Origin of the sequence: Paenibacillus sp. GYB004, assembly GCF_036577605.1 — a bacterium.
GTDB lineage: Bacteria > Bacillota > Bacilli > Paenibacillales > NBRC-103111 > Paenibacillus_AB > Paenibacillus_AB oceani.
The window spans coordinates 288,358-345,856 of sequence record NZ_JARBDB010000002.1; the positions used below are offsets into that span (position 1 = coordinate 288,358).

Annotated in this window: 55 protein-coding genes (2 of these 55 running past the window's edge); 15 read left to right on the top strand and 40 right to left on the bottom strand. The window is 55.5% G+C overall.

Translation table 11 applies throughout. The features are described from left to right. The 6 genes from PV433_RS01350 to PV433_RS01375 all read right to left on the bottom strand — a co-directional run. A protein-coding gene (locus PV433_RS01350) for a GGDEF domain-containing protein (protein WP_332070403.1) crosses the window boundary here: on the bottom strand, positions 1–544 show its beginning. It extends 1,682 nt beyond the left edge of the window; only the first 544 of its 2,226 coding nucleotides appear in the window; the start codon lies at positions 542–544; its stop codon lies beyond the left edge, outside the window. A 55-nt stretch (positions 545–599) separates the two neighbouring features. Beyond that, complete coding sequence (gene phoU, locus PV433_RS01355) at positions 600–1,259, bottom strand: phosphate signaling complex protein PhoU (RefSeq protein ID WP_332070537.1); 660 nt, start codon at positions 1,257–1,259, stop codon at positions 600–602. A gap of 21 nt (positions 1,260–1,280) precedes the next feature. Further along, positions 1,281–2,033, bottom strand: a complete 753-nt coding sequence (gene pstB, locus PV433_RS01360; protein ID WP_190929449.1) for a phosphate ABC transporter ATP-binding protein PstB — start codon at positions 2,031–2,033, stop codon at positions 1,281–1,283. A 14-nt stretch (positions 2,034–2,047) separates the two neighbouring features. After that, on the bottom strand, positions 2,048–2,914 hold the full coding sequence (gene pstA / locus PV433_RS01365) for a phosphate ABC transporter permease PstA (RefSeq protein ID WP_332070404.1): 867 nt from the start codon (positions 2,912–2,914) through the stop codon (positions 2,048–2,050). Continuing rightward, positions 2,914–3,840, bottom strand: coding sequence for a phosphate ABC transporter permease subunit PstC (gene pstC, locus PV433_RS01370; protein WP_442951461.1), 927 nt, complete (start codon positions 3,838–3,840; stop codon positions 2,914–2,916). Before pstC ends, pstA begins: the two co-directional genes overlap by 1 nt. Before the next feature lie 106 nt (positions 3,841–3,946). After that, positions 3,947–4,936 carry a PstS family phosphate ABC transporter substrate-binding protein gene (locus tag PV433_RS01375; RefSeq protein WP_332070405.1) on the bottom strand — a complete coding sequence of 330 codons (990 nt, stop codon included), beginning with the start codon at positions 4,934–4,936 and terminating at the stop codon, positions 3,947–3,949. A gap of 274 nt (positions 4,937–5,210) precedes the next feature. Between PV433_RS01375 and PV433_RS01380 the strand changes: the two genes are divergently transcribed. Beyond that, positions 5,211–6,992 carry a methyl-accepting chemotaxis protein gene (locus PV433_RS01380; protein WP_332070406.1) on the top strand — a complete coding sequence of 594 codons (1,782 nt, stop codon included), beginning with the start codon at positions 5,211–5,213 and terminating at the stop codon, positions 6,990–6,992. 2 nt (positions 6,993–6,994) lie between these two features. Here the strand turns inward: PV433_RS01380 and PV433_RS01385 are convergent, their stop codons facing one another. Then, on the bottom strand, positions 6,995–9,541 hold the full coding sequence (locus PV433_RS01385) for a PAS domain S-box protein (RefSeq protein WP_332070407.1): 2,547 nt from the start codon (positions 9,539–9,541) through the stop codon (positions 6,995–6,997). Positions 9,542–9,678: 137 nt separating this feature from the next. Further along, positions 9,679–10,206 carry a hypothetical protein gene (locus PV433_RS01390; protein ID WP_332070408.1) on the bottom strand — a complete coding sequence of 176 codons (528 nt, stop codon included), beginning with the start codon at positions 10,204–10,206 and terminating at the stop codon, positions 9,679–9,681. A gap of 67 nt (positions 10,207–10,273) precedes the next feature. Here PV433_RS01390 and PV433_RS01395 point away from each other — a divergent pair, with 67 nt between their 5' ends. Beyond that, entirely contained in the window at positions 10,274–11,233 is a 960-nt protein-coding gene (locus PV433_RS01395; protein ID WP_332070409.1) for a helix-turn-helix transcriptional regulator, read from the top strand. Between the two features lie 149 nt (positions 11,234–11,382). Here PV433_RS01395 and PV433_RS01400 read toward each other — a convergent pair whose 3' ends face one another. After that, positions 11,383–12,321 carry a hypothetical protein gene (locus PV433_RS01400; protein WP_332070410.1) on the bottom strand — a complete coding sequence of 313 codons (939 nt, stop codon included), beginning with the start codon at positions 12,319–12,321 and terminating at the stop codon, positions 11,383–11,385. 194 nt (positions 12,322–12,515) lie between these two features. Between PV433_RS01400 and PV433_RS01405 the strand changes: the two genes are divergently transcribed. After that, positions 12,516–12,668 (top strand): hypothetical protein, encoded by a 153-nt coding sequence (locus tag PV433_RS01405; RefSeq protein ID WP_332070411.1) that lies wholly within the window; start codon positions 12,516–12,518, stop codon positions 12,666–12,668. Between the two features lie 56 nt (positions 12,669–12,724). Here PV433_RS01405 and PV433_RS01410 read toward each other — a convergent pair whose 3' ends face one another. The 5 genes from PV433_RS01410 to PV433_RS01430 form a co-directional block, all read right to left on the bottom strand. Beyond that, positions 12,725–13,444, bottom strand: coding sequence for a DUF421 domain-containing protein (locus PV433_RS01410; protein WP_332070412.1), 720 nt, complete (start codon positions 13,442–13,444; stop codon positions 12,725–12,727). Between the two features lie 181 nt (positions 13,445–13,625). Beyond that, positions 13,626–14,099 (bottom strand): ferritin-like domain-containing protein, encoded by a 474-nt coding sequence (locus tag PV433_RS01415; protein ID WP_332070413.1) that lies wholly within the window; start codon positions 14,097–14,099, stop codon positions 13,626–13,628. Positions 14,100–14,315: 216 nt separating this feature from the next. Continuing rightward, a complete protein-coding gene (locus PV433_RS01420; RefSeq protein ID WP_332070414.1) occupies positions 14,316–15,032 on the bottom strand; it encodes a response regulator transcription factor in 717 nt (238 codons plus the stop codon). 248 nt (positions 15,033–15,280) lie between these two features. Beyond that, positions 15,281–17,077: a two-component system histidine kinase PnpS gene (gene pnpS / locus PV433_RS01425; RefSeq protein WP_332070415.1), complete on the bottom strand. Its 1,797-nt coding sequence runs from the start codon at positions 17,075–17,077 to the stop codon at positions 15,281–15,283. A 418-nt stretch (positions 17,078–17,495) separates the two neighbouring features. Beyond that, positions 17,496–19,031, bottom strand: coding sequence for a fumarate hydratase (locus PV433_RS01430; protein WP_332070416.1), 1,536 nt, complete (start codon positions 19,029–19,031; stop codon positions 17,496–17,498). 307 nt (positions 19,032–19,338) lie between these two features. On the opposite strand from PV433_RS01430, the gene PV433_RS01435 reads away from it, so the two are divergent. Next, on the top strand, positions 19,339–20,199 hold the full coding sequence (locus PV433_RS01435; RefSeq protein WP_332070417.1) for a polysaccharide deacetylase family protein: 861 nt from the start codon (positions 19,339–19,341) through the stop codon (positions 20,197–20,199). Positions 20,200–20,249: 50 nt separating this feature from the next. Here PV433_RS01435 and PV433_RS01440 read toward each other — a convergent pair whose 3' ends face one another. Continuing rightward, positions 20,250–20,984, bottom strand: a complete 735-nt coding sequence (locus PV433_RS01440; protein WP_332070418.1) for a glycerophosphodiester phosphodiesterase — start codon at positions 20,982–20,984, stop codon at positions 20,250–20,252. 87 nt (positions 20,985–21,071) lie between these two features. On the opposite strand from PV433_RS01440, the gene yfbR reads away from it, so the two are divergent. Next, positions 21,072–21,665, top strand: coding sequence for a 5'-deoxynucleotidase (gene yfbR / locus PV433_RS01445; protein WP_332070419.1), 594 nt, complete (start codon positions 21,072–21,074; stop codon positions 21,663–21,665). A gap of 69 nt (positions 21,666–21,734) precedes the next feature. Here the strand turns inward: yfbR and PV433_RS01450 are convergent, their stop codons facing one another. From PV433_RS01450 to PV433_RS01485, 8 genes are all read right to left on the bottom strand, one after another. Continuing rightward, positions 21,735–22,124: a hypothetical protein gene (locus tag PV433_RS01450; protein WP_332070420.1), complete on the bottom strand. Its 390-nt coding sequence runs from the start codon at positions 22,122–22,124 to the stop codon at positions 21,735–21,737. A gap of 172 nt (positions 22,125–22,296) precedes the next feature. Further along, complete coding sequence (locus PV433_RS01455) at positions 22,297–22,671, bottom strand: Rieske (2Fe-2S) protein (RefSeq protein WP_332070421.1); 375 nt, start codon at positions 22,669–22,671, stop codon at positions 22,297–22,299. Then, on the bottom strand, positions 22,671–23,834 hold the full coding sequence (locus PV433_RS01460) for an amidohydrolase family protein (RefSeq protein ID WP_332070422.1): 1,164 nt from the start codon (positions 23,832–23,834) through the stop codon (positions 22,671–22,673). The genes PV433_RS01455 and PV433_RS01460 overlap by 1 nt, the downstream gene beginning before the upstream one ends. A 224-nt stretch (positions 23,835–24,058) precedes the next feature. Next, positions 24,059–25,426, bottom strand: coding sequence for an ABC transporter substrate-binding protein (locus PV433_RS01465; RefSeq protein WP_332070423.1), 1,368 nt, complete (start codon positions 25,424–25,426; stop codon positions 24,059–24,061). A gap of 24 nt (positions 25,427–25,450) precedes the next feature. Beyond that, positions 25,451–25,900: a hypothetical protein gene (locus PV433_RS01470; protein WP_332070424.1), complete on the bottom strand. Its 450-nt coding sequence runs from the start codon at positions 25,898–25,900 to the stop codon at positions 25,451–25,453. Next, positions 25,897–26,040 carry a hypothetical protein gene (locus tag PV433_RS01475; RefSeq protein WP_332070425.1) on the bottom strand — a complete coding sequence of 48 codons (144 nt, stop codon included), beginning with the start codon at positions 26,038–26,040 and terminating at the stop codon, positions 25,897–25,899. The genes PV433_RS01470 and PV433_RS01475 overlap by 4 nt, the downstream gene beginning before the upstream one ends. Before the next feature lie 17 nt (positions 26,041–26,057). Beyond that, positions 26,058–26,288, bottom strand: a complete 231-nt coding sequence (locus PV433_RS01480; protein WP_332070426.1) for a hypothetical protein — start codon at positions 26,286–26,288, stop codon at positions 26,058–26,060. Positions 26,289–26,402: 114 nt separating this feature from the next. Next, positions 26,403–26,567: a hypothetical protein gene (locus PV433_RS01485; protein ID WP_332070427.1), complete on the bottom strand. Its 165-nt coding sequence runs from the start codon at positions 26,565–26,567 to the stop codon at positions 26,403–26,405. Between the two features lie 259 nt (positions 26,568–26,826). On the opposite strand from PV433_RS01485, the gene PV433_RS01490 reads away from it, so the two are divergent. Continuing rightward, the gene (locus PV433_RS01490) at positions 26,827–27,612 is read left to right on the top strand and encodes an AraC family transcriptional regulator (RefSeq protein WP_332070428.1); all 786 of its coding nucleotides are present in this window, start codon (positions 26,827–26,829) and stop codon (positions 27,610–27,612) included. 582 nt (positions 27,613–28,194) lie between these two features. On the opposite strand, the gene mdh is transcribed toward PV433_RS01490, so the two are convergent. The 3 genes from mdh to citZ all read right to left on the bottom strand — a co-directional run bounded on the left by mdh (position 28,195) and on the right by citZ (position 31,914). Further along, entirely contained in the window at positions 28,195–29,136 is a 942-nt protein-coding gene (gene mdh, locus PV433_RS01495) for a malate dehydrogenase (RefSeq protein WP_332070429.1), read from the bottom strand. A gap of 107 nt (positions 29,137–29,243) precedes the next feature. Further along, on the bottom strand, positions 29,244–30,542 hold the full coding sequence (gene icd, locus PV433_RS01500) for an NADP-dependent isocitrate dehydrogenase (protein ID WP_190929426.1): 1,299 nt from the start codon (positions 30,540–30,542) through the stop codon (positions 29,244–29,246). Positions 30,543–30,801: 259 nt separating this feature from the next. Continuing rightward, a complete protein-coding gene (gene citZ / locus PV433_RS01505) occupies positions 30,802–31,914 on the bottom strand; it encodes a citrate synthase (protein WP_332070430.1) in 1,113 nt (370 codons plus the stop codon). Between the two features lie 582 nt (positions 31,915–32,496). Here citZ and PV433_RS01510 point away from each other — a divergent pair. Further along, complete coding sequence (locus tag PV433_RS01510; protein WP_332070431.1) at positions 32,497–34,026, top strand: Ppx/GppA phosphatase family protein; 1,530 nt, start codon at positions 32,497–32,499, stop codon at positions 34,024–34,026. Here PV433_RS01510 and ppk1 read toward each other — a convergent pair. The 3 genes from ppk1 to PV433_RS01525 all read right to left on the bottom strand — a co-directional run bounded on the left by ppk1 (position 33,995) and on the right by PV433_RS01525 (position 37,203). Continuing rightward, positions 33,995–36,079, bottom strand: a complete 2,085-nt coding sequence (ppk1, locus tag PV433_RS01515; protein WP_332070539.1) for a polyphosphate kinase 1 — start codon at positions 36,077–36,079, stop codon at positions 33,995–33,997. The genes PV433_RS01510 and ppk1 overlap by 32 nt on opposite strands. A 219-nt stretch (positions 36,080–36,298) precedes the next feature. After that, on the bottom strand, positions 36,299–36,694 hold the full coding sequence (locus tag PV433_RS01520; protein ID WP_332070432.1) for an FxsA family protein: 396 nt from the start codon (positions 36,692–36,694) through the stop codon (positions 36,299–36,301). Positions 36,695–36,696: 2 nt separating this feature from the next. Next, positions 36,697–37,203, bottom strand: coding sequence for an acyl-CoA thioesterase (locus tag PV433_RS01525; protein WP_332070433.1), 507 nt, complete (start codon positions 37,201–37,203; stop codon positions 36,697–36,699). 144 nt (positions 37,204–37,347) lie between these two features. Between PV433_RS01525 and PV433_RS01530 the strand changes: the two genes are divergently transcribed. Further along, positions 37,348–38,289 (top strand): helix-turn-helix transcriptional regulator, encoded by a 942-nt coding sequence (locus PV433_RS01530; RefSeq protein WP_332070434.1) that lies wholly within the window; start codon positions 37,348–37,350, stop codon positions 38,287–38,289. A 116-nt stretch (positions 38,290–38,405) separates the two neighbouring features. Next, positions 38,406–38,663: a zinc ribbon domain-containing protein gene (locus tag PV433_RS01535; RefSeq protein WP_332070435.1), complete on the top strand. Its 258-nt coding sequence runs from the start codon at positions 38,406–38,408 to the stop codon at positions 38,661–38,663. Positions 38,664–38,911: 248 nt separating this feature from the next. Here the strand turns inward: PV433_RS01535 and PV433_RS01540 are convergent, their stop codons facing one another. Then, complete coding sequence (locus PV433_RS01540) at positions 38,912–40,261, bottom strand: ABC transporter substrate-binding protein (RefSeq protein ID WP_332070436.1); 1,350 nt, start codon at positions 40,259–40,261, stop codon at positions 38,912–38,914. Positions 40,262–40,539: 278 nt separating this feature from the next. Here PV433_RS01540 and PV433_RS01545 point away from each other — a divergent pair, with 278 nt between their 5' ends. Then, the gene (locus tag PV433_RS01545; RefSeq protein ID WP_332070437.1) at positions 40,540–42,777 is read left to right on the top strand and encodes a helix-turn-helix domain-containing protein; all 2,238 of its coding nucleotides are present in this window, start codon (positions 40,540–40,542) and stop codon (positions 42,775–42,777) included. On the opposite strand, the gene PV433_RS01550 is transcribed toward PV433_RS01545, so the two are convergent. The 7 genes from PV433_RS01550 to PV433_RS01580 all read right to left on the bottom strand — a co-directional run bounded on the left by PV433_RS01550 (position 42,767) and on the right by PV433_RS01580 (position 52,838). Then, entirely contained in the window at positions 42,767–43,597 is an 831-nt protein-coding gene (locus tag PV433_RS01550) for an HAD family hydrolase (protein ID WP_332070438.1), read from the bottom strand. The genes PV433_RS01545 and PV433_RS01550 overlap by 11 nt on opposite strands. A gap of 152 nt (positions 43,598–43,749) precedes the next feature. Then, complete coding sequence (gene pyk / locus PV433_RS01555) at positions 43,750–45,504, bottom strand: pyruvate kinase (protein WP_332070439.1); 1,755 nt, start codon at positions 45,502–45,504, stop codon at positions 43,750–43,752. Between the two features lie 48 nt (positions 45,505–45,552). Further along, on the bottom strand, positions 45,553–46,536 hold the full coding sequence (locus PV433_RS01560) for an acetyl-CoA carboxylase carboxyltransferase subunit alpha (protein WP_332070440.1): 984 nt from the start codon (positions 46,534–46,536) through the stop codon (positions 45,553–45,555). Further along, positions 46,529–47,407, bottom strand: a complete 879-nt coding sequence (accD, locus tag PV433_RS01565; protein ID WP_332070441.1) for an acetyl-CoA carboxylase, carboxyltransferase subunit beta — start codon at positions 47,405–47,407, stop codon at positions 46,529–46,531. The genes PV433_RS01560 and accD overlap by 8 nt, the downstream gene beginning before the upstream one ends. Before the next feature lie 125 nt (positions 47,408–47,532). Next, entirely contained in the window at positions 47,533–47,721 is a 189-nt protein-coding gene (locus PV433_RS01570) for a glutamate decarboxylase (protein WP_138880633.1), read from the bottom strand. A gap of 98 nt (positions 47,722–47,819) precedes the next feature. After that, a complete protein-coding gene (locus tag PV433_RS01575) occupies positions 47,820–48,344 on the bottom strand; it encodes a phosphatidylglycerophosphatase A family protein (RefSeq protein WP_332070442.1) in 525 nt (174 codons plus the stop codon). An 819-nt stretch (positions 48,345–49,163) separates the two neighbouring features. Beyond that, on the bottom strand, positions 49,164–52,838 hold the full coding sequence (locus PV433_RS01580) for a DNA polymerase III subunit alpha (protein ID WP_332070443.1): 3,675 nt from the start codon (positions 52,836–52,838) through the stop codon (positions 49,164–49,166). Between the two features lie 151 nt (positions 52,839–52,989). On the opposite strand from PV433_RS01580, the gene PV433_RS01585 reads away from it, so the two are divergent. The 3 genes from PV433_RS01585 to PV433_RS01595 all read left to right on the top strand — a co-directional run bounded on the left by PV433_RS01585 (position 52,990) and on the right by PV433_RS01595 (position 54,317). Continuing rightward, entirely contained in the window at positions 52,990–53,322 is a 333-nt protein-coding gene (locus PV433_RS01585) for a YtrH family sporulation protein (protein ID WP_332070444.1), read from the top strand. After that, positions 53,319–53,846: a hypothetical protein gene (locus PV433_RS01590; protein ID WP_332070445.1), complete on the top strand. Its 528-nt coding sequence runs from the start codon at positions 53,319–53,321 to the stop codon at positions 53,844–53,846. The genes PV433_RS01585 and PV433_RS01590 overlap by 4 nt, the downstream gene beginning before the upstream one ends. Before the next feature lie 177 nt (positions 53,847–54,023). Then, positions 54,024–54,317, top strand: coding sequence for a YtpI family protein (locus PV433_RS01595; protein ID WP_190929409.1), 294 nt, complete (start codon positions 54,024–54,026; stop codon positions 54,315–54,317). Positions 54,318–54,474: 157 nt separating this feature from the next. Here the strand turns inward: PV433_RS01595 and PV433_RS01600 are convergent, their stop codons facing one another. Then, positions 54,475–55,806 (bottom strand): DRTGG domain-containing protein, encoded by a 1,332-nt coding sequence (locus PV433_RS01600; RefSeq protein WP_332070446.1) that lies wholly within the window; start codon positions 55,804–55,806, stop codon positions 54,475–54,477. A gap of 284 nt (positions 55,807–56,090) precedes the next feature. On the opposite strand from PV433_RS01600, the gene PV433_RS01605 reads away from it, so the two are divergent. Together PV433_RS01605 and PV433_RS01610 are read left to right on the top strand one after the other, a co-directional pair. Further along, positions 56,091–56,303, top strand: coding sequence for a hypothetical protein (locus tag PV433_RS01605; protein ID WP_190929407.1), 213 nt, complete (start codon positions 56,091–56,093; stop codon positions 56,301–56,303). Continuing rightward, complete coding sequence (locus PV433_RS01610) at positions 56,293–56,529, top strand: hypothetical protein (RefSeq protein WP_332070447.1); 237 nt, start codon at positions 56,293–56,295, stop codon at positions 56,527–56,529. Before PV433_RS01605 ends, PV433_RS01610 begins: the two co-directional genes overlap by 11 nt. A gap of 160 nt (positions 56,530–56,689) precedes the next feature. Here PV433_RS01610 and PV433_RS01615 read toward each other — a convergent pair whose 3' ends face one another. Both PV433_RS01615 and PV433_RS01620 read right to left on the bottom strand, forming a co-directional pair. Further along, the gene (locus PV433_RS01615; protein WP_223836748.1) at positions 56,690–56,968 is read right to left on the bottom strand and encodes a hypothetical protein; all 279 of its coding nucleotides are present in this window, start codon (positions 56,966–56,968) and stop codon (positions 56,690–56,692) included. Between the two features lie 120 nt (positions 56,969–57,088). Next, a protein-coding gene (locus PV433_RS01620) for a glycosyl hydrolase family 28-related protein (protein ID WP_332070448.1) crosses the window boundary here: on the bottom strand, positions 57,089–57,499 show its end. Its footprint extends 1,596 nt past the window's final position; 411 of the gene's 2,007 nt are visible here — the last part of the coding sequence; the start codon falls outside the window, past its right edge — the gene reads right to left on this strand; the stop codon is at positions 57,089–57,091.

Consider the following 57,499-nt stretch of genomic DNA (forward strand, 5'->3'; position numbering starts at 1 on the left):
CGATTGGCTGATACACCGCTTGGATGGAACGCTCCTGCAAAATGGCGAGAAACCGTTCGGTCCGCGGAACCCGGTGGCCGGACTCCGAATCGCCGGCGCTTTGCGCTTCGCGGATCGCCCGTTTGACTGCATCGTAGATCGTATCGGACGGTTGCTGATGAGCGGACGGTACGAGCGGCGCACAGCCCAGCCGAATCGCTAGTCCTTCCAGCCGAAGCTCTTCGGTCAGATGGCGCTTCAGCCTCATTCTCAGCTGCATGCCCATCCTGAACAGCTGCAGTTCGGCGTCCGGAGCGGCCGAATTCAGCTCGGCATAGAAAAAGAAATCGTCCCCGGCCATATGGAGCGAGAACAAGGACGGCCATTCCATACGAAGCTGGCCGAACAGAAGCTCGACGGAGCCGCGCACCCGCTCGACGGGCCATCGCCCCTTATCGTTCGAAATCTCCGGCATCCAGCCTATGTCCATATATATCAAACCGACAACCCGGCCTTTCAGCCGGTCCGCTATCAATCCGGTTTCTTCCCCGCCAAGACCAACCATCGAATCCCCCGCCCGCTACTTCTGTATCTAAGATCCGTACGGCGCCGTTCCGGACTCAAGCGTTCAGATCCGGACGCTTGCCCTTGACCAGATACACGACGCTTTCCCCGATATTCGTCGCATGATCGGCCATCCGCTCCAAATAACGGCTGACGAAACAAAGCAGCTGCGACTGATTGATCGTACGCGGATTTTCCACCATATAACTGAACAGTTCGCGCAAAATTTGGCTGTGCAGTTGATCGACGTCGTCGTCCATCTTGGCCATCCGGTAAGCGAGATCGACGTTTTCGTTCACGTAAGCCTCGATGCTGTCGCGGGTCATCACCTGGACAATTTCCGCCATCCGGGGGATGTCGACCAGCGGCTTGATGAGCGGCTCCTCGCCGATCCGCAGCGTAACTTTGGCGATATCGACGGCAAGGTCGGCCATCCGCTCCAGATCGCCGGCCATTTTGAAGGCGATCAAGATGCGGCGCAAATCTTTGGCTACCGGCTGCTGGGTCGCGATCAGCCGCGTGCCGGCCTCGTCGATGCTCTCCTCAATCGCGTTTACGGCGGCATCCTGGGCAATCACGCTGCTCGCCAGCTCCAGATTGCCTTCCTTCAAGGAGCGGACCGACGACATAATCGCCTGTTCCACCATGTTCCCCATCTCAATGAGCTGCTTGCGCAAATCGCCCAGCGAAGAATCGAAATTTTGCCGTTTCGTCATCATAACTGCAAATCCCCCCGATTAACCGAATCTACCGGTTATATAATCTTCCGTGCGCTGATCCTCCGGGTTGGAGAACAGCTTGACCGTATCGGCGAACTCGATCACTTCGCCGTTCAGGAAAAAGGCGGTCTGGTTCGAGACGCGCGCGGCCTGCTGCATGTTGTGGGTTACGATGATGATCGTATAGGTTTCTTTCAGCTCCTGGATCAGCTCTTCGATCTTAAGCGTGGAGATCGGGTCCAGCGCCGAGGTCGGTTCGTCCATCAGCAAAATTTGCGGGTTGACCGCCAGCGCCCTGGCGATGCACAGCCGCTGCTGCTGGCCGCCGGACAGGCCGTAGGCCGATTTCTTCATATAATCTTTCACTTCTTCCCACAAAGCCGCGGAGCGCAAGCTTTTCTCGACAATATCGTCAAGCTCCTGTTTGTTCGTAATACCGTGAATGCGCGGACCGTAAGCCACATTGTCATAGATCGACTTCGGGAACGGGTTCGGCTGCTGGAACACCATGCCGACATTTTTGCGCAGCGTCTCTACGTTCACGTCCTTGTCGTAAATATTCGTGCCGTTGATCGATACGGCGCCTTCGATCCGGACTCCCTTGGTCATATCGTTCATCCGGTTCAGCGTGCGAAGCAGCGTAGATTTGCCGCAGCCCGACGGACCGATAAATGCCGTAATCGAGCCGGCCTCGACCGCCATGTTTACTTTTTTGAGAGCATGGAATTCGGTATAGTACAAGTCTAAATTGTGAATATCTACGATAGCCATATCGCGACCCCCCGTCACTTTTTCTGGAATTTGCCACGCAGGTAGATCGCCAGTGCGTTCATGCCGAGAAGTGCGATCAGCAGAACGATAATACCGGCGGCTGCGACATTTTGGAACTCGGCCTTCGGCAAGCTCGCCCAGCCGTATATTTGAATCGGCATAACGGTAAACTGACTGAAGAAGCTTTCTGGCGTAAAGGCGATGTAGCCGACCGCCCCGATGACGATCAGCGGCGCCGTCTCCCCGATCGCCCGGGACATCGACAAGATCGTACCGGTCAGAATGCCCGGGAAGGCGGACGGCAGCACGACGCGCAGCACGGTCTGCCAGCGGTTCGCACCCATCGCGAACGAAGCATGGCGAAGCGACATCGGGACTGCTTTGATCGCCTCCTGGGAAGCGACGATAATGATCGGAAGCACGAGAAGCGTCATCGTAAGGCCGCCGGATAAGATGCTGTTGCCAAATCCGAACAGGCGGACGAATATCGTCAAGCCGAGCAAGCCGAAGACGATCGACGGCACGCCGGCGAGATTCGAGATGTTGGTCTGGATAATCCGGCTCATCCTCGTATCCTTGGCGTATTCTTCCAGGTAAATCGCCGTCGCGACCCCTATGATAAACGTCAGCGGAGCCGTAATGGACATCATCCACAGCGTACCGAATATGGCCGCTTTGAATCCGGCATTTTCCGGAATCCGCGATGAAAAGTTGGTTAGGAAATCCCAATTCAGCCAGCCGATTCCTTGACTTAACACTTGTATCAGCAATAACGCGAGCGCAACGACGCCAAAACAGGTCGACATCAAAAACAGAGTCTGGAATATTTTGTTTTTGCGCTTTCGCTTGGCCAGGTTGCGATCCTCGGGAAAAGCGTTCATCAATATTCCTCCCTGAATTTTCTGGCGATGTAACCCGCGATAATATTCATTCCAAGCGTAAGGGCAAATAGCGTGATGCCCACCGCATAAATCGTCAAATATTCAACCGATCCGTATGTCGTATCCCCGGAGCTTACCGACACGATATAAGCGGTCAGTGTCTCGATGCTTTTCAGCGGGTTAAACGACATGTTCGGCAAAGCGCCGGCAGCCAGTGTCACGATCATCGTTTCACCGATCGCTCTGGACAGGCCGAGCACGCACGAAGCGACTATACCGGAGAAAGCGGCTGGGACGACGATTTTCGTCGATACTTCCAGCTTGGTAGAGCCAAGCGCATACGCGGCATTTCTTAGAGACTGGGGTACGGCCGCCATGGCGTCTTCACTGAGCGAGGAAATCATCGGAACGATCATAATGCCGACGACGATCCCTGCGCTTAGCGCATTAAACATATCGGTTTGCGGCAGCAAATAACGGATGATCGGCGTGACGAACGTCAGCGCGAAAAAACCGTACACAATCGTAGGAACGCCGGCCAAAATTTCCAGCACCGGCTTCAAGAAGGAGCGAACCTTCTGCGGCGCATATTCGCTTAAATAGATGGCGCTGCCGATTCCGATCGGCAAAGCGACGATACTCGCGATAAGAGTAACCATCAAAGAACCGACAATTAACGGCAATACGCCGAATTGCGGATCGTTAAACAGCGGAGTCCATTTCGTACCTGTAAAAAATTCCCAAACCGGCACTTTGGCAAAAAACTTTCCCGACTCGAGCAGCAAGATCAAGACAATTCCGACTGTCGTCAAAATCGATAGCATGCCAAACAGGAACAGAAGTTTCGGCATAATCGCATCCGACGAAATCAGCTTTTTTTTCATTTTTAAGTTGAGCGGTTTCTCCATATTCTGCATGCTCTGCATATTACGCCCCCTACTGAAAGTGGCTTGTCGAACACGGCAATACCGCGGCAGTGCCCCGGCCTTGCATAGCCATGAGTAGCCACGGTATAACCGTTTTTGATTCAACTTATTTCACGTGCTTCAAGTTTTCGTCGTACAAATTTTGCGTCAGTTTTACGTAACCGACCGATTCCACCAGCTTTTTGCCGTCTTCGCTCATGTAGTACTTGATGAATTCTTTCACTTCCGGACGAGCCAGGGCGGATTTCAGCGGATACATGTAAATTTGACGGGAAAGCGGTTTGTAAGTTCCGTCTTCGATCGTTTTCGCTGTAGGCTCGATCGCAGGTGCGTTGTCGTCGGCTTTGACCGAAAGCGCCTTGAGCTTGTCCTTGTTCTCAAGGTAGTAGGCGTAGCCGAAGTAGGCCATCGCATTTTTGTCGCCCGTTACGCCTTTTACCAATACGTTGTCGTCCTCGGAAGGCGTAAAGTCGCTGCGGGATTCCTTCGCTTTGCCATTGACCGCCTCGGTGAAGTATTCGAACGTACCCGAAGCCGTTCCCGGACCGTACAATTTGAGCGGCTGATCCGGCCATCCGGCGCGAACTTCGCTCCACTTCGTAATTTTGCTGTCTTTCTCCCAAATTTTCTTCAGTTCGGCTACGGTAATATCTTTGGCCCAGTCGTTTTGCGAGTTTACGACGACTGTAATTCCGTCGAAGGCTACCGGCATTTTGACGACGTCGTCGCCTTTCGCTTTAATCGCGTCGATTTCTTCCTGCTTCATCAGCTTGGAAGCGTCGGCGATGTCGATTTCTTTATTTAGCAGCTTTTTGATGCCTGCCGAGCTGCCGGCGAAGCCGACGGTTACTTTCACGTCTTTATTTTTCTTCATAAACTCTTCCGCAACAGCCTGAGAGATCGGATATACGGTGGAAGAGCCGTCGATTTTAATTTCACCGCTAAGCTTCGGAGCTTCTGTTTTCGTCGGCGCAGGGGCCGCTCCTCCGCTCGTCTTGTTATCGTCCGCCGGTTTTTGTCCGCATGCCGCCAGAGTCAAAGCCAGTACCGCGGAAGACATCATAATCGTTCCTTTACGCATCTTGTTGCTTAACAACTCGACCACTCCTTCGCTTCAGTTCGTTTTTTATGTTGCTTGTTGCCTACAAAACTTATTCTAGTGCCGCTATGTTTTCGCAATTTTAATGTTTTGTAAACGGAGTGTTAAATATTTCGACATTTGTTTCAGAGAATCGCCGTAAGCATTGCGGCGCCGGCATTCGACAACATTTACAATCCGTTAACAAAAAACGGGCGGTCCGTTAACGATCCTTTCCTATACTGAGTGTGAACCTGACATTAGAAAGATATGGGAAGGGGAGACCTGCTTGATGCAGCGTACGCCATTTGTAAAGAAGGAGTTTTGGAAGGGGAAACCCCGGGGAGTTACGATGCGCTTTAAGCTCGCCGCCGGCTTTGCCGCGATCGTTCTTACATTGACGGGAACCGTCGGATTTCAAACGTATATGCAAGCCGAGATCGAGCGGCAAATCGCCCTGCAGAACGCGGAAACCGAAAAGCAGCTGCTTGCGATGAAGATGAAGCAGGAAGTGCTGGAGCTGGCCTCTTTACACGCGGGGCTCGTCGTCACGAGACAGGAAAACCATGCGGCCTCGTATGCGCAGATCGAGAAATCGTTCGCGGAGCATGTCAAGCAGATCGCCGAAACGGCCTCCAGCCCGGAGGAAAGGAAATGGAGCGCCACGCTGGTGACCGTCTCCGGCGAATTCACTTCCACGTTTCATGACGCTCTGGACACACTTCGCAGCGCCTCGGCCAGCGAAGCCGGACGCCTGTTGGATCAGCAGTTCTCCTTGTCGCAAGTACATAAAGAATACATTTTCGAGCAAGCCGACTTATTTAATAGAAAGTATACGGAATCGGCCGCAGCCTCGCTGCAGCGTTCGGAACAGCTGTCGAAGCAGGTAAAGGCCATTGCGCTATACGTATCCGCAGCGGCCGTTATGCTGGCTCTCCTTGTATCGCTGTACATCATTCGTTCGTTCCAGAAGCCGATCCATAAGATGAAGCAGGCGATGGGATTGATCGGGGAAGGGGATTTGCGGCACCGCATCGGCTCCAGCGCCCACGATGAGCTGGGGCAGCTCAGCCGGGGATTCGACAAGATGATGGATAACGTCAGCACGATGCTGGTCCGCATGCGGGAGATCGGCGTCGAGCTGAACGGCCGCTCGTCCGGATTCAGCCGGTTCGCCCAGACGACCTCGTCCGTCAGCAGCGATGTGCTGAAGGCAATCGGCGAGATCGCGCAAGGGGCGGATCAGCAGGCCTCCCTCGTCGAGCGAAGCGCCCAGCTCGTCTCCGAACTGGGCGGTCAAATCGAGGCGATCTCCCGGTCCGCCGACGAGATGAAACGGTTAAGCGGGCAAACCGGGGAGTATGCAGATCAAGGCGCCGCCAAAGTATCGGAGCTCCAGGATGCGGCGGAGACGGCCGATCGGCTGCTGAGGCAAGCCGATCTGGCAGTCGAGACGTTCGTTGCGGACACGGCCCATATTACGAAAATCGTTCAGGCGATTACGGAGATTGCGAGCCAGACAAACGTTCTGTCGCTGAACGCTTCGATTGAAGCGGCTCGCGCCGGCCAGCACGGCAAAGGGTTTCTCGTCATCGCGGACGAGGTGAGACAGCTGGCCGAGCAGACGAAAACGTCGGCCCAGTCGATCGCGGGGATCGTCGGGTCCTTGCAGCAGCAGATGGCGGAGGTGCGGAGTCAGATGGCGGCAGCCGGGGCGGCGTCGCGGGCGCAATCCGGCAAGGTGGGCGATACGCTGGAAACGTTCCGGACGATTCAGCAATCGATCGCCGGCCTGAGCGGTCAGACCGAACTGATTCACGCGATGGTGGTGCGGGGTGAAGAAGCCAGCGTCAGTCTGGTCGGCACGATTCAGCACGTAGCCGCAATCGCGGAGGAGACGGCCGCAGGCGTTCAGGAAGTGAACTCGGCCTCGACCGAGCAGAACGAATCGGTCCGGCAAGTGGCCGAGCAGGCGGGTGCGATGCACGAGCTGGCAGCCGGCCTATTCGGCGAGATCGGCAAGTTCCGGACGCCTTACGATACGGAGCTTACGGCCAGGAGAGACGCCCCGTAAGCTCAATTCAGCGGGAAGCCGTGTTCCGCCGCAGTCTCGGGAGGACGGACGACCGGCAGCAGCACCTGGAACTCCGTTCCTTTTCCGACCTGACTGTACACCCGAACCCGCCCCTCATGATGCTCGATAATATTCATGCTGATCATCAGTCCAAGACCTGTCCCTTTATCCTTGGTCGTATAAAAAGGCTGGCCGAGCTTGCCCAGCTTATCTTCGGGGATGCCGATTCCTTCGTCGCGCACGGCAATCAGCAGCTCATCCGCCTCCATCCGCGCCTCCAGAGTAACGGTCCCCCCTTCCGGCATCGCCTCGATCGCATTTTTCACCAGATTGATAAACACCTGCTTGACCTGGTTCTCGTCACAGCTCACGTTCAGTGAGGCCGTATTATAGCGGCGAACGATGACCACATTGCACATGATCGCCTGCGTCTCGAGCAAGGTGGCCACGTGATCGAGCAGCACCGCCATATTCCGTGGCTGGTACAGAATCGCCTGCGGTCTAGAGAGCATGAGCAATTCGCCGGTAATGAGCTCGATCCGGCTAATCTCCGATTGGATCACCTCGTAATAGCTCGGCGAGATCCGTTCCTTCATCAGCTGAATGAATCCTTTGATCGCCGTGAGCGGATTGCGGATCTCATGCGCGATGCCGGCGGCGAGCTCTCCCGCTACCGCCAGCTTCTCCGAACGCTGAATCAGCTCTCTCGCCTGCTTCAGCTCCGTCACGTCGCGCATCAGCATGTACCGGGCCGGACTGCCTTCATACCAGGCGGAGAACGTAATGATATCGATGTCGCGCATCTGTCCGTCAGGCCGTTTGAATCGATGCTCGCTCGATTGCAGCGGCAGCTGCTCCTCGCATTCGGGAGCCTGAATCAGCCGGTCGAGCTCCATGCACTCCGGGCTTACCTTCTCGAACACAGTTCTGCGCAGCACGTCTTCCTTCCGGCTCCCTCCGAGCATCCGGACCGCCGTATCGTTTGCGTAGACGCTCTTGTCCTCCTTGACGACGATCAGCGCATCCGGCAAATTTTCCACCAGTGTCCGGTACTGGGCTTCGCTTTGGAGCAAAGCGTTCTCGTGCCGTTTTCTTTCCGTAATATCCCGAAAGGTGACTACCGCGGCAGCCGAATCCGAACTGGAGCCCATGATCGGGCTAACGGTATATTCGACGAAAAAGGAAGTGCCGTCCTTCCTCCACAGCATGTCCTCGGATATGGTATGCGTTCTGGGATCGTCCAGCACGGAGTACACCGGACAGTCGTCCTCCTCGTAAGGAGAGCCGTCTGGATACGAATGATGCACATAGCCGTGTGCTTTGCGGCCGATCAGCTCTTCTGCCGCAAAACCGGTCATCGCTTCCGCCGCTTTGTTCCAGAACACGGTCCTGCGGTCCATATCGAGACCGTACACGCCGTCCACCATCGTGTTCAAAATCAGCTCGTGCCGCTCGGTCAGTCTTTTGAGCTCTTCTTTCATCTTTTTGTCGGCCGTAATGTTTTTGGCGATGACGCATATCCCTTCCCGGATACCGTCGAAGATCATCGGGATCGAAGACACCCACAGCTCCACCCGTTTCCCGGACTTGGCGACAACTCCAATTTCCAGCTCATGCCCTTGTCCCGACATGGCTTTAATGAAGCTCTCCTGCGCCTGCTTCCGCTCCTCGGGAGAGATGAACTCGATCAGCTTGCGTCCGGTTAGCTCGGAACGGTCGTACCCTGCGATTTCCGACGCTTTCGGGTTGGAGCGGACGATGCATCCTTCCATATCGATGAACAGCACCAGATCGGGACTGTTCTCGAACAACGAGCTGAACTTCTGCTCCGCCTCCCGCAGACGCTGGTTGACCAGAACCATCATGACGCATATGCCCAAGATGAACAGGGCGGCCATGCCTACAGCGCTTGCAAATAATTGATTGACCGAAATGGACCAAGACTCCATCCCCGGCATCGTCGAGCGAAAGGTCGTTCCGTATATGAAAGTAAAGTGGACGCCGATAATTCCGATCCCCATCAGGAAGGAGCAGGCAATCCGCCAGACGAACCCGTGACGTCTTAGCCGGTAAGCAAGCCATACCGACGAATAAGCGTCCACCGACGCCAGAAGCCAGGCGAAGCCGATCCAGAGCGGATCGTACTCGACCTCGGTGTAGACGCGTAACGCCTGCATCCCGATGAACGGAATCGCCATAATTCCACTGCCAATCAATAGGCTGCCGGCGATCAGATTGTCCTGACCCGGCGAACTGCCCGAGAATAAACTCATCGCGGCGTATGACGTACAAAAGGAGATGGTGACGGACAAGAAAAAAAACGGGAAGAGCTGATCGGCGGGAAGCGGAAGTCCGTAAGCCGTCAAAGCGATGTAATGGACGGCCCATAAACCGATGCTGTTCATAAATGCGGAGGTGAAAATACGAAGCTGGTCTTTGCGATACCCGAGCCTGCCGATCAACGTGACGACCGTATAGGAAGATACGACAGCAACCGCAAAAGAAAACAAAATAAGCCAGCCGTTATAGGTTCCCGCTATGATTTCCATCCCCAAGCTCCCTCTTGAAACCGACTGTATAGATACGGTAACAGCGTTTTCATTGTATCAAGGATCGGACTGGAAAAAAACTCGAAAGATGCCGGTTATGCAAAAAATAATGCGTTTGACATAGATGCCAAAGCGGGTTAGGCGAAGAAGTCTGCTTCCCTTCTCGGAACGGTTGAAGCGAAGGATCGAAGGCCGTGCGGGTCCGCCGTTCCGCCGCTTGCGGGTGGCCGGCGGGTGGCCGGAAGCAGAACGGGCCATGCCTTCATCCGGCGCCGATCGCCGCCCAATTGAGGCCTAGCGCAATTCGGCCGCAGCGGGCGGCACCATCCCCCGCCTGCTGCGGCCGTCTGTTGATTACTCCGCAAACGTCCTCTTGTAGTACGTATTCCAGTTCGGCTGCGAACCGTCCACGTCCGTAAATCCATACTCATCCGCCATATCCCCGGACATGAGCGCTTTCCCCGATTTGGCGCGAACGTTCGGATCGGAGGCCAGAGCGACGACCGCTCCGATTCGATGCCGGCTGCTATGTTGATGCCGATGCCGTGCCGGTGTCTGCGCCGAAAACCGGCGATTTTATCGATACCGGTATCTTCTTCGTTACCGGCGCCTTCTTCGATGCCAGTGTCTACGCCTATGCCGATAAATTCAGTATACTCGTTCATTGTTGACACCTTTTGTCATATTGAAATATAGTGGGGATATTCGATTGAATTTTCGGAGGCGAGACGAATGAGAGCCGATCGGCTGTTATCGATAATGCTGCTGCTTCAGACTTACGGGCGGATAACTACCGCGGAGCTGGCCGACCGTCTGGAAGTATCCGAACGGACGATTCATCGCGATATGGAGGCGTTAGGCAGCGCAGGCGTACCGGTTATGGCGATGCGGGGTACCGGCGGGGGCTGGCAGTTGATGGACGAATACAAGACGAACTTGACCGGGCTGCATGAGGAGGAGATTGCTTCGTTATTCGTAGGCGCTCCGGAACGCGTTCTGCACGATCTCGGGCTGCGCCGGGCGTCGGAGGGCGCACTGATCAAGTTGCTGGCCGCGTTGCCGAGCGTCGGCCGCCGAACGGCCGAGTTCGTCCGCGAGCGGATTCATATCGATGCGGCGGGCTGGCACGATTCCGGCGAATCGGTCGAACCGCTTCCTCTGCTGCAAGAAGCGGTACTGCGGGAGCGGCAAGTGAAGCTGTCTTACGATAAAGGAAAAGCAGGCGTCTCCGAACGGGTCGTCGATCCGCTCGGACTTGTCATTAAGGGAACCGTCTGGTACCTCGTTGCGGGGGTGCAGGGAGAGCCGCGAACGTACCGCATCGCCCGGATCGTCCGGTGCGAGATGCTGGACGAAGCTTCCGCGCGGCCTCCCGGCTTTCAGCTCGCTTCCTATTGGGAAGCTTCGACTGAGCGGTTCGTCACGACCCTGCCCCGTTTCGAAGCGGCGTTTCGGATCGATGCGGCCTACACCCATCTGACGATGTACTGGAAATATTCCAAAGTGCTGGAACAAGGAACTGCAGGCGAAGACGGATGCGTGCCGTGCCGGATGCGGTTCCAAAGCGAGGAGGAAGCGTGCCGGTTCGCGCTAAGTCTCGGCCCTCACGGAGAGCTGGCCGAACCGGCGGAGCTGCGGACTAAAGTCGCGGAGATGGCTCGAGGCGCGGCTGCTCTGTACGGGGAACCCTAACCTGGCGGCCGGTAATCGCGAGAGGTTCGGGTTGCGAACGGCGCATTCGTCTTGGGGACTTGCATACTTGCATAGCCCATTTTTTTGGCGTTAGGCAAGATACGGTCGCCAGATCCGGCACCAGAAACCATTCACATTCCGGAAGCGATTCAAGCCCCTTCGATCAACGCCGTCCGGCGCGAGCGCAGCTTTGTCAGTTCGGCTTCCGCTGTCGCCCTTTCGCGCTGCAGATCAGCCACGATGCGGGCCATGTTCTGGCGCACTTTGCGGACCTGCTCCAGCGAGTTCTGAATCCGCCCCTGAACGATCCAGTCCGTAATCAATCCGTCAAAGAAATAATCGGCGAACTCCAAAGAGCCGCTAATCTCAATCCTCATCGCCGAATGCCGCCCCACATCCGCCAGCTCCTTCTCGAACTGACGCATCCGGAGCTGCGCCGCACGAATAATGGAACGGGCGTCGTCGATGTGGCCATGCTTGATATACGTGCTGACCGTGCCTCCGCCCAGCATGTCCCACGTTCCCCAGTCTTCGGCTTTGCCCAGACTCCCTTCCGCCTGACGCAGCAGATTCAGCGCCAGCTCTCCGGCGTCGACAGCCTCCCGCAGCTCCACATGGCGTTCCGAAGTGAAGGCCGCTTCTTCGTCCATCCTGGCGATTTGACTGGCCGTCTCGGCCGAATACTGCTGCAGCTTCGATTCCTTCTCCCGCATCAGCGTTTCATATTCTTGCTCGGCTAACCTCACCTCCGCCAGCGCCAGGCCGACCTCGCTTCGTTCTTTCTCCAACTTGGCCAGCTGATCCTTCGCTTCCTGCAACTGCAACGCCGCACGAAGCGCTTCCTGCCGCTCCAGCTCCAACTGCTCCTCCTTGCTGCGCAAAATCGTATGAAATAAACTAGTCAGCGTCAGCTTCGTCAATTGCTCCACATCGCGGTTTTCCTTCTCCAGCTTCAGCTCCAGCCGGGGAATCTGACTTTGCACCTCCCGGATGCGGGCCTGCATATCGGTTAACCGGCGTTCGTACTTCAACTTTTTTTGCCGTTTCTCATTCGCTTCGTCCAGCTTCCGGTTCAACGTTTCCCACACAGGCATTCCCTCCCAGATTCGGTTTCTTCTATTTACGAAAGAAGCCCCGCTTTGTTTCAGTCCATACAAAAACAGTTAATCGTCAGGTGCGATGAGTATGAAAGGCGGGTGACCGGGCCTGCTTTCTGGTACCGGAACGAATATCGCCCCAGCTCCCGGGAAAGGCTAACGTTCGAGCAGAAAGGAGGAACACGATGGATAAGCGGGAACAGGCCGTACAGCGAGAGGTCGGCGAAGATTTGGAAGCGCATGAACGCCCGGGCTTGAGACAAAACGACGAACTTGATGAAACCGACACCGAACAGGACGGGAGAATCAATATCGAGCCGGATAGCGCCGCTTTTTAGCCCTTCTATAGCCAAAAACGCCCCTATCCGGTTCCGGAAGCAAGGGGCGTTTTGTGTTATGTGTTCAGTTCTTTATCGATTGGCTGTTTTAAGCCGTCCTGGTAAAAATCGAGCATCAGCTTGCCGCTTGTGCTTTTCACCGCATAGAAAACATCCGATATCCGCTTATTCTTATGCTCCAATTCAGACTCCAGCCACTTGCGCGAGACGCCGTGTTCGTTCAGATTCCGTTCGATTAGTTGACCGTCCATAATGAGTTCGATCGGGAAGCTTGTCGGAGCCTTCGGAGTAATATGCAAATCTTTTTTGGTGATGGTCCGATAGTCGTGCTTTTTGAGTACGGACAGCTTGCCGTTATCCTCCAGCACCGCATACTCAACTTCATGGAGATCGAACACATCCTTTTCGCGCAGCGATTGAATAAGCGAATCCAGTGAATATTTCACTTTTTTCATATTGCCCTCTAATAGTTTACCGCCCTCGATCAGAACCGTCGGTGAGCCTGTGATCCATTTCCGCACTTTTCTGCTTTTGATGGATACTACCGCGATCACAAAGGAAGTCGCCGTAAACACGGCAAGAGAAAGCACCAGATACGAAGACTCGATCTTGGGATTAAACGCCAAATTGGCGGCGATAGCTCCCAGAGTAATACCGGTAACAAAGTCGTGAAACGTCATATTGGACAGTACTTGCTTGCCAAGAATCCGCGCGATAACGAGCAGCATGACGAACGCGATCATGGTACGAAAAAAAATATGCATATATTCGGCCACGAGCTGATGTCTCCTTGGAATTGGAAATCGGTTCCTTGGCATAGTATGCTTCCTTTATAGAGTCTTTAACCGGAAATTGCCGGATTAATAAGTCTTTGGCTTGAAGGTGACAGCCTGCCTGCCGGAAGCCGTTAGCCAAGAGTCTGTTGGAGCAGCTCTCGTGACCCACTCGCAGCCCAGGTTAGCTTCCCGCCCGGTTTAACGAAATTAAGTAGTTGTACTTGTCCGCATGCTTCAATTCGTCCAATATAATGCCGAAGACGGTATCCTTGTAAATACCGGCAGGCAGGCCGAACCAAATCTTCCGGTATTTCTCGACCGCAGCCAGCTCGCCGCTCAGCGCTCTTTCCAACCCTTCGGCATATGATTGGACTTTCGTGTAAGCTTCGTTGCTGATACCGGTTACCGTTTGGCCGGTCAGAGCCATATACATATCCCGGAACATCTGGTTATGTGTCCGTTCGTCGTTGCGGATTCCTTCGATCATCGCCGCTTGCTGCCGATTCGGGGCAAGCTGGATCAGTTCGTCGTAGAACAACTCGTCATTTCGTTCTCCTTGGACGGACTCCTTGATAAGGTTCAGCGCCTGCTGAATCGTTGTAGCCCAAACCGGTATGAAATCAGCACGAACCCAATATGGAGATACCCAGTACATGAGATACTCCTCCCTTTCCAATTATGTACTGTTACCGTATGCTCATATCCCATATGGAGTTCCGTATCGCGCAAAACCCGCCCGGAGCACAAGCTGTCGATATAGGCAGATAAACAAAAAATCGCCCTCTCGATAAAGAGAAAGCGATTTTCAGCATGATTTTACAAAAAGTATCGTTTGTAATCGTCCGCCGCCCCCATTTCCCGGGAAATGGACCTACTTCTTGGTCGTATGCACGATTAATTTGTAGCCCAGACCGCGAATCGAATCGATTTGCACCGTTTCCTGGTTCATCTCAAGCTTTTTGCGCAGTGAGCTGACATGAACGTCAACCGTACGCTGTCCGCCGACATAATCGAATCCCCAGACGATATTCATCAGATCGTCTCTCGTCACTACGACGCCCGGCCGCTGCACCAAATAAAGGAGCACCTCGAACTCCTTCGGACGCAGCTGAATTTGCTCGCCGTTCAGGACGACCTCGTATTTCTCGGGATAAATTCTCAGATCGGCGACCTGAATCACTTTATCCGTTCCCGGTTCCTCGACGGCAAATGTGTCTTCCGTCCCAGTCCGGCGCATGACGGCCGATACCCTTGCTAGCAGCTCGGCCACCCCGAACGGCTTCGTAATGTAATCGTCAGCGCCGGCCTTGAGGCCCTGCACCACTTCTTCCTCGGCGTTCCTTGCCGTCAGTATGATCACCGGCGTCTTCACGCCCTTTTGCCGCAGCTTGGCAAGCACTTCAAAACCGTTCATCCCGGGCAGCATAATATCGAGAATAATCAAATCGAACGATTCCTGAAGCGCGGTCTGCAGCCCTTCCCCGCCATGGTCGACCACCTTCGTCTGGTAGCCTTCCTGCGACAAGTTGTACGACAGCAGCCGGGCCAAGGTCGGTTCGTCTTCGACAACCAAAATGTTTTTCGGCATGGAGCCCCCCTGCGAAACATTGCATAAATAGATTCATCTTCTCCCCGGACCGGAGAAAGGTTTACGATAATAAAATCTTACCACAAAATTTCACGTTTGACTAAACTCCGAGAAAGGAACAGGAAGCGAAGCAGACAAGTCGTACAGAATCGGCGTCATTTCTCTATTTTCTATTTTCCACTTTCCACGCTTCCCCCGTACAGTACCTGCCACTCACTCGCCCCGCCCCCCGCCTGATCCCGAACCTTTTATTGCTGAATGACCGGCAGTTCCAAAACAAATTTCGACCCGAGTCCCAGCTCGCTTTCCACGCGGATCGTGCCTTTATGCAGCTCGACCAGATGCTTGACGATCGACAACCCGAGTCCGGTGCCTCCGGAGCTGCGCGATCTCGCTTTATCGACCCGGTAAAAGCGTTCGAAGATGCGCGGTAAATCTTTCTTCGGTATGCCGATCCCGGTGTCGGAGATGACGATCCGTATTTTCTCCGCCTCGTCCTCCGCGTCCGCCTCGACCGTCTCTACGGATACCTTCACTTTGCCGCCGTCCGGCGTATAGTTGATCCCGTTGGAGAGCAGGTTAATCATAATTTGCCGCAGCCGGTCTTCGTCGGCCTCCATGTAGATGTCCTCATCCACCTTCATCTCCAGCCCGATCTGCTTCGGGTCGGCCGCCGGACGCATCATATCCAGCGTTTTACCGACAAAGCTATGCAGATGAACAGGAGAAAATTGCAGCTGCGCCCGTTTCGATTCGATTTTGGAGAGCTCCAGAATATCGCCGATCAGCCGGTTCAGCCGCTCGCTCTCATCGTATATAATTTGCAGAAACGATTTGGCGGTATCCGCATCATTCATCGCCCCGGCAAGCAGCGTCTCGGCAAACCCCTTCACGGCCGCCACCGGCGTCTTCAGCTCATGGGAGACGTTGGCCACAAACTCGCTGCGCACCCGCTCCAGCCGGCGGAACGCGGTAATGTCGTGCAGAACGATAACCAGCCCGAGCCAATCGTCCTCGACACCCTGCATCGGCACCAGATTCACCTCAAGAATTCGTTCCTCCGGGAAATAAAACAAAATCTCGTCGCGAATCCGCTCGTTGCGTTCGATGCACTCCTTGATCATCTGCACAAGTTCGTACGGCTGATTGGCGCTGTCGAACCTTTTGCCGATAAAATCTTTGGACGAGTAGCCGAGTATCTCTTCCGCGGAACGATTGACCAGCACGATCCTGCCTTCGGCGTCAATCATGACGACCCCGCTCACCATATTGTCCAGCACGCTGGACAGCCGGCTTTCATTCTCGAGGATGCGGTGCATTTGCAGCTGCAAGCTGTCCGCCATCGTATTGATCGCCTGGCCGAGCTGACCGATCTCGTCGCGGTTGCGCAAGTATACGCGTGATTTGTAGTTCAGATTCGATATTTGCCGCGCTACCCGTGTAATCCGCTCGATCGGCCGGGTCAGCTGGTGCGCTACCCGAAAGCTGATCAGCCCGGCGATGACGAACACGACAAGCAGTCCGCCGATGAGTCCCCACCACAGGTTGCTAATCGTCGATTCGATTACTTCAAGCCCCATCGACAGACGGATAAATCCTACGATGTCCGCCCCGCTGCGCACCGACATCGCGACGTACAACATGTTCTGGCCGGTCGATTCGCTGCGCCGCTCCGAGTAGCCGACTCCGGACTGTTGCGCCTGACGAATTTCTTCGCGCGACAAGTGATTGTCCATCTGCTTCGGATCGAGGTCGGAATCGCCCAGCACGACTCCGTCGGCCGAGATGAACGTCACGCGAGAGTCGGCCGACTCTTTCAAATATACCGCTCTCTCGGTAAAATAATCGCTGTTGCGACGTTCAAACTGCTGAATGCTTCCTTCCGCCGTAGCGATAATAATCTGAATCTCGCGCTTCATGCCGTCCTGAAGCGCGTTCATATGCGACCTCTCCAGCATAAAAGCTACAAATACCGCAGCAGCCAGCACGGAGCAGCCGATCAGAACCACAAACAGAAGCGTCAGCCGCGTTCTGAACTTTTTCATGGACAGTTATTCGCTCCTTTGCCAGTCTGCATTCCCCATCGTCCGCAAACGGCAGATCTTGTACCGGGGGCTCCGCCGCAATCCGTCGCCTGTTTCCTTTATTATCCCCGAATTCCCGAAATCCGTAAGCGGCCTGCTACGCCCCAGGCTGCCAGCATGGGCCAAGCTTAATTGCAAACCTAACTATATAAGATAAGTTGAACTAATAAATAGTAAGTCCATTCCGTTCCGCTGCAGTCAGTTTGCCCATAGCAGATTTAGTTCAACTTATATAGCGTAGTCCGCCCCTTTCGTTTTTTCCAGTAAAGATTTTGTAAACGTCCGACAGCAAAAGAAAAGCCTGGTATCGGATACCAGGGCCTTTCCCGTTCATACTGATCGTTCCGGCATAACGTTCCCACGAACAGTCCCGGACCGATTATTTAAATACCGGCTCTTTAAAGTCGGCCAACTTCTCCAGCGAGTTTTTGTCGACGTCCGCGTGCAGACTGTTGCCATGCGAGTCCATCGTTACGATCGCAGCAAACCCTTCCACCTGCAAATGCCACATCGCTTCCGGGATGCCGAACTCCATGAAATGGACGCTGTCGACTTTCTTGATGCACTCCGCATAATACTGGGCCGCTCCGCCGATCGCATTCAAGTAGACCGCTCCGTGCTCTTGAAGCGCAGCGAGCGTTTTCGGTCCCATGCCGCCTTTGCCGATTACGGCGCGAAGCCCGAACTTTTTCAAAATATCGCCCTGGTACGGCTCTTCCCGGATACTCGTCGTCGGTCCGGCCGCTTTGACATGCCATTCCCCGCTCTCGTCCTTGGCCATAACCGGTCCGCAGTGGTAGATAACATGTCCGTCGAGATCGACCGGAGCGTCATGATCCATCAAATATTTGTGAAGCGCGTCCCGGCCGGTATGCATCAGGCCGTTGATGACGACAACGTCGCCAACCTGGAGCTGGCGAATCTGCTCTTCAGTGATCGGCGCCTGCAGCACCACCTCGCGGCGTCCTTCTCCACCTGTCTTCGTCTTGTCCGCCGGATCGGCCATTGCAACGTTGCTGCCGCCCTCGTACACCCAATCCTTGATCTCGCCTGTCGCCGCATCGAGCAACACGCCTTGTCGACGGAACGCCCAGCAGTTGTAAGCAACCGATACGAAAAAGCTCGCCGGCAGCCTGTCCATCACGCCTACTTTGCATCCGAGCAGCGTCACTTGGCCTCCGAAGCCCATCGTGCCGATGCCAAGCTTGTTGGCGTTCGCCATGACGTACTCCTCCAGCTTCTGCAGGTCGGCATTCGGGTTGACATCGCCCACTGCGCGGAACAGCTGATGCTTGGCCAGCTCGTAACCTGTCGTGCGGTCGCCGCCGATGCCTACGCCGATAAAGCCAGCGCTGCAGCCTTGTCCCTGCGCCTGATAGATGGCGTGCATAATACATTTGCGGATGCCGTCCAGGTCGCGGCCGGCTTTGCCTACGCCTTCGAGCTCGGCCGGCAGGCTGTATTGAATGTTTTTGTTCTCGCAGCCGCCGCCTTTCAGAATAAGCCGCACATCGACGTCGTCTTTTTCCCACTGCTCGAAATGAACGACGGGAACGCCCGGACCGATGTTGTCGCCGCTGTTCGCGCCGGTCAGCGAATCGACCGAATTCGGGCGAAGCTTGCTGTCCTTCGTCGCCTGGCGGACCGCTTCAATGATGCTCTTCTTCATTTCGATCTGGTTTGCTCCGACCGGGCAATGTATAATGAAAGTCGGCATGCCGGTATCCTGGCAGATGGGCGACACGTTGCATTCCGCCATCGTAATGTTCTCGGAAATCGTCGATAACGACAGAGCCGCTCGCGTCCCTTCGTCCTCGCTCTCCTGGGCGCGCTGAATCGCGCGGCGTACGTCGGCCGGCAAATTGGTAGAAGTTTCTACGATCAGCTTATAAATGCTTTCCTTAAAATGTTGCATGAAACATGCTGCTCCTTTCGGCCGTCTAAAAGTATGGGATGATGGGTAAAAACATATATAACCTGATCATACCAGATGAAGCTAAACGTTTACAACGGTGATGACTCCCATGCTTAAAGGCATGGCTTCTCAGATCATCGAGACTCGCAACCACGTCTCTCCTTAAAGGTTTTTCGACGCGGAGTTATAAGGAATGGAATTCAGCCCAACATTGGGAATCCGGGACGCTTCTTGGCAGAGAAAAGAAGCTCGCGCCCGTCTATCATCCGGAACCGGACAAGTTTCGGCACAAGGAGTCCGACCCGCTATGAACCGAACCAAACTGTTAATCCGTACTCTGATATTTTTCGTCGCCGGAATCGCGCTGCTCATGCCGGTCCTTGGCGTCTCTAAGGGCAAGACGATGTACGCCGAACAGGTGGCTGTCCTGATGTATCATCACATCTATAATGAAGACGAGAGCTCCGGCACGATTACGACAGACCTGTTCGAGGAGCAGCTCGTTTATTTGCGGGAACGCGGCTACACGTTCATCTCGCTGCAGCAGTTTCTGGCCTTTATGGAAGGCGCCGCCGTCCCCGACAATGCCGTGCTCGTTACATTCGACGACGGATACGAGAGCGTGTATGCGAACGCATATCCGATCTTGACCCGGATGGGAATCCCGGCCGCGAACTTTATCATTACGAACAAACACGACAACCCGCGCGAACATACGCCAACCTTCATGACCCCGGACGAGATCCGGACGATGACGACGGCGAAGCCGGGCATTATAAGCGCGCAATGCCATACGGAAGGGATGCATGACAATCCCGACGCGCCGTTTATGGTCACCCGCCTGCCTACCCCGGACGGAGGAAAGGAGACGGAAGAACAGTATAGGCAAAGAATCGTGTCCGACACCCGTGCGTGCATCCAAAGGTTAACGCCGCTCGGTCCGGAGAAGGTCAATACGCTCGCTTACCCGTACGGCGTGTACGACAAGATCTCCTCCGAGCTTCTGAGAGAAGCCGGCATCGAGTACGCCTTCACGATCGTGCCCGAGATGGCGACCCGAAGCGTGAACAAGATGCAGATCCCGCGTATCAATGCGGGCAGTCCGCATATTTCGCCGGAAGTGCTGCACCAGACGATCCGGCGGCGCATCGAAACGGTAATCCGATAACAAGCTGCCGCGGGACGCGACCAACCGGAGGTCCGTTGTGCCGCGGCCTTTTAATTGTTCAGCAGCGCCCGCAAACGAGCCGGGAAGTCGGTGATGATGCCCGATACGCCCAGCGCGATTAACTCCGCCATACGCGGAACTTTGTTCACCGTCCACGGGTATACCCGGATGCCGAGCCGGTTCGCCTGTTCCATCCACTGCCGGTTGACCAGCTTGTGATGGGGATGCATCGAATACAGCTCCACCCCGTACTTACGCATGGCCTCCTCCGGCATGATCGGCTTCTTGTCGACCAACAGGCCGATTCGGAGCCCGGGCTCTTCCTGCTTCATACGGGTTAATCCCCCGTGGTGGAAGGAGGATACGAATACCCGTTCCAGCATGCTCCGTTCTCGAAGGAGACGAAGCAGTCCGTCCCGAAGTTCCGGGCTGTCGACCTTCATCTCCACGTTCACGCCTACGGCCGGAGGAAGCAGGTCGAATACTTCCTCCAGCAGCGGCAGACGTTCCCCGGCGTACCGGTCGGAGTGCCACATCCCGGCGTCGAGCTGCTTCAGCTCCCTTGTCAGCAACTCCGCGATCGCCCCTCTCCCCGTCGTTGTCCGGTTCACCTTCGCGTCATGGCAAACCACGATGCTTCCGTCTTTGGACAGATGCACGTCCAGTTCGACCGCATCCGCCCCTTGCTCCACGGCAAGCGCGAACGAGCCCAGCGTATTTTCCGGCGCGTCGCCGGCCGCTCCCCGATGGCCGACTACCGCGATTTGACGGTGCGTAGTTCTCATATTCTATCTGGCCTCCGCTATATGGGCTAATGCCGCTTGCTGGTTTTCCCAAAAATCGTCTTGTATAATGCAGATGAGGTGAAGCTGATGGAAAGCCATTTTCTCGCTTATTTATACCGTCTTCGTTACATCGAGCGATGGAGCCTAATGCGCAACGTCCATAAGGAAAACGTGGCCGAGCATTCGTTTCACGTCTCGCTGCTGACGCATGCCTTGTGCACGATCGCCAACGTCGTTTACGGCCGCCGGCTGCCGACCGAGCAGATCGTCACCGCAGCGTTGTTCCACGATACGACGGAAGTATTTACAGGCGATATCCCGACTCCGGTCAAACATCACAATCCCGATATTTTGCGCAACTTCCGCGAAATCGAACAGCACGCGGCGAAGCGGCTCGTCAATATGGTCCCGCCGGAGCTCCAGCACGTATACGGTCCCCTGATCGAGGGCAAGAATACCGATGCCGAGCATGCCCGCTATATTAAAGGCGCCGATCTGTTGGACGCTTATCTGAAATGCGCCTCCGAGCTGTCGGCCGGCAACCGCGAATTCGCCGTAGCCCAAAAACAGATCGAGCAGTCGATCGAGAAGCTCGATATGCCGGAGATCCGTTATTTTCTGCAGCACCTCGCCCCCAGCTTCGAGAAAACGCTCGACGAGCTTAACGAACCGGCTCCGTAACAAGGCCGGTGCACAACAAGACGAAAACCGGACTTCCCTGGGTAGGAAAGTCCGGTTGTTCGTATTGCGTTACTTCGGTCCAAGCATCATGGCCATCAGCAGCACGTAGCTGACCCCGTTGATCAGCGTGAACGTCCGCAGCTTGCGTATGGCGGCTGCTGTGGAATCCCCGGCGATCAGCTTCTTGAACGGCTTCGAGGACATCCCCGTCATGGCGAACATCACAAGAACGAGTACGATCGCCATCACCATCCACCATACCGAATATTCGGCCTTGCTGACCATATACCCTCCGGACAAAAACGCCAGAATGAGAACGTATTGTCCGATCCGGTTGCCGCGGTGAAGCGCTACCGCGGTCGGACGATTAACCGCGCCTCCTGCCAAAAACGGAAGCAAAATGTAGAAAATGAGCGCAAGCGCGCAAATGACATGCACGACATACATCGCCTGATGCACGGCTGAACGGCCTCCTTCGATCTCTGCGTATAGCAGTTCGTTTCAAATGTAGTATATCGGAAAGGCTGTCCCGATACAAATCTTTCCGGACATTTGTCACGAACGTGTAACAAGTGCCTGCAGCCGAGATCGGACTGTATGGCCGGTGCTTGCTTTTCAGACCGGCCTGCGCTTATGCCATATGAACGATCACATTGCCGTCTTCTACGGAGACGTCGTACCGTTCCACCGTTACGTCATACGTCTTCGTTCTCGTCGCCGGGTCGACGATCATGCAGCCCGACTTGACATCGAATTCCCAGAAATGCCATGGGCACCGGACAACCTCGCCCTCCCGCTCGTATACGAACTCGCCCGGCCTTGGAGAGGTGACGTAAGCTGATGTAATGCCTTCGCACAGCGGCGCCCCCTGATGGGGACACAGATTGCGTATCGCATAGAACCGTCCGTCGATATTGTAGATCCCGATGCTGCGGCGGTTCAATTCAACGATCTTTCGCGTGCCGGGAGGGATCTCGGACACACGGCCTGCCAAGTAGCTGGGCATCAGTTGCTCCCTCCCTTGGCCGCGTCCCGCTGTGGCAGCCCATACAGCTCCGCCGCATTTTGGTAAAAGACGCGCTCCCACAGCTCATCCGGCAGTTTCGGAAAAGCAAGCTGCGGCGAATCGAAGTCCCAATGCGGGTAATCGGAAGCGAACATCAGACACTGGCCGGCATGGATCGCCTCCAGCATCGGCAGGAACAGCTCCGGCTTAGCCGGCAGCTCGATCGGCTGCGATGTCACGCGCACATGTTCCCGGTAATACTCGCTCGGCAGCTTCTTGACCCAAGGCGTGTTATGGCGCAGCGCCTTCCAGTCCTGATCCATCCGCCATATAGCCGGCGCGATCCACATCATCCCCGCTTCGATCATGACGACCTTCAGCGTCGGAAACAGCTCGAACACGCCTTCGTATATAAAGCTTGCCAGATGCGTCATCATAATGCCCGCCCGGGCGAGCCGGTACTCCGCATAATGCGAGACATAGCCGGCTCCCGTCGGCGGTGGATTGATCCCGATGCCCTCCATGCTGACATGGATCGCAAACGGCAAATTATGCCGCACGCACGCTTCGTAGATCGGATAATACCGCCGGTGTCCGTAAGGCTTCTCGGCTCCGTTCGAGACGATAACCTGGACAAAGCCGGGATGCGAAGCGACGCGGTCGATCTCTTTGGCCGACAGGATGGCGTCCTGCTTTGGAATCATGATGGACGCTTTGAACCTGGGTTCCTTCGAGAGCACATGCTCGATTGTATAGTCGTTGCACGCGGAGCACACGGCGGCCGCATAGTCCGTATCCGGAATCGTATTGATCCCGTAATCCATGCCGGTGATGATTCCGTAATCGATCTGATACTTCTCCAGCAGGTTGGCGCGAATGTAATCGAGAGCGACCGACTCGTCTCCCGGAGGGATTTTATACTCCTGCATCGTGCCGTTCGTTCCGCCGTTGTTGTACATGCCGATTTGCCCGGGCACCCGCGGTCCCCATGTCTCAATCTGTTCCCGGTAATACCGGGACATGTACGGCTTCAGCGCCTGGTATCCCCCGCGCAGAGGGGCCAGATGAAGGTCGCAATCGATGATGGAGCGTTTCCTTTTCGGCTTGGTTCCAGCTCCAGTTCCAGTTCCAGTAAGAGATTGAATCGGCTGATTCGATTCCATAGGTTTCTCTCCCCCGTGATCGTTTTTTCTATTTGTAGAGGTTGTTCAAAAAGTCCACTTTTGATCACGAAGCCGATCAGGAAGCCTGCTCGACATCGAATATGGCATTCAGCCGGAACTTCCGGTGCTCAAGTAGCTTTCACTACGCTCCGCTCCTCATTTCCTAGCTTCATCCCATCTTCTCGGTGCTGAAAACCGGACTTTTTGAACTCGCACATACAGGTTTACTTGGCCATTTGTTCGGCGATCTTCTTGTTGATCCTCTCGTCCGCTTCGCGCAAGGCGGTATTGATATCCTTCGCATTCGTCGCGATATCGTGGAAGATCTGGGTAAATTCCGGGGCCGCGAGCGCCTGATACTTCGATAACGGTGCGATCGGCGCAGGCTGATCCGGGATCATCGCCTTCAGATGTTTATTGCGCATGTACGGCAAGTCTTTGCCATATTCGCTCCAAATATCGGTGCCTTGCAGAGCCGGCGAATACCCGCGGCGGGCCAGATGTTTCTGGAACTCCTCGCTCGTGACGTAGGCCGCCACCTGAAACGCCGTCTCCTTATGCGTGCTGGTTACGGGAATCAGGAAGTATCCCGGCGCCAGCTGCGGCCCGGCGTTAGGCGCTTCCTTGTAACGCGGATACGATACAATGTCCCATTCGAGATTAGGATCTTTATCGGCAAAATATCTCGTTCCGAGCGCGTTCGGTCCCAGCATCATCGCGAGCCGCTGCTCGCTAAACAGCTTGAGCTGCGTCGCATAAGCAGAAGTCGTCGAATCGACCTCGTTGCCTGCAATCCGGTAAAACTGCGTCAGCGTCTCGAACATCCGTCTCGGCTTCTCCGAGGCGAACAGTCCCTGGTGTTTGACCGGATCGATAAACACGGGAGACAGCGGATCGCCGTTCGCGACCGCCCCGGGCGACATGCCCATCCCGTAATATTGCACGCCGCTCTCGGTCCGGCTCATCTTCCTGGTCAATTCATACACGTCGTCCCACGTCATGCCGTCCTTCGGGGCCGGCACGCCAAACCGCTCAAAAAGCGTTTTATTGTAAATCAGATTGACGGAATCGACCGTTACCGGGAGCCCGTACATCCCGCCGCCCGCGATTTGCCTCATCGCCGCTACCGCGGTCGGCTCCAGACGCGACACATCGTATTTGTGAGTTTGAATCAGACCGGAGATATCGTACTGCAGGTTGTACTCCATCAAATAACTGTAAATCTGGCCGTATGCGTCATAAAAAATATCGATCGGCTGTTTGGATTCGACCAGCGATTTCAAGTTGACACTGTTCGAAGGGGCGATAAACTTCGGCGTTACATGCGGAAACTTTTCTTTGATTTTGTTCCCGAAGGCGCTCATAAAGCCTTCGTTGTTCGTAATCGAACCGACGTGGAACCAGAATACGAGCTCCACCGGTTCGGTTGATGCGGCAGGCGCAGGAGCAGACGCAGGCGATTCTCCCCCGCCGGTTCCGGAGCTTCCGCCACCCCCATTCGTTCCTGTACCGGAACCGCCGGAGCAGCCGGACAAGACGCCTATGCATAACGCAAGACTAAAACCTAACCATTGTCTCTTCTTTGTCTTCATTCGAAGTCCCCCTTGTGATCCGGCTCACTCTACGACAATATCCAGCTTGGTCCATGATTCCGGCACGGCAACGATCACGTACCGGTTCGGCACCGATCCGCCCGATCCGCCGCCGGTTACGGTATCCAGCGCGAGATCGATGTCGATCGCGGGCGCGGTCCCGGCAGGCGCCTGCGAAAGCAGCGTCTTGGCTATATAGTCGGTGGCCGCTCCGCCGGCCGCATCGGTATACCGGTATACCGAGAACAGGGCGGTCTTTCTGTAGGCGGCCGACCCTCCTGGCAGCGGGTTGGCGGTTATCCGGACGATCGCATTCAACTGGCCGTCGAAGGTCGGTATTTTGACATATTTCTTGGACGCCCCGGTCTGAATGGTCCCTAGCCACTTTTGGTTATCGCCCAGGAACACTTTCGCTCCGGTGAAGCAATTGATCAGAGGCAATACATCGTCGCCGATATTGTGTACGGCGGTCACAAACCGCCCGAATCGACCTGCATCACGCCGCCGATGACCGCGCGACCCATCAGAAAGGTAGCCTCGGTTCTGCTTGTTACCGGTATCAAGATCCGCGCCGAGCCGATTCCGTCTCCTTTCAGATGCTGGCCTTTGCGCACATATACCGTTCCGGCTATCAGATAATCGCCGCAGGGACAAATACGGTTCTTTTGAGAGGCGTATTGTTCCCTCCCGTGTGCTCCTCGCTGGCGAGAAGCGCCAGGTTAAACGCTGCGGTGTCTTCATCGGCCGGCAGCGTGTAGGCGCTGTCCTGATAATATTGCCCGTTGGCCGGGTTGCGGTATTTGGCGTTTCCCTTCGCCCCGAACTCCTTTACATTGAATAGCCAGTCTGTCTTCAGATTCACGCCCAGCAAAGCTTCCTGGACCGTTTCCGAGGCGGCCTCTTCGGCTACTTGCCGAATAAACGGCTCACAGCTGCAATCGTCCGGCTCCCCATAGACGCTGCGGGTGACATCCCCTTACTGGCGGGCCATACTTACAGAGGCGCCCAGCAGCGTTCCCGTTACGGCGACGGTGCCGGCGGCCCCTAACGTGAACAGCCTTCTTCGGCTCATCCGGACTTCGGACGACCTGGCATCCGGCAGGCTTTCGCTCTTCTGCTCGTTCTCCCGTTCTTGCCGCATCCCATCACTCCTTATCGTCACCTGTAAAAACGCTGATCTTGCAGCTATTCCGTCTGACTGACACATTTTGCCGAGGAGTGTACGCGCATACATTGAGATCTCGCTTTCATCATACCTCCACAAAATTTAAAGCGAAATACACGCAGTTTAGTTATTTCTGACACTTTTTTTGGTCTTGACGCTGGACCTGACGGTTCGTTATGGTAATCTCGAGGGATCATGATACGGGGCAGCCGCAGCCTCCGAGGAGGAGTACAGATTGGGAAGTGCGATGCTTGATGTGAAAACGTATACATGCGCCGGGCCTCAGCCCGGGTTTATCAAGGGCGATGAAACTCATATCAATTATGTTTTGATCGGAGCGGAAACGGGGGCGTTCGATTATGGAATCGGGCCGTTTCACGGCCGGGCTTCCTTCGGGGACCTCGTGTTTTGCCCTCCCGGCACCGTTTTCAGGCGTCAATCGCTCGGGGACATCTCCTTTCACGTCTTCCAATTCACCGCGCTCTCAGGAGCGGATGGAGCCCTCTCCGAGCTTCCTGTTGGGAATGTGTCGATCGGCGACGTCAATCGGCTTTCTTCCACTTACTCCTACTTGCGCAAAAGCTGGGTCGCATACGGCGGCGGCTCCGGAATGATTCATTACGCCAGCCATATGCTGCTGGATTTGTTGTACCTGTGTGAGGAAGAACGAAAGCAGGCGCTCCATCGCAAAAAAACGACCGACCCGCTGATGAAGCAGGCGGCAAGTTATATTCACCGGCAGCTGGCTGGAGAAATCCGCATGCAGCACATCGCCGGGTGTCTCGGCATTAAGCCGTCCGAGCTGACCCGGCGATTCCGGCTGGCATACGGCTGTACCCCGGTTGAGTATGCAACCCGGCTAAGGCTGGAGGAAGCGAAACGGCTGCTCCGCGAAACGAACGATACGCTCGAGGCGATCGCCTCCCGCTGCGGATACGAGAACGGCTCTTACTTGTGCAGGGTGTTCCGCGCGAAATTCGGCATGACGCCTTCCGCGTTCCGGCACGACCATCAAATCTAGTTGGGCTTGCGTACTTATCAAGAACATCTATACGAGAGCTTTTTTGAGGGCGGCCGTCCCTGTACCAGCAGCAGCTTTTCTCCGGTATGAGGACCATGTCCGTTTTGGTTGAATGATACGAAGAGGTATCGGCTTAGTGTTAGAGCGGTGTTGGAGCGGTGTTGGGTCGATATTGAGTCAACAAATAAAGGCGATTTGCACCCTTATATCGACCACCTGAACGGATCTGCACCCTTTTCGCCGATTTTAGCAGCTTCAAACCGCTCTTATTTCCCCGTCCAAGCAGGTTTCGGACCAAATAAAGGCTGCAAACCGCCTCTATTCGCTCCTCTCTGCCTGAAAAGCAGGGGATGCATAAGTCTCCCCCTAAATATGGGGCTGTCTCACCCCGTTATTTGTTTGCGATTTTGCAGAGCCCCTTGGACCCGATTTTCCATGAGCAAAAGGACCTCCGCCTCCACGTTACTGAAGAAGCTGAGGTCCTTTCGTCGGATCTCGAGATGCATTGTTTGTAAATCCGGACGTTCCCCTGTCAGGCGGGCGGATATTTTTAGAGCAGCCCCTTCGGGGGCCCGTCAAAGCTTAACCGTTCACGATCGCGATTACGCTTCGTACCGATTGCGCGGACTTATCCATCGCCGCTTTCTCTTCGTCGGTCAGCTCGAGCTCGATCACTTTCTCGATGCCGTCGCCGCCGAGAATCGTCTGCACGCCCATGAACAGGTCGTTGTAGCCATACTCGCCCTGCAGCAAAGCGATGGCAGGCACAATGCGCTTTTTGTCCTTCAAAATCGCTTCCGTCATCTGGACGAGCGAAGCCGCCGGAGCGTAATACGCGCTGCCGTTGCCGAGCAGGTTGACGATCTCGCCGCCTCCTGTGCGCGTCCGCTGTACGATCGCATCGATGCGCTCCTTGGAGATCAGCTTTTCGATCGGAATGCCGCCGACGCTCGAGTAACGGACGAGCGGAACCATATCGTCGCCGTGGCCGCCGAGAACGACGCCGCGGACGTCTTCAACCGACACGTTCAGCTCTTGGGCGATGAACGTGTTGTAACGGGCCGTGTCCAGCACGCCGGATTGACCGATAACGCGGTTTCTCGGGAAGCCGAGCGCCTGGTAAGCGACATATGTCATAGCGTCTACCGGGTTGCTCAAAATGATCACATAGGAATCCGGGCAATACTTCTTAACGTTTTCGCACACGGACTTGACGATGCCGGCGTTCGTATTCACCAGGTCGTCACGGCTCATGCCCGGCTTGCGGGCTATGCCGGCGGTGATGATCACCACGTCGGAGCCTGCCGTATCCTCATAGTTGGCGGTACCGACGATGTTGCTGTCAAAACCTTGCACCGGGCTCGATTCGAGCATATCCAGCGCTTTGCCTTTGGTCGGATTTTCGAGCTGCGGGATATCGAGCAATACAACGTCGCCAAGTTCTTTTTGTCCGAGCAGGAACGCGGTAGTCGCCCCTGTGAAGCCTGCACCTACAACGGTAATCTTTTTACGCTTGATCGCCATAATAAAGAATCCTCCTTGGTTCGGGTCTTTACAGGATCATTGTAGACAAATTGACGCCATTTAAAGCAAAATAGCGGAATTTAAATTCCGCTATTTTACAACTCGTATTAGTCCATGTTTTTGATAACAAGGTTAGCGAACTCGGAGCATTTAACTTCCGTTGCGCCTTCCATCAGACGTGCGAAGTCATACGTTACCGTTTTGTCGGCGATCGACTTCTCCAGCCCTTTGTAGATCAGGTCAGCCGCTTCCAGCCAGCCCAGATGCTCCAGCATCATAACTCCGGACAGCGTAACCGAACCCGGGTTCACGACGTCGAGTCCCGCGTATTTCGGAGCTGTACCGTGAGTAGCTTCGAAGATCGCATGGTGCGTCACATAGTTGATGTTCGCTCCCGGAGCAATCCCGATGCCGCCAACTTGAGCTGCGAGCGCGTCGGACAAGTAGTCGCCGTTCAGGTTCAGCGTCGCGATGACGTCGAAGTCGGTCGGACGAGTCAATACTTGCTGCAGGGCGATGTCGGCAATTGCGTCTTTTACGATGACTTTGCCGGCTGCTTCCGCATCTTTTTGAGCTTTGTTAGCCGCTTCCGCGCCTTGCTCTTCTTTGATGCGGTCGTATTGCGCCCAGGTGAACACTTTGTCTCCGTATTCGCGCTCTGCAAGCTCATAGCCCCAATTTTTAAACGCGCCTTCGGTGAACTTCATGATATTGCCTTTATGAACAAGCGTAAGGCTCTTGCGGCCATGCTTGATCGTGTATTCGATAGCGGCGCGAACGAGACGCTCCGAACCTTCTTTGGAAACCGGTTTTACGCCGATGCCGGAAGTTTCAGGGAAGCGGATTTTCTTAACGCCCATTTCATTTTGCAAAAACTCAAGCACTTTCTTCACTTCGGCCGAGCCTTCTTGCCACTCGACGCCAGCGTAGATGTCCTCTGTGTTCTCGCGGAAAATAACCATATCGACAAGCTCCGGACGTTTAACCGGGGAAGGCACGCCCTTGAAGTAACGAACAGGACGCAAGCAGACGTACAGGTCGAGCTCTTGACGAAGAGCAACGTTCAGCGAGCGGATGCCGCCGCCTACCGGAGTTGTCAAAGGACCTTTGATCGCTACGATATATTCGCGGATTGCTTCCAGCGTATCGTTAGGCAGCCAGCTGTTGTAGTTGTTGAACGCTTTTTCGCCGGCGAACACTTCGTACCAAGCGATTTTTTTCTCGCCTTTGTAAGCTTTCTCAACAGCTGCGTCGAGAACGCGTTTGGATGCTGCCCAAATGTCCGGCCCCGTACCGTCGCCTTCGATGAACGGGATGATCGGATTATTAGGGACTACCAGTTTACCGTCAACGATCGACAGTTTCTCGCCTTCGGTCGGCGCTGCGTAATGTTCGAATTGAGCCATGGGAAACCTCCTGAGATAATAGTAGTATATGGGAAAACGCCAGCGTAAGGGCGTTCATGCCCGCAAAAGAACGGGAGTCGCAGACCTGTGCAAATGTGAATCTCTCATTGTGTGAGAGAACCACACTCAGTCTGTAACACCCCGCTCGCGGCAAAAATCTGAATCCATCCATGCCGCCGATACCCCAAGTGTACCACACTTGGGGGACAACTACGAATGGGGGAACGGCCTCACGAGCAGAGGCACACTCCGGATTCGCTTAACGGCTTTCGATCGTAACGTATTTCTGATTGACCGGACCGGTGTACTCGGCGCGCGGACGAATCAGACGATTATTTTCGTATTGCTCCAAAATGTGAGCGGTCCATCCGGATACGCGGCTGATCGCGAAAATCGGCGTGAACAAGTCGCGCGGAATTTCAAGGGACGTGTATACCGATGCGGAATAAAAGTCGACGTTCGGCTTCAACCCTTTTTGACCAGTTACGAGCTCTTCGATCTTGATCGACATATCGTACCAGTTCATGTTGTTCGTGATTTTGCCGAGTTCGCGGGACATCTTCTGCAGATGTTTCGCGCGAGGGTCGCCGTTTTTGTAGACGCGATGGCCAAAGCCCATAATTTTCTCTTTGTTCGCCAGCTTGTTGTTGATATACGTTTCGACTTCGGAGCTTGTACCAATCTCCTCCAGCATCGCCATAACGGCCTCGTTGGCACCGCCGTGCAGCGGTCCTTTCAGAGCGCCGATAGCGGAAGTAACGCCGGAATAAATGTCGGACAGCGTAGCTACCGTGACGCGAGCGGCGAACGTCGACGCGTTCAGCTCGTGGTCGGCGTGCAGAACGAGAGCTTTGTCGAGCGCTTCTACGGCGATCGGCTCCGGATCTTTGCCTGTCAGCATGTACAAGAAATTGTAGCTTACCGATACTCCCGCTTTAGGAGCGATCGGCTCCTTGCCTTCGCGGATGCGTGCGAACGCCGCGACGATGGTCGGAAGCTGCGCCTGCAGACGAATCGCTTTGCGCAAATTCGCCTCCGCGCTCATGTCGTTCGCTTCCTCGTCGTAAAGCGCCAATGCGGAAACCGCGGAACGGAGAGCTGCCATCGAATTCGTATTTTTCGGGTACAGCTTCATTTGCTGGATCACGGAATCGGCCACCGGCGCGCTTGCGTTCAGATCGGCGTGAAGCTGCTCCAGTTCCGATTTGTTAGGCAGCTTGCCGTACCAAAGCAAATATACGACTTCTTCAAAAGAAGCATGCTCGGCCAAGTCGTCAATATCGATCCCCCGGTACGTCAGTACGCCGTCGATAATCGAGCTGATCGAGGACGTCGTCGCTACGATACCCTCAAGACCTTTGGTTGCTGTCATCTTATTTCGCTCCTTTTTGGTATCGATTTATAGAGGTTGTTCATAAAGTCCACTTTTGATCACGAAGCCGATCAGGAAGCGTGCTCGACATCGAATATGGCATTCAGCCGGAACTTCCGGTGCTCACGAAAGCTTACACTACGCTCCGCTCCTCATTTCCTAGCTTCATTCCATCTTCTCTGTGCTGAAAATCGGACTTTTTGAACTCGCACTTATAAATATAGGTGATAAAAATCGCGGACATGGAAAACTATCAAGTAATATAATAAATGATTTGGGTCGATAAAGAAACAAAACGGGGATAAAACTTCATTATCGGCGCAATAAACATGTGCTATCTCCCGATAGCTTCACATTTTAACAAGATACATCCAATCACCTGCCGGGCTGGGATATTGTTCATTCACAGAGCAGTCCATTACATCATGCCAGATCCATAATGTGGGTAAAATATGGGATGGGGGATACATGATAGCTCAACAGCAGTATGGTAAAGAAGACAAACTTCATTCCTCAGCGCAGTAAACAATTTTTTGATAAAATAGATCCATATCTCGCAACCGGGAGGCGCACACCTATACCATGAGAAGCGAACGCGTAGGCATCATCGATATCGGATCCAACTCGGTCCGCCTCGTCGTGTACGAGCGGGTCGGGGAAGAAGCATACAGAGCGATCGACGAAAGCAAGGAATCGGCGCGTCTCAGCGCCGCCATTCTCCCCGACGGCTCGATCGCGCAAGCGGACATCGAGCGGCTGGCCCGCATTCTGAAAGAATTCCGCATGCTGTGTCACGTCCACGCCGCGGAGACGGTGCGCGCCGTGGCGACAGCCGCGATCCGCAACGCCACCAACGGCCGCCAGGCCGCGGAGCAGTTGCACCTGCTGACCGGTATCCCGATCGAAATCTTGTCCGGCGAAGAGGAAGCCCGTCTCGGATTTATCGGCATGATCAATTCGATCGACGTCAAGGACGGATTCCTGATCGACATCGGCGGCGGCAGCACCGAAATCTCGCTGTTCCGCAACCGGACGCTCGTCCGGAGCATCTCCCTTCCGTTCGGCGCCGTGAATACGGCCAAAACCTATACGGATCAGGGCAATGCGAGCAGAGACGACCTGAAGCGCATCCGCGATATGGTGCTCGCTTCGGTCAAGGATGAGAAATGGCTGTCCGGCCATCCCGACTTGCCGCTGATCGGCTTGGGCGGAACGATTCGTTCCTTGTGTAAAATCGACCAAAAGAAGAAAAAATATGCGTTCACGCAATCCCATATGTACGAGATCGGCAAAGAAGGACTGAATGAACTGTCGGATTGGCTTTCCTCGCTTGACGTGCAGCAGCGGACCAAGGTGGAAGGGCTGTCCGGCGACCGCGCCGACATTATCGTGCCCGGATTGATCATCCTGCATACTTTGTTCTCGCACATCCGGGCCAGCCGCTGCATAGTCAGCGGGGCGGGCCTTCGCGACGGCGTGTTTTACGAGACCGCTTTTCCCGAGAAACCGGTCGTAGCGGACGTGCTGGCCGATAGCGTCGGCAACCTGCTCGCTTTGCACCCTGCCGTATTCCGTCCCCATGTCGAGCAGGTCGCCAGGCTGGCTGCCAAATTGTTCGAGGATTTGTCTCTGGAAACCGTCTTCGGCCGCAGAGCGCTGGACCTGCTGCAAACTGCGGCCATGCTGTACCGGATCGGCGTTACGGTTCACTTCTATAACTACTACAAGCATACGTTTTACCTGATGGTCCATTCCCGGCTCGACGGCTTGTCTCACCGGGAGACGGTGCTGTGCGCGCTGATCGCCTCCTACAAGTCCAAAAGCAAGGCGCGCAGTATGATGCTGCCCTACAAAGATCTGCTCGGCGATACCGACGCGGACCTCGTCTACCGGCTCGGCTCGCTGCTCCAGCTTGCGATCTCGCTCGACCGGAGCGAGACCCAGCCGCTTCAGGAGATCCGCGCGAACGTCGTCAAGCAGGACCTGGCTATTAGCTGGACGAGCCGTCATGACCCCGCAATCGAGCTCAGGGAAGTGGAGCGCGCCGCCGGCGAATTCAAGAAAGGCTGGGGGCTGCGGATTAGAATGACGCCTGCCACTTTTTCCAGGTGACGATATCTAAAGCTTCGAACTGGCTGCGGAACGGGGTCATCGTCTCATTCGGCTCCCTTTCGTACTGGCCGCTCGACCTCAAGATTCTCGCCTTGACGTTGTCCGACAGGCTGATGCGCAAAATGTGAATCAGCATCTCCTTCAGCCCCGGGTCGAACACCGGGCACATTAGCTCGATGCGGCGCGTCAGATTGCGGGTCATCCAGTCCGCGCTGGACAGCCACACTTGGGGCTCGCCGCCGTTCTCGAAGTAGAAAATCCGCGAATGCTCGAGAAACCGGTCCACGATGCTGCGGACGGTAATCGATTCGCTCAGGCCGGTCACGTTCGGGCGCAGGCAGCAGACGCCCCGGATGATCAGATCGATCGGCACGCCGGCCCGGGATGCGTCGTACAGCTTATCCACCATCTCCTGATGCGACAACGAGTTCATCTTGGCGATAATCCGGGCCGGTTTGCCGGCCGCCGCATGCTCCGCCTCGCGCTCGATCAGCTCGAACAATTTCGATTTCATGTCGGCAGGAGCTACGCCGAACGCCTGCCAGTCGTGGGGAGCCGAATACCCCGTCATTTCGTTGAACAGAACCGAGGCGTCTTCCCCGATAACCGGATGGGACGTGAACAAACCGATGTCGGTATACAGCCGGGCCGTATTATCGTTATAGTTGCCCGTACCGACGTGCACGTACCGGCGCAGCCCTTCTGGCTCCTGCCTGACGACGAGCGTAATCTTGGCATGCGTCTTCAGCCCGACGAGGCCGTATACGACGTGACAGCCCGCCTGCTCCAGCTGTCTGGCCCAGGCGATATTGCGCTCTTCGTCAAACCGCGCTTTCAGCTCCACGATCACCGTTACCTGCTTGCCGCCCTCGGCGGCCGTGGCGAGCGCTTTTACGATCGACGAATTGCCGCTCACCCGGTACAGCGTCATTTTGATCGCCATCACGTCGGGATCGTTGGCCGCCTGCTCGATAAAGTCGCCTACCGCGTCAAACGATTCGTACGGATGATAGACGAGCACATCCTTATCGCGCAGCACCTCGAAAAAGTCGTCGGTTTCGTCAAATTCTCTGGGGTATACCGGCTCCAGCTTCGGAAAGCGGAGATGCTCGAACCCGGGCAGCGACAGCGAAAGCTTCATCCAATAGCTAAGGTCGATCGGTCCGTCGATCTCGAACACGTTGTCGCCGATCTCGAACTCCTCTCTCAGCATCTCCAGCGCATACGGATGAAATCCTTTCTGCACTTCCAGCCGGACCGGAGATCCCCAGCGTCTTCGTCTCAGTTCCTTCTCGATCTCCTCGAGCAGATCTTCCGCCCCTTCCTCGTCGAGCGTCAAGTCGGCGTTGCGGGTCAGACGGAACGGATCGACGGCCACCGGCGTATAACCGGCGAACATCGTATGGATATGCTCCTCCATCAAATCTTCCAGCAGCACGAACTCCTGCTTCACACTGTTGGATCTCGCCGGAACTTTGACATACCGCGGCAAGTTCGACGGGACCTGAACAATCGCGAAGTAAGGCTCCTCCTCCGGTTCGTCTCCTTCCCTCTTCAGCGTTACGGCCAGATACAGAGACAAATTGCGGACCAGCGGAAACGGACGACTCTGATCGACCGCCATCGGAGTCAGTACCGGGAAGACGTAGTCGTGGAAGTAAACGTCCATCTGTTTTTTCTGATTTACGGTCAAATCCTCATAAGCGGTAAAAATAAGTCCTTCCTTCGTCAGCGCCCTCGTCAGCTCGCGGTGCGTCTTGTACTGCTCCTGCACCATTTTGCCGGTCCGCTTCATAATGCGGCGCAGCAGCCCTTCCGGCGTATAGCCGGTAAAATCTTTTTTCGTATAACCCGCCTTTAACTGATCGGTAATGCCTGCGACCCTTACGCTCATGAATTCGTCCAGATTCGTCGATACGATCGACAAAAATTTAATTCTTTCCAGCAGCGGCGTCGCCGGGTCCTGCGCCTCTTCCAGCACGCGGCGGTTGAATTCGATCCAGCTCAAATCTCGGTTAATATAATGGGAGACGGAATGTTTCAGCTCCTGCATCGGCTTCGCCACTTGGGATTCCTCCGTAACGGAAATAGTTGCTGTCTTTTATTATCGCCGGAGAATGTTAAGCGGATGTTAAACTTTTGTAAAATGTTCGGGGGTCCGTGTAAAATGTCGAAAACCGGCAAGCCCGATCGTTCGGCAAATCGGACAGCAAAAACCGGTAACGGGGGCCGGGCCGAGGCGGTGTGAAACTCCCGCGTCTCCATCCCCCGCTCAGCGCCGGAAAAAGAAGTAGTTTTGACCGTTTGCGATTTTGTTTCGAAGCCAGGCGGAGAGCATATTGCGGAAAATCGGCCGGGTGAACGGAATAAGCAGGATAATCCCGGCAATATCGGTGAGAAATCCGGGGGAGAGCAGCAGCAGGCCGCCGACAAGCACGCAGACGCCATCCAGAATCGCATCCCCGGGCATTTGCCCGACCGACATTTGCCGCTGGACCTGAGCCCATACTTTGCTCCCTTCCTTCCTGGCCAAATAAGCGCCGGCGAAACCTGTCAGCAAAATCAGGCCGAACGTCTGCCAGCCGCCGATCCGCTGTCCCACCTCGATAATCGCCCAGATCTCCAGAGCCGGGATGATAATAAATACCAGTAGCAGCACTTTCCCCATCGTTATTCCTCCCCGAGCAGCCGGTACAGCTCCGGCGCTTCTCTGTCGATCCTTACGGGCTTCCAGTCCCGGCCCAGCCATACGTGGCGGGTGGCTCCGGTGACCAGCAGCTCGCCTGCAGGAGCTGGACTGCCGTTCCGTTCGGCCGCTTCTTGTTCCCCATCGGAAGACACCGCTCCCCCCTCCTCGAGCCGGCGGATCTGCGATTCGAAATGAACCGTTAAGTGATTGTATGAACGGATTCGGGTGTAGATCGCAATCCGGTCGTCATATTTCGCCGGCAGACGGAACTTCGATTCCAGCTCGATCACCGGCAAATAAAGGCCAAGCTCTTCGATCCGGCTATAGGGCAGCCCCCGCTCGCGAATGAGCTCCGTACGGCCAACCTCGAACCATGTGGCGTAATTGGGATGATACACAACCCCCATCCGGTCCGTCTCGCCGTAACGTACCCGGATCTCGTAACCGTGCCACCGTCCCGGCTCCTGCTGCTGCTGCTTTTGTGTCATCGTTGTCCCCCGTTCCCTAACCTGATGCTTCTATTGTACTAAACCGCTTCTCTTTCCTCAAACGGTCCGCCCGGTAGACAGCAAACTCGGAGACATGATAAGCTTTGTCCAAATATGCGGCATGATGCGGAAAGGACGATACTTATGCGCCTCGAACGGCTGCTTGCCATACTGATGCTTATCGTTAACCGGAAACGAATATCCGCAGCGGAGCTCGCGGAGAAAATGGAAGTATCGGTCCGGACGATTTACCGCGATATCGAGACGTTATGCCAAGCCGGTTTCCCGCTCGTTTCCTATCAGGGAGTAACCGGCGGCTTCGAGATGATGGACGGATACCGGCTCGATCGCACGGCGCTGACTTTTGACGAGATCTCTTCGGTCCTGACGGCGCTGAAAGGCATGAGCCGGGCGCTGGACGATACCCGGTACGGCACAACGATTGAGAAGTATACGAGCCTGCTGGGTGATACGGAGAAAGAATCGGTCCGCTTCTGGCAGGACCGGCTCGTGATCGATATGAATCCATGGGGCTCCGATGGCATTATGAAGCACAAGGTGGCCTTAATTCGCGAGTCGCTGCAGGAGGATCGTACCGTCAAGTTCGGTTACTCTTCGGTTAACGGGGAGCCGACTATCCGGGAAGTCGAGCCGATGACGCTGCTGCTGAAGGGCGCCTCGTGGTACTTGTACGCCTACTGCCCGCTTCGTAACGACTACCGGCTGTTCCGGCTGTCGAGGATGTCCGCCCTGACCGTTACCGGCAACCGGTTCGAACGGCGGGATCATCCTCCGGCGGAGGAAGCGGACTGGGGGCGGATGTGGGAGATGAACTCGAAGCCGGTCACCTTGAAGCTGCGGTTTCCGCCGGATATGCGGGCGAGGGTCGAGGAGTTGTTCGGCGTCGAACGGCTGGAGACGGATACGGACGGCTTCCTGCTGGTCACGCAGACGTACCCGGAGGATGAATGGATCTACGGCTTCCTGCTCAGCTTCGGCAGCAAAGTCGAGGTGCTGGAGCCCGAGCGGGTCCGGCTGTTGATTCGCGAGAGGGCGAAGGAAATGGTGAAGGTGTACGGTTTATAGACAGTTGGAGATTGTCCGAGCATCTTCAGACAGTCTTCCTATAAACCATGACAGACTCTTGTCAGGGTTGTAAGAGTATACTGAGACTATTCCCGCCTATAAGGAGGCTGATACACATGGACGCAACATTTTGCCAAAGCTGCTCGATGCCGCTTGCTACCGCTGAAAGCCTAGGTTCTAACGCCGACGGAAGCGCAAATGAGGAGTACTGCACGTATTGTTATCAGGAAGGAGCTTTCACCGACCCGGACGCTTCCGTCCAATCGATGATTGAGGTGTGCGTACCGCATGTGGTCGCCGGCCAGAAGATGTCCGAGCAGGAAGCCCGTGACATGCTGAACCGGTTCATCCCGAAGCTGAAGAGATGGGCGTGACCGGCCAATAACGCAACAAGTAAAACTAAGCTGGCCCATTATCGCAATAGGCTTCAGAATCACAATGAACCGGTCTCTCCGTTTTTCCGACGTCGGGCCTGCAGCCCAAAAAAGAAGTCGGCGCCGCGATGAAACGATCCCGGTTATCGAAGGTTAATCCCCGGCTGTCCATCCATTACATCCCGGGTAAGGGACGAACTGTGGATTGGAGGCCGGGGATCGCGCGGTTTGCCGATCTGATCAATAGATTACTTCTTCTGCGCTTTAACCTGATCGATCTTCTTGTTCGCCGAATCTTCCGCTTCCCGCATCGCTGTATTGATGTCTTTCTCGCCCATCGCCGCGGAGATGAAGGCTTGCTCCAGCTCCCCTCTCGCGATGCCGTCATATTTGCTGCGGTAAGCCGACGGGGCCAGCTTGGCTGGAAGAATCGCCTTTATATTTTTGTTTTTGAATTCCGGATAATTTTGAGCGAACGCCATCTGAATGTCCTTATTATTAAGCGCCGTCAAAATCCCTTTCTTCGAGTTCTCCAGTTGAAACTCGTCCGAGGTCAAATAAGTGAGCACCTCAAACGCTTCCTCCTTCAGCTCAGATGCCGCGGACAAGTAAAAGTATAATGGATACGGCTGCGGACCGAGACCCGGCGCATCTTGGAATGCCGGAAATTGCACGAAATCATAGTCCATATTTTTATAGGTAAGCTCGCGGATTCCGGTTCCCGAAGCATTCAGATACATCGCCACGACTTGATCCTTCTCAAACAATTCTTTGCCGACCTGGCCGCCGAACTGGTTTTTCTTATCCAAATGGTTATTCGGAAGCCGGTAGATTCCAAGCATCGCCTCCATATATTCTTTCCATTTGCTGCTGCTAAAATCAGCTTTCTCCGTATTCGCATTGATCAGACTTAAGGAGAAAGGATTGCGGTACAGCATAAAGTTCGGGTATACGAGCGACCCGTGATACCGTACATCCCCTTCGATCCGCGACATTTTTCTGGACAGCTCATAAAACTCGTCCCAGGTCATACCGTCCTTCGGGTACGATACGCCGAATTTATCGAACAGTACCTTGTTGTATACGATCGTCGAGGCTGCCCCGGCGACAGGCAGACCGTATATGCCTCCGTTCGCCAATTGCTTGGCCAGGGCAAGCGCTGTCGGCTCCAGCCGGTCGAGATTATATTTGTGCTTTTTGATCAGCGGCGTTAAATCGTACTGCAGTCCGTTCTCCAGCATGTTATCGTTAAACATCAATAAGGATGAGATGACGATATCAAACTTGGTTTTCGAAGCGAACAATTCGGCAATGGCCGGCTTCGGGTACGGGATGAACGATACTTGGATATGCGGAAATTTCTGCTCTATAGCCGCACCGTAGTCTTTCATAAAGTCATCCGCAGACCAGCCGAAGGTCGCATCTTTAAACACCAGCTCGATCGGCTCCCTCTTTTCCTTTACCGGTTCCTTTGCATTCGTTCCCCCTTCAACCGCTCTTTCTGTCCCGCTACCTGTTCCTCCTGCCCCTCCGCAGCCGGACGCGACAATCGTTAAAGCGCCTAGCAGCAAAACTGTTTTACGTCGAAACCGTCCCAACAACAAAAACGCCTCCTTTAGGGAATACATGTGATGAATGCGCCTTCATTATTCCACAAAAGGCTTTGCTCTGGGATTTCAAGTTTTTGCGATTCGTTTCGGAATCTTGATCCGGTGTTATTCAAATCTTTGCTCCGCCTTTCATAATCCGTTGAGCCGCAAGGGATTGGAGTTGATAGGGTCTGCTGCGCACACCATTCTCCAGCTATTTACAGCAACACCTGCCCATGATACGATAGGTTCGATTTTACGGAAATGGACGGAGGAGACGTGCGACAATGAAGCGGAGTGTTTATCCTATCTTTCATTCGGTATATTTTCGCCGCCTCTTCCTTTCCTACTCGATCATAACCTTACTCCTAACCTGCTTGTGCGGGGCGATTTTGTACAATAAAGCGAGGCAGGCGGAGGAGAGGACGCAGGAACAGGACAGCCGCACCCGACTTAATCAAGTGAAAACCTATATGGAAGAGCTTTATCCGGCCATTTATAAAAACGCTTTCATCAGTGATATATTAACGACAATGGATACGGCTAGCGGGAATGACGACGCCTTTACTTCGTTTTACAAAGAAAACGGGCATAACATTTATCGCATCTATCAGGTTGCGAGCAATCTAAAGGCGATGATGCTGGCCAATCCGGGTACGGAGAACGTATCCGTTTACTTCAAAAACCTGAATTTGATGGTCGATCCATACGCTTATTATAAGGTCGCTCCCCATTCCCCCAAGTACGAGCTGTTAACGGAGCTGGACCAAGGGCATACGACTACCGGCGTCTGGCTGCCCCGTACCGTCTCCTATGGCGAAAACTCGGCCGACGAGCTGCTCACTTATATTTATACGTTCCCGATCCAGGCGCATGGCGGCGACATCAGCGGATATATGTTCATCGACATTTACAAGTCGCATGCAATCAGCCTGCTGGACTCCCTGCAAAGCTCGGATGATGAGAAGCTGATGATGACTGACCGCAGCCGGAATTTTGCCGCAGCTACCAGCAATGTAAGCGGGACGGAACTGGAGGCTTACCGGGCTAAGCTGGCCCGTCTACCACTCGGCACCGGCAGGCAGGACGGCATGCTGTTCAGCGTAATCGGCGGCGACGTCTCCGCTTCCGGCCCTGAATGGACATTCGCCTCCATCCGTTCTGCGCAGTCCCTTTCCTTCTTTTCGTATTGGATGAATCCAGAAGTATTGCTGGTCAGCTCGGCCGTGCTGCTGCTTGTTATACTGTTCACCTATTATTTGACGATCAAAACGTACCGGCCGGTCCGGCAAATGCTCCATAAGCTGAGCGAGACGAATAGCGCTCTCCTGCCCGATCATCAGCATAACGAATTCATAATGATCGAGCAGGTGCTGACCGGCTTAAACCATACCGTGAAGCAGTTGTCCGGGCAGCTCGACGACAAGAAGCTTGCCGCACTGCTCAGCGGCAGTCTTGCCGAGAATGAACTGCCTGTGCGGCTTCAGAAGGATTGCTGCTACATGGTCATTAACGTGAAAGTGTATCGGGATAGCGTTAAAGGGTGGAAAACGAAATGGCGCAAACTGGCGCCCCCACTGGCCCACGAAATCATTGAGAAAACCGGAACCGAACTGAGTTTGCTTCTGTTTATTGGGCTGGATGAACGGATTGAGACGAAACATCTGCTTAAGGAGCTGCTTGATCGGATGCTGCAGCCGGATTCGGCGAAAGGCGCTTCCTTCGCCGCCGGAGTCGGCGGCATCGTCAGCTATGCGGACGACATTCCCAAGTCTTACGAGCAGGCCGCTTCGGCTTTGAGATACTTATTTATGGAAGAGTTCCATCCGATCGTCGATTACGATGAGATTCGTTTACGCTCCGGCATCCCGGCCATGAACTATGAGCCTCTCGAAAATGCGCTTCGAGCCGGAGACGCCGTCTCTGCCGAACAATGTCTGGACGAATTTGTCGATACACTAAGACGTGACAGGTGGTCTCTGGAAGCCGTCGAGTTTTGCCTGATGCAAATCATGATGGTTGTGTCCAAGGTGATGATCGACTTGAATTCGCGGGAAAGAATGTTCCCGCCGTCTCTTCTGTTTCAAGACCTGCGGCGGGAAACCTTTGCGGATACAATGCGGGAGATTCGCGAACTGTGCGCACAGACCGGGAGTCATATACAGCGCCACTTGAAAGAAAACGCCGCCCAGGACGACATCTTCCACAAACTTAAAGCTTACATCGACGATCATCTAAGTGAAGATATTTCGCTGGACCGGCTGTCCGACATGGCCGGCTTGTCGACCGCTTATTTGTCCAGACAGTTCAAAGAAGTGCACGGCGTATCCTTCCTGGACTATATGACCCAGGCGAGGATGGAACGGGCTTGCGAGCTGCTGAGAAGCGATGCGGGCTCGGTTACGGGAATAGCCGGCCAGGTCGGGTATGGCAACGTCCCTTATTTCTGTACGAAATTTAAAAGCAGATACGGCGTCACGCCCATGCAATACCGGAATTCGTACAGACTGGCCCTTAAGGAGTGAGCGTCTGCAAATAGCGGGCGACTCCATGCTCCACATTGGTCGCGAGCCGGGCCGTCGCCTTCTCGATCAGTAGCGGATGGGCGTTGCCCATCGCATACTTCTCGTCGGCGATCTCGAACATCGGCAGATCGTTCAGGTTGTCGCCGAAGCAGACGATCCGGTCCGCCTGCAACAGCTCCTTGAGCTGCGCCACGCCGTCCCGCTTGTTCGCCCGGGGATGATTCATTTCGAGCCAATGGTATCCCGGCGTGTAGATGTCCGGGCCGAAGTGGCACAACACCTCCCTGCTGCGCGAGCTGAACAAGCGGTACATTGCCAACAGCTCGGCCTCTGTCCCGATCGCATTCACTTCCATGATCTGTTCGTCGGCCGGAATGTCGTGCTCGGTCACGAGCCGGAACCGCTCGTCACCCGTCCGGAGACGGTCTGTGACATAGTTCGTTTCGCTCGGATTAAACAGGCCTTTGTAATATATTTTAAACTGCCCGCTGCCGTCGACGGTGTATACGATCGGATTCAGTCCCAGGCGTTCCCCGGTCTCGATGATTTCCATAGCAACTTGGCGGTCAAGAAGATTGGCGTGCAGATAACGGCGCTCTGCCGGATCGTACAGAAACACCCCGTTAATCAGCACAACCGGCAGCTTCAGGTCGAGCGGAGCCAGGATGTGCCTCGCAGAATCCCACGAGCGCGCCGTCGCTACGGAGAAGTGGCCTCCTGCCGCAATCCATTCGTTTACGGTCCGGATCGTTTCCTCCGATAGCCGCTGCTCGCCGTTGAGCAGTGTCCCGTCCAAATCCGATATGTATAACGTTCTCATCCGAACTCCCCCCCGAAACGTTTCCTATTCGCCCATTTGGGAGCCGGGCACCATCCTCACCCGGCCTATCCCGCTCCTTGACTTGCAGGAAGAGACGAATGACAAGAAGGACCCGTATCCGCAGATTCGGGCCCTTCTGTATGTTCATCGCTTTACAGCACTTTAGCTTGTCCCGAGTAAATGACGCCCACTTCCGCATAAACGGACACTTCCATGCCGTCCTCAAGCAGCGAAGTCGCTTCGTCGACGCCGACGATCACCGGAATCCCCAGGCTCAAACCGACTACTGCCGCATGCGAAGTAATGCCGCCGGTTTCCGTAATGACAGCCGACGCCTTCTGGAATGCCGGAATATAGTCTTTGTCCGTGGCGACGGTGACCAGAATCGAGCCTTCCACGACTTTATCCAAAGCTTCCTGAGCGGTGCGCGCTACGACGACTTTGCCTGTCGCCGGCTGGCTTCCGATGCCTTGTCCTTTGGCGATCATCTCGCCGACATGGTGCACCTTCATCAGGTTGGTCGTGCCGGAACGGCCTACCGGAACGCCTGCCGTAATAATCACGAGATCACCGAGACGGATATGTCCGGCCTTCATCGCATTGTCTACGGCGAGCTGGAACATTTCGTCCGTATTGCGCGCTTCTTCGCCGTGGGTCGGCAGTACGCCCCAGATGAGGCTCAGGCGGCGCATAACTTGCTCGTTAGGCGTAACCGCGATGATCGGCGATTTCGGACGGTACTTGGACACCATACGTGCCGTATACCCGCTCTCGGTAGGCGTAATGATCGCTTTGGCGTCCAGATCCAGAGCGGAGCTGGCAACCGACTGGCTGATCGCTTCCGTAATCGTCGTTTGCTGCGCCGTGCTCTGACGAATGAATATTTCGCGGTATTCCAATGCCGACTCCGCACGCTCGGCGATGCGGGACATCGTCTGCACCGATTCGACCGGATATTTGCCCGCCGCCGTCTCACCCGACAGCATGATCGCATCTGTACCGTCGAAGATCGCGTTCGCTACGTCACTCGCCTCCGCACGCGTCGGGCGCGGGTTGCGCTGCATCGAGTCGAGCATTTGCGTTGCCGTGATGACCGGCTTGCCGACAAAGTTGCATTTTTTGATCATCCGCTTCTGAACGAGCGGAACTTCTTCAGCCGGAATCTCCACGCCGAGGTCGCCGCGGGCGACCATCAAGCCGTCGGATACTTCGAGAATTTCATCCAGGTTTTGAACGCCTTCCTGGTTCTCAATCTTGGAGATGATCTGGATATGGTTCGCGTTATGCTCTTCCAGCAGCTGACGAATCTCCAGCACGTCGGACGCTTTGCGCACGAACGAGGCTGCGATGAAGTCAACGCCTTGCTGAATCCCGAAAATGATGTCGTTCGCATCCTTCTCGGTAATGCCGGGAAGCGAGATGCGGACGCCCGGTACGTTTACGCCCTTTTTGCTTTTGATCGTGCCTCCGTTGACGATGCGGCATTCGATCTCGCTGCCGCGAATTTCGACGACGGTCAGTCCGATCAGGCCGTCGTCAATCAGGATCGTCGAGCCGACATGAACGTCGCGTGGCAAATCTTTGTACGTGACGGAAATGCGTTTGTTGTCGCCGATGATTTCCTCGGTCGTGAGCGTGATGGACTCATCCTGCATCAGCTCATAGGAGTCGTCCTTCAGCTTGCCGGTACGAATCTCCGGTCCTTTCGTATCGAGCAGAATCGCTACGGTTTTGTTCAGCTCGAGGCACGCTTGGCGGATGTTCTTGATCCGGTTGCCGTGCTCCTCGAAATCGCCGTGGGAGAAGTTGAGCCTGGCCACGTTCATTCCCGCCGAAATAAGCTGCTTCAGCGCGGGCAAAGATTCACTGGAAGGTCCGATGGTACATACAATTTTCGTTTTGCGCATGATGGTTATGTTCCTCCTGAGATTTCGGATTAACGGGAAGTGCGGGGCCTAATTATCAACTTGCTCCACTGCTTCGTGCATATACGTAAACTTGCCGATCTTGCGGAATTTCTCATAACGATCGGAGACGAGTTCGTCTTCGTTCATCTTCATCAACTGCTGCAGATGGTTCCATATCGCAGCTCTCACGCTTTCGGCCTGCTCCTCCGGATTCCGGTGAGCGCCTCCGCGCGGCTCCTTGATAATTTCATCGATCGCCTCGAGTTGAAGCAGATCGTCGGCCGTAATTTTCATCGCCTCCGCCATCTCCGCCGCTCTGGAAGCGTCCTTGAACAGGATCGAAGCTGCCCCTTCCGGCGACAGCACGGAGTAAATCGCGTGTTCCAGCATCAGAACGCGGTTGCCGACGCCCAGCGCCAGCGCGCCGCCGCTGCCGCCTTCGCCGATCACGACGACGACGACCGGTACGCGAAGCCTTGCCATCTCCAGCAGATTGCGGGCGATCGATTCGCCCACGCCTCGCTCCTCGGCCGTAGCCCCGGGAAAAGCGCCCTTCGTATCCAAAAACGTAATGATCGGCCTGCGGAACTTGTCCGCCTGCTTCATCAGCCGGAGCGCCTTGCGGTATCCTTCCGGATGCGGGCTGCCGAAGTTGCGGGCGATGTTGTCCTTCGTATCTTTGCCTTTCTGGTGGCCGATTACGGTAACGGGAACGCCCTGAAACTTCGCGATCCCTCCGACAATCGCCAGATCGTCCGCGAACATCCGGTCGCCGTGCATCTCGATAAAATCGGTACAAAGGTATTGAATGAAGTCCAGCGTCGTCGGACGCGACGGGTGGCGCGCGATCGCCATCTTCTGCCCGGCGGTCAAGTTATGGTACAACTCTTCTTCGTGCTGGACGTAACGAGCTTCCAGCTTGGCGATTTCGTCGGAGAAGTCGATTTGTTTCTCTTCACCGAACTTACGCAGATCGTCGATCTTGCTTTTCAATTCGGCAAGTTTACGTTCAAAGGGCAGCTCATTAGCCATTCGCACTTGCCTCCTTGGTCGGTTTAACGGTGTGCAGCTCCAGCATCTTGATCAGTGTGGAGCGCAGTTCCTTGCGGTGGACGACCTTGTCCAGCTGTCCATGCTTATGGTTAAACTCCGCCGTCTGGAATCCTTCCGGCAGCTTCTGGCGGATCGTCTCTTCGATGACGATTCGTCCGGCAAAGCCGAAGCGGGCTCCCGGCTCGGCGATGATAATGTCGCCAAGCATGGCGAAGCTGGCGGACACTCCGCCGTAGGTCGGCTCGGTTATGATCGAAATATATAGGCCTCCGGCATCGTCAAGCTTGGCGAGCGCCGCGCTCGTCTTGGCCATCTGCATCAGGCTGAGGATGCTTTCTTGCGTCCGTGCTCCCCCTGAAGTCGAGAAGATGATCAGCGGATACTTTTTCTGGATCGCGGTTTCGATCGCTCTCGTAATCTTTTCTCCGACTACGGAACCAAGCGTGCCGAGGAAAAAGTCGGCGGTCATCACCGCCACGATAACCGGATACCCCCCGATCGTCCCTTCGCCGGTGACGACTGCATCACGAAGGCCCGTCGACTCCATCGACCGGGTCAGCTTGTTGACGTAGTCGGGGAATTCCAACGGGTCTTCGGAAACCATATCGCGGTCGAATTCGAAAAACCGGCCGTCGTCCATCGTAATCTCAATTCGTTCAAAGGCACTCAGCTTGTTATGATAATCGCATGATGTGCAAACCTTCAAGTTTTTGCCCAATTCTTTGCTGTACTGAATTGTGCCGCATTTGGGGCATTTGCTCATGATGCCTTCCGGTATTTCACGCTTCGATTGTTCCGACGGGATGGTAGCGTACTTGCGTTTCTTCTGGAAAAAATCTTTTATTGCCACATTTACACCTCTCCAAAACCGTTGTCATCCGTATTCGGCGCTGCAGACCGGCGCATGCCCGAGGCTGGAACGGACGCATGCCCGGGCGAGCGCAGTCGCCTCTATCGTGCCGCTTCGGGTGTACCTCATCCGTGCAAAATTGCGTTCAACACTTCCTGGACTTCTTCCAGCTCGCCCTCGGGAACGAGAATTTCGAATTGATGCTTCGATAGGCTAACAGGGCGAACTTGTACCAAAAACCCTTCATCCGTCAGTTTTTGTTTGATTCGCTCTGCGATTTTCGCGGTCGGAGCGATATAGATGACCGTCCACATGCTACTGAAAACCTCCCTGACTACCGAAACGCCTCTCGTGTACATTGCAACCATGATACCATATTCCGTCTTTTACCCGCAAGGAAACTGGTGTCGAATCATGGCGCCGGGTCCTCGTTCTTTTGATCGCCGGAGTCCTCGCTGTCATATTGCTTGGCGTTTTTGTTCTGATGCGCGATCCTGGCCGACGCCGCGGCAGCCAGCCCGGCGACCAGATCGTCGAGGAAGACGTGGATCTCTGTGGCGTGGTTGTTGAGCGAACGGATGACGCCTGTTTTTTCCTTGTCCAAATAGCCGAAACTGGTCAGCCCGATCATCCCGTATACGTGCACGATGCCCAGGGCGAGCGTCTCATCGACGCCGTAGAGCGACTCGTCGTTTTCCATAATTTCCTGCAGCGGCTGTGGCAGCAGCCCTTTCTCCGCCAGAATGTCCAGTGCGATTCCAGTATACAGCGTATACTGCACTTCCCGTTTACCGAGTACGGCCATGACGCTTTCCTCGCACTCTTCCACCGTCAGCTCGTCGTTGTACGGCAGTTGGAGTTTGTGGACGATCTCCGCGACCTGCCGGAGCGTGACGCCTCTTTCGGCAAGCATATGCAAAGCCAAACGGTTGGACATAGGCATTTCCTCCTGGTATATGGATATGGATTCACTAAGCGTGGCCGAGCTTCTTGCGCCGGATTGCCAGGGTGCGGGTGCGGGCGCGGGCGTTCGCACAGGCCGGATATTCGAGGTGCCAGCGGTGCGAGCGGTCCGCCCTACCTCCACCTCAGCCATGCGACGCCTATCGGAAATAGGACGGTAAGGGCCGGTCACCCGTCCGGGTTTTACTAAATGTATGCAGACCGGCTGAGGAATGTTCGGGATAAGTTGTCCGTTTTTTGCGTTTTTTTGGGAGCGGATTGATTGGGGACACGAAAGGGCGTTTATTGGCCTTACGGCGGCGGGACGGAAAGCGCGTGGAGACCAATTAGACGATAGGCGATGGATGAAGAGAGAGACGGGGGTGGGGATGACGATGACTAGCTGGCGCAGGGCGAGACGGTTGTGGGTTAGACGGCGGTAATTGGCGCAGAACCGGATGGTGGGCGGTTAAGCGGCTAGCTATTGGCGGGTGGCGGGACGGTGGTGGGTCGTTAGTCAGTGGCTATTGGCGCACCTTCCCGGAGGAAAAGCAAAGAAGCCTCCGCTTCCATTGAAATATGGAAACGCATGCTTCTGTGACTTCTATCGGTCCGAATCCGCGATAGATTGTTGGGCTAGGTCGGAACAGGTTTTGGTCTATTGAGCCGCCTTGATTCTTGCTCGAAGGCAAAGTTCTCCCCTCTCGAATTGCCCTACGGACGGGGGCGGTATAGCTCTGCTTGACGAAGGCCGCCTGTCCATGCAACCGGATGCTGCACCATCAAATTTGATCAAGCGGCATCCGCTTTACAGCTATTTGACACGAGCGGAGTCGGGGCCCATGATATCGCCGATTTCCTTTATCAGATCCGGCGACGGCTTTACATTGTACGCCTCGTTCAGCGCAAGCAGGCGCTGTTCGCGTTCGTAGAAAAGCACGACCGGCATCGCTCCTGCGTGCCGCTGCAGCAAGCTTTGCAGCCCGCTCAGCCGCTGCGGCTGCTCGCGGTCCGCGGTTATTTTGACGAACAGCCGCTGCATCCGCCCGGGCGCGCTGCGTGCAGGTTCGGGCTGCTTCGCCTGCGGCGTTTGCACACGCGCTTGTGCCGGCGCTTCGCCTCCGCGCAGCGACGCTCCTCCGGCTCCCTCGCCCGCTCGCTCTGCCCGCTCGCTCCCGGCCGCGCTCCTCGCTACCGCTACCGCTGGCGCGCTTTCGCGTCTCGCTTCGCCGCCGCGCGACGCAGCGACTCCGCTTCGCGAGCCGCCCGGCTGGCGCTTCAGCGCCCGGGCCTGCTGCGCCGCATCGGGCGCCTCCAGCGGCACGACGCGGTCCGCGATCAGCTTGACGTCCTCGTCGTGATGCTGGAGCCGCGCCTTCATGAACAACGCATTCCCTTTTTGCATAAGCGCGGACGCCTTCTTCCACACCTCCGGGAACAGGACGACCTCCACCTTGGCGATCCGGTTCTCCAGCTCGGCAAACCCCATCGGCAGCCCTTTCTTGGTCAGATGCGGCTTGGCGGACAGCACCATGCCCGCTACGAGCACCTCCGCATTATCCTCGTACTCGGGCAGCTCGTGCAGCAGATCGGCGTCCACCTCCGCGATCAGCTCCTCATACGCGTCCAGAGGGTGCCCGGACAAATATAAGCCGAGCAGCTCGCGCTCAAACTCCAGCTTCTGCATCTGCGAATACGGCCGGACGTCCGGCAGATCGACCGTCCAGTTCGTTTCCTCCGTAAAGCCGAACAGATGGAGCTGCAAATCTTCCCGCTCCTTCTTCCACTTCTGCGCCGCCTCCACCGTCTCGTCGAGCACGGCGATATGCTGGGCTCGGTGGCCGGGCAGCGAATCCATCGCTCCGCCCTGAATGAGCGATTCGATCACCCGTTTGTTGCAGACACGCAAATCGACTCTCCGGCAAAAGTCTAGCAAACTCTCGTAAGGCCGATCCCCGCGCTCGCGGATAATCGTCTCCATCGCATGCGTACCGACGTTTTTGATAGCGGCCAGCCCGAAGCGGATCGCACCGCTTACCGGCGTAAACTGGATGCCGCTCTCGCAGACGTCCGGAGGCAGCACCTCGATGCCCATCTTGCGGCATTCATCGACGTATTCGGCGACCTTGCGGTGGCTGCCCATCACCGAGGCGAGCATCGACGCCATGAACGTCACCGGATAATGCGCCTTCAAGTAGGCGGTCTGGAACGCCAGCACCCCGTAGGCGGTCGCATGGGCGCGCGGAAAGCCGTAATTGGCAAACCGGACGATCATATCGTATACCTTGTTGGCGTCCGCTTCCGAGTACCCTTCCTTCAAGCTTCCGGCGACGAAATGCGCCCGTTCCTCATCGAGCACCTCCCGCTTCTTCTTGCTGACCGCCCGGCGCAGTTCATCCGCCTCTCCAAGCCGGAAGCCCGCCATCTTGGAGGCGATCTGCATAATCTGCTCCTGGTAGACGATAATGCCGTACGTATCGCGCAAGATCGGCTCCAGCTCCGGATGCGGGTATTCCACGCCGATTTGGCCGTGCTTGCCCTGAATATACTTAGGTATGAATTCCATCGGGCCCGGACGATATAAAGCGACTACGGAAATAATGTCCTCGAAGGTCGAAGGCTTCAGCTCCTTGAGCACGCGCCGGCATCCGGCCGATTCAAACTGGAAAATACCGGTCGTATCGCCGCGGCTCAGCAGCTCGTAAGTTGCCGCATCCTCGTAGGAAACCGAATGGAAATCGATCTTCTCTCCGGTCTGTTCGCGGACCCAGCGGAGCGTCCGCTCGATAATGGACAAATAACGCAAGCCGAGGAAGTCCATCTTCAGCAGCCCGACCGCTTCCAGGTTCTCCATCGAATATTGCGTCAGGGCGACGGTTTCCGTTCCTTCCTGGAGCGGTACATAGTCGGTCAGCGGCTCGCGCGAGATGACGACACCCGCCGCGTGTGTGGACGCATGACGGGGGAACCCTTCCACCTTCATCGCCATCTCGACGAGCCGGGCCGTACCCGGATGTTTGGCGCACAGATCCTTCAGCTCCTGGCTCTGATTCAGCGCTTCTTCGATCGTAATGCCGAGCTGATTCGGAATCAGCTTGGCCGCGCGGTCGACCTCGTGATAAGGCAAATTCATTACCCGCCCGACGTCGCGCACGGCCGCTTTGGCCGCCATCGTTCCGAAGGTGATAATCTGGGCGACATGCTCCACGCCGTATTTGTCCACCACATAGTTGATGACTTCGTCGCGCCGCTCGTCGCTGAAGTCGATATCGATATCCGGCATCGAGACGCGCTCCGGGTTCAGAAACCGTTCGAACAGCAGACCGTACTTGATCGGATCGACATCGGTAATGTTGAGCACGTAAGCAACCAAGCTTCCGGCGGACGAGCCCCTGCCGGGGCCGGTAACGATCTCCTGCTCGTGGGCAAACCGGATAAAATCCCAGACGATCAGAAAATAATCGGAATACCCCATATTGCCGATCACGTCGAGCTCGTAGCGGAGACGGTCTTCCAGCTTGGCCTTGTATCCCTCATCCGCCCACTCAGACAAAGCGCTGTACCGCGTTGCCAGCCCTTCCTCGCACAGCTTGCGCAAATATTGCCCGGAAGTCACCCCCTCCGGAACAGGCTGGTATTCCGGCAGGATCAGCCGTCCGAACTCCAGCTCCAGCGAGCATTTGTCCGCTATGTCGACGGTATGGTCCAGCGCCTCCGGAACGTGGGCGAACAGCTTCGCCATCTCCTCGGGACTTTTCAAGTACATCTGCTCCGTATGGAACTTGAGCCGGTCGGGATCGTCCAGCGTCTTGCCCGTCCCGATACAGATAAGCACGTCTTGGGCGACATGATCTTCGGCCATCACATAGTGGGCATCGTTCGTAGCGACCAGCGGGATGCCGGTTTCGCGGCTGAGCCCGATCATCGCCTGCATGACCTTTTTCTGCTCGATCAGGCCGTGATCCTGAATTTCCAGGTAAAAATCGTCGCCGAACATGCCGCGGAACCTTAGCGCAGCCGCCAGAGCCTCCTCCCGACGATCGTGCAGCAAATGCTGCGAGATCTCGCTGCCGAGACAAGCGCTTAAGCAGACCAGTCCTTCGGCGTGCTTCGCGAGCTGCTCCAGATCGGTGCGGGGCTTGTAATGAAACCCGCGCAGGTGGGCGTCCGAGACCAGCTTCATCAGGTTGCGGTACCCCGTCTCGTTTTTGGCGAGCAGGATCAGATGATGCGTAGGCTGCTCCTGCCGGGACGCCTTCGTCAGCATCGAACCGGTGGCCACGTACACCTCGCAGCCGATAATCGGCTTGATTCCGTTTGCTTTGCATGCTTTATAAAACGGGATGGCGCCATACATCACTCCATGATCGGTGAGCGCCAGAGCCGGCATGCCGAGCCGTGCCGCTTGCTCCGCCATTCGCTCGATGCGCGAGGCTCCGTCCAGCAGACTGTATTCGCTATGTGCGTGCAAGTGCACAAACCCTTTCACCAGCGTATCCCCCTTGCGTGTTCGCCTTTTGTTCGCTTCTCTTATTGTAGCATATTCCGGTAGGGGTTTCCCATACAATAGTGAAAAGAGAGCGGTCAAGCTTTCGGAAGCGAATCTATCGAACCGGAGGCGCAAGAAAGGGGATTTGCGGATGCGGGAATTTGCAACCAATCTGGCGATCGATTTCCTCGTCGCCTTCGGCATCGTGCTGGGCGCCTGCATGCTGGCCGGCATCGGCTCGGTGCTGACGCTGCAGGCTCCCTCCTACAAAATGCTGGATATAGCCGGGCGCATCAAAATATGGGCCATGGTGGCGGCCGTCGGGGGGACGATCGATCCGATCCGGGTGATCGAGACCAACTTTCTGGAAGGTCATCTGTCGCCGGCTTTCAAGCAGATTATGTACTTTGTCGCCGCCTTTGCGGGCGCTCATATCGGGACGGTGCTGGTGAAATGGATATGCGAGGGGGGCGTCGAGCCTTGAAGCGGCAGCCGAATCCGAGAATCGCACGCTGGCTTGCCGGGGCCGGCTTGCTGTTCTCCGGGATGATCATCGGCAGCGCCTTGTATATGAGCATGCATCAGGCCAACTTTAGTCAGCTCGTGAAACGCAACACCGAACTTTTCGACGAAAACGAAAACCTTAAGAAAGAAATCCAAAACTTGAACAAATTCAAGCACAGCCAGTCCGTAGTCAAAAAAATAACGGTACGGCTGGAGAAATCGACCCTCGATCCGCTGGTCGAGCAGGAACTGAGGCAGCAGGTGCAGAAAAAGCTCGAGCCGTTTTACGAAGGTCACAGTCTGTCGATCTTCACCGCCGGTAAAGAATCGGAACGTCTCGCGGAAATTCGCAAGCTGCAGGAGATCGTCACGAATCAGTATTCGGTGAACGATCAGAGCTACAAACTCGAGGCGACGGGCATTGCGATCGTCCAGACCGAATTGATCGTATTCGTCAAAACGTCGGCCGCTCTCGGCTCGATCGGCTCGTTTCATTTCCGCTGATTTTTGTAGAACCAGGGCGTTTCTGCTATGATAGAAAGAAAAACAAGATGCAAGTACAAGGTCACCCGGGCGCGTCCGGCATCCGGGGAGCCGCTTTAGGATCGCCGGAAAGCCTCTGCGATGCGCGGCTTCAGATCTGGCCTTGCAGAAGCTTGTGACAAAGGAGTATCGTCTACCATGCAGTGGCTTCAAGGAGCCCTTCTGATCGTCTTTGCCGTTTCATTGCTCGGCTCGGTCTTCTTCAGCATCCGTTACCGGAGACAGCATTCCCGAAAAGCGCGGGGCACCGATTCCGCCAAAATGAATATCAGCATGGGTCTTATGCTCATTTCCATCTCGGTCATCCAGCTGTTCCTGTTCACCGGTTCGTCCGTCCGCGTCGTCGTCGGCGCCGTCATGCTGCTGCTCGGGCTGTTCAACCTGTTCGCGGGCATTCGCAACTACGGGATCTACAACCGGATCAAGGAATAGGCTCTGCCTATTCCTGCAAGACGCGCCGGCCTGTAGGCGAGAACTTCTATAATCAATCGCAAAGACGCTTCCGGCTCCCCCTCTATGGACACGGGACCGGAAGCGTCTTCTGGTTTGCAGCGGCGGATTCTCTTCATCTAAGCCCGGGCCCGACGTGTCAGTCGATCGCCTGCGCGGACAGCATCGCCTTGCACACAAGGTTCGTTCCGAGATAAATCTCGACGTCGACTTTGCCATGCTTGCGGTTCAGCTCGATCACTTTCGGCCTGATCTCGATTTCGCTTTCTAGCTGGAGGGGACGCAGGAAATAAGCCGAGAAATGCTCGAGGACAAAGTCGCCTTTCTTGTGCGTCTTTAACGAACGATAGGCAAATTGCGTCATCAGCGTTGTAAGCACGCCCTCCGATACGGTTCCGAGCCGCCCGGTCATCTGCGGCGTAATGACCCCGCGATAAGACAGCTGCCCGCCGTCCTCGCGCATCTCCTCGAAGCCCATCACGATCAAATCCTCGAACGTCTCGCCGATTTGCGGCTGCTTCTGGATCACCTGTAGCGCCTTCAGTACATCTTGACGGCTGATCACCGAGAGCAGCTTGCCTTTCGGATCAACGACCGGCAGCAGCTCGATTCCTTCCCATACCATCATATGAGCGGCGGACGTAACCGAAGTTTGCGGCACGACCGTAATCGGACTGCGGGTCATCAGCTTGTCCAGCGTCTGCTCCTTCGGCACGCCGAGCACGTCCTTGGAGGCGATCATCCCGATGACCTTATTCCATTCGTCCACGATGGCGAACCGGCTGTGGCCCGTCTCTTCCACCAGATTCTCCCAGTCGGCAACGGTACTGTTGCCTTTGAGCGTGTGCGGCGGCTGCTGTGTAGACAAGATGTCCTCGACCAGCGTGATCTTTTTCTTGATCAGCCTGTCGTAGATCGCACGGTTGATAATGGAAGCAACGGTAAACGAATCGTAGCTTGTCGAGATCAGCGGCAGTCCGAGCTCGTCCGCGAGCCGTTTCACCTCGTCGTTCGTATCGAATCCGCCGGTGATCAGGACGGCCGAGCCGTGCTCCAGCGCATACCGGTGCACCTGGTAGCGGTTGCCCACGATGAGCAGGCTGCCCGGCTCGATGTACCGGGCCATCGCTTCGAGCTGCATCGCGCCGATCACAAACTTATGCAGCGTTTTCTCCAGACCGGCCGCTCCTCCCAGCACTTGCCCGTCCACAATATTGACCACTTCGGCAAACGTCAGCTTGTCGATATTGGTGCGCTGCTTTTTCTCGACGCGGATCGTGCCGATCCTCTCTCTCGTGCTGACCAGTCCCTGATTTTCCGCTTCCTTGATGGCGCGGTATGCGGTTCCGTCGCTTACGTCCATTTCCTTGGCGATTTTGCGTACCGATATTTTCGTATTGATCGCCAGCGATTCGATATATTTTAAAATTTGCTCGTGCTTGGTAGCCGATTCCTGAAGCAGCTCATCCATTCTGTTATACCCCATTCCTACGAAACTGTACCGTTCTGTATTACTTTCTATTATAGTACCCGGCGGATAACGTGACAACCGTAGGCGTTCGTCCGATCCGTTATAGGAATCCGATTTCCGGAACCTCTAGCAAAATTGGAGGATTATACCACAAGCAAACGGGCGTGTAAACGATAATTCCAGATTCCCAACTGCACTACTCACAACGTGTATTTTCCTTTATTCTGGAAATACATGATTAGATTGGAGGAACCCATACCATTCGGCAGGAGGATTGAACCGTCATGGACAACGTCGTGGTGGATCGCCAAAACTTAGAGATTGCGATTCAAACCGTGCTTCATCATTACCACAGCGAGCTGGAACTGGCGACCAAGACGAATAATTCGGCCTTAATCCAACAGATGGCCGGAGAAATTACACGGAGGGCGAAACAATTTCAAACCATAACGGAAGACACCATGATCGAAATGGAGGATGATGACGATGAGCTATAGAAGCGTATCGCCGCACTTGAAGTCAAGCTGCTATAACTGCCGTTACTTTCAGACGGGCGGCGATATGTTGAATGGCTTATGTTTCTATAAATCGACCGAGGGGAAAGCCGCCATCGGAATCGGAACATGCGGCCACTTTACGATGAAAGGCGGATCGGATCTTGCGTGGAGGGGCATCGCCCGCCGTCCGGGCGGCGATATGCGCCAAGCGACCGCAATGCGTTAGCCGCCATAAGCAGATACGACAAAGACGCTTCCATCACCACGACTTCCGTGGTTTTGAAAGCGTCTTTTTCCATGCCCGGGGACGAGGTCCCTTACCGGTTCCCTTCCCGGGTCGGCCCTTTCGCCTGCGAGGATACAGGCTAATCTGCGAAAGGGCTTGTTTACTTTTTCGTGCCGAGCGCCCGGATCTTGCTGTCGACCCACATCTGACGCCGCCGGCGGCTATGATTCCGTACACGGGCGAGCTCGTGTTTCGTTTCTTCATCCACTCCTAAGATACGGTGCAGATGCGCCGCCACGATCATCAGGGCGAATCCGATCCAGACGATGCCGAATACGGTCGGCAGCGTAAAACCTCCCCCGATATCGAGACGCGGAACGGCGTAGATCAACATCCCCAGCGCCAGGCTCATATAGATGACGCTCTTCCATTCTTTCATGGCAATCTCTCCTTGGGTTGTACTCCCTTCATTGTATGAGACAACCTTGCAAGGTATGACTGCCATCGCCCGGCGGGACCCGATGACGAAATTCGCTTGTGCCGGAATCACCGGGGAAGACTATTGCAGATCGGCCCGAATCTGCCCGGCGTTGTCGACATACACTTTATACGTGTGGGTCCCGTCCGGCGTCGTCATCAGCAGACCGTCCGACACGTGGACGTTCGCCCAGCGCCTGGCCGGCTTTCCGAGGCTTGCTCCCTGATCCGTCTTCGGATGTACGCCGCCGGCGAATTCGCCGTCTCCGGCGGTTGGTGAAATTTTCAGCTTGGAGCCGCTCGTGTCGAGCAGATTGCCGATGAGTTCGATGTTACCGCCCGGAGTGACGGCCAGTGCCGACTGTCCGTTCGCATTTTGCAGCTTGATCCGTTGGTCCTTCGGCCCGCGAATTACAAAGTCCCGCTCGTCGGACAGCGGAAACGTCTCGAAGCTGTCAAACACGTAACGCGGCGCAAAAAAGCCGGTGTCGGT

What these genes read in the sequence shown, in the direction of transcription:
- icd (WP_190929426.1), bottom strand. Translation starts at nt 30,542, where the DNA reads ATGGCTCAATTCGAACATTACGCAGCGCCGACCGAAGGCGAGAAACTG.
- pstB (WP_190929449.1), bottom strand. Translation starts at nt 2,033, where the DNA reads ATGGCTATCGTAGATATTCACAATTTAGACTTGTACTATACCGAATTC.
- PV433_RS01600 (WP_332070446.1), bottom strand. Translation starts at nt 55,806, where the DNA reads ATGGATGAGCTGCTTCAGGAATCGGCTACCAAGCACGAGCAAATTTTA.
- PV433_RS01390 (WP_332070408.1), bottom strand. Translation starts at nt 10,206, where the DNA reads ATGAACGAGTATACTGAATTTATCGGCATAGGCGTAGACACTGGCATC.
- mdh (WP_332070429.1), bottom strand. Translation starts at nt 29,136, where the DNA reads ATGGCGATCAAGCGTAAAAAGATTACCGTTGTAGGTGCAGGCTTCACA.
- ppk1 (WP_332070539.1), bottom strand. Translation starts at nt 36,079, where the DNA reads ATGCAGGAGCTGAAACATTCCGTCTCCCATTATATTAACCGAGATTTG.
- PV433_RS01520 (WP_332070432.1), bottom strand. Translation starts at nt 36,694, where the DNA reads ATGGGGAAAGTGCTGCTACTGGTATTTATTATCATCCCGGCTCTGGAG.
- PV433_RS01605 (WP_190929407.1), top strand. Translation starts at nt 56,091, where the DNA reads ATGGACAACGTCGTGGTGGATCGCCAAAACTTAGAGATTGCGATTCAA.
- PV433_RS01430 (WP_332070416.1), bottom strand. Translation starts at nt 19,031, where the DNA reads ATGCAACATTTTAAGGAAAGCATTTATAAGCTGATCGTAGAAACTTCT.
- PV433_RS01460 (WP_332070422.1), bottom strand. Translation starts at nt 23,834, where the DNA reads ATGGAATCGAATCAGCCGATTCAATCTCTTACTGGAACTGGAACTGGA.
- pstA (WP_332070404.1), bottom strand. Translation starts at nt 2,914, where the DNA reads ATGAACGCTTTTCCCGAGGATCGCAACCTGGCCAAGCGAAAGCGCAAA.
- PV433_RS01615 (WP_223836748.1), bottom strand. Translation starts at nt 56,968, where the DNA reads ATGAAAGAATGGAAGAGCGTCATCTATATGAGCCTGGCGCTGGGGATG.
- PV433_RS01415 (WP_332070413.1), bottom strand. Translation starts at nt 14,099, where the DNA reads ATGTACTGGGTATCTCCATATTGGGTTCGTGCTGATTTCATACCGGTT.
- PV433_RS01595 (WP_190929409.1), top strand. Translation starts at nt 54,024, where the DNA reads ATGCAGTGGCTTCAAGGAGCCCTTCTGATCGTCTTTGCCGTTTCATTG.
- PV433_RS01575 (WP_332070442.1), bottom strand. Translation starts at nt 48,344, where the DNA reads ATGTCCAACCGTTTGGCTTTGCATATGCTTGCCGAAAGAGGCGTCACG.
- pyk (WP_332070439.1), bottom strand. Translation starts at nt 45,504, where the DNA reads ATGCGCAAAACGAAAATTGTATGTACCATCGGACCTTCCAGTGAATCT.
- PV433_RS01435 (WP_332070417.1), top strand. Translation starts at nt 19,339, where the DNA reads ATGAACCGAACCAAACTGTTAATCCGTACTCTGATATTTTTCGTCGCC.
- PV433_RS01380 (WP_332070406.1), top strand. Translation starts at nt 5,211, where the DNA reads ATGCAGCGTACGCCATTTGTAAAGAAGGAGTTTTGGAAGGGGAAACCC.
- PV433_RS01485 (WP_332070427.1), bottom strand. Translation starts at nt 26,567, where the DNA reads ATGCGGCAAGAACGGGAGAACGAGCAGAAGAGCGAAAGCCTGCCGGAT.
- PV433_RS01405 (WP_332070411.1), top strand. Translation starts at nt 12,516, where the DNA reads ATGGATAAGCGGGAACAGGCCGTACAGCGAGAGGTCGGCGAAGATTTG.
- PV433_RS01550 (WP_332070438.1), bottom strand. Translation starts at nt 43,597, where the DNA reads ATGAGAACGTTATACATATCGGATTTGGACGGGACACTGCTCAACGGC.
- PV433_RS01510 (WP_332070431.1), top strand. Translation starts at nt 32,497, where the DNA reads ATGAGAAGCGAACGCGTAGGCATCATCGATATCGGATCCAACTCGGTC.
- phoU (WP_332070537.1), bottom strand. Translation starts at nt 1,259, where the DNA reads ATGACGAAACGGCAAAATTTCGATTCTTCGCTGGGCGATTTGCGCAAG.
- PV433_RS01440 (WP_332070418.1), bottom strand. Translation starts at nt 20,984, where the DNA reads ATGAGAACTACGCACCGTCAAATCGCGGTAGTCGGCCATCGGGGAGCG.
- PV433_RS01545 (WP_332070437.1), top strand. Translation starts at nt 40,540, where the DNA reads ATGAAGCGGAGTGTTTATCCTATCTTTCATTCGGTATATTTTCGCCGC.
- PV433_RS01465 (WP_332070423.1), bottom strand. Translation starts at nt 25,426, where the DNA reads ATGAAGACAAAGAAGAGACAATGGTTAGGTTTTAGTCTTGCGTTATGC.
- pstC (WP_442951461.1), bottom strand. Translation starts at nt 3,840, where the DNA reads ATGCAGAGCATGCAGAATATGGAGAAACCGCTCAACTTAAAAATGAAA.
- PV433_RS01525 (WP_332070433.1), bottom strand. Translation starts at nt 37,203, where the DNA reads ATGACACAAAAGCAGCAGCAGCAGGAGCCGGGACGGTGGCACGGTTAC.
- PV433_RS01420 (WP_332070414.1), bottom strand. Translation starts at nt 15,032, where the DNA reads ATGCCGAAAAACATTTTGGTTGTCGAAGACGAACCGACCTTGGCCCGG.
- PV433_RS01395 (WP_332070409.1), top strand. Translation starts at nt 10,274, where the DNA reads ATGAGAGCCGATCGGCTGTTATCGATAATGCTGCTGCTTCAGACTTAC.
- PV433_RS01455 (WP_332070421.1), bottom strand. Translation starts at nt 22,671, where the DNA reads ATGCCCAGCTACTTGGCAGGCCGTGTGTCCGAGATCCCTCCCGGCACG.
- yfbR (WP_332070419.1), top strand. Translation starts at nt 21,072, where the DNA reads ATGGAAAGCCATTTTCTCGCTTATTTATACCGTCTTCGTTACATCGAG.
- PV433_RS01585 (WP_332070444.1), top strand. Translation starts at nt 52,990, where the DNA reads ATGCGGGAATTTGCAACCAATCTGGCGATCGATTTCCTCGTCGCCTTC.
- PV433_RS01560 (WP_332070440.1), bottom strand. Translation starts at nt 46,536, where the DNA reads ATGGCTAATGAGCTGCCCTTTGAACGTAAACTTGCCGAATTGAAAAGC.
- PV433_RS01610 (WP_332070447.1), top strand. Translation starts at nt 56,293, where the DNA reads ATGAGCTATAGAAGCGTATCGCCGCACTTGAAGTCAAGCTGCTATAAC.
- citZ (WP_332070430.1), bottom strand. Translation starts at nt 31,914, where the DNA reads ATGACAGCAACCAAAGGTCTTGAGGGTATCGTAGCGACGACGTCCTCG.
- PV433_RS01535 (WP_332070435.1), top strand. Translation starts at nt 38,406, where the DNA reads ATGGACGCAACATTTTGCCAAAGCTGCTCGATGCCGCTTGCTACCGCT.
- PV433_RS01570 (WP_138880633.1), bottom strand. Translation starts at nt 47,721, where the DNA reads ATGTGGACGGTCATCTATATCGCTCCGACCGCGAAAATCGCAGAGCGA.
- PV433_RS01530 (WP_332070434.1), top strand. Translation starts at nt 37,348, where the DNA reads ATGCGCCTCGAACGGCTGCTTGCCATACTGATGCTTATCGTTAACCGG.
- PV433_RS01385 (WP_332070407.1), bottom strand. Translation starts at nt 9,541, where the DNA reads ATGGAAATCATAGCGGGAACCTATAACGGCTGGCTTATTTTGTTTTCT.
- pnpS (WP_332070415.1), bottom strand. Translation starts at nt 17,077, where the DNA reads ATGAAAAAGTTCAGAACGCGGCTGACGCTTCTGTTTGTGGTTCTGATC.